Origin of the sequence: Paraburkholderia sp. EG287B (assembly GCF_040965595.1) — a bacterium.
Classification (GTDB): domain Bacteria; phylum Pseudomonadota; class Gammaproteobacteria; order Burkholderiales; family Burkholderiaceae; genus Paraburkholderia.
Genome location: NZ_JBFRCG010000007.1, coordinates 1 through 57118, shown reverse-complemented (window position 1 = coordinate 57118; position 57118 = coordinate 1). Strand labels below are relative to the sequence as shown.

Sequence of the window (57118 nt, the reverse complement as noted above, 5' to 3'; positions counted from 1 at the left end):
GCGCGCCGTACGCGAAGGCGCAGAGCCTCTTCGACCTCGCGCAGTACGAGAACATTTTCCTGAAGCTCACGCCGCGCATTTTCGGCGACGTGAAAAAGGAACGCGCGAGCGCCGAGACGTTTTTCCCGCGCGTGGTCGATGCCTTCGGCGCGCAGCGTATGGCGTGGGGGTCGAATTTTCCCACTTCGCCGGGTACGCTGCAGGACATTCTGGCGACGGCGCAGGCCGGGCTGCAATGCCTGAACGCGGCCGACCGTGCGTGGATTTTCGGCAAGACGGCACTCAAGCTGTATCCGGCGCTGGTCTGAGCCGATGCCGCCAGCCGGCGCCCATTGCGGTCGGGCGGTACGCAACCTGCGCGCCGTCCGGCCATGTAACAGAATCGATCGAGGTACGAAAAAGCAGATGGAGACGAGCAAAACAGAATCGAGCGTCGTGAGCAACTGGGGCGTGCTTGCCCTGCTCGCGATTGGCGTGTTGACGTCCTTTATCGACCGCACCAGCATTTCCAGCGTCCTTGCGGATAGTCACTTCATCCGGCACTTTGCGCTGACCAACGTCGACCGCGGCTGGATCAACTCGGCGTTCTTCTGGTCGTATGGGCTCTTTCAGGTGCCAATGGGCTGGATCTCCGACCGCTACGGCGTGAAATGGCCCTATGCGATCTGCTTTGCACTGTGGTGTGCGGCCACTGCGCTGATGGGCGCCGTCACGACGCTGGCCGGCCTCGTCGTCATGCGCCTGCTAGTGGGGATTGCCGAAGCGATCGTGATCCCGGCCAGCTACCGCTGGATCCGCAACAACTTTCACGAAAGCCAGAGCGGCCTCGCCGTGGGCGTTCTCGCCATGGGCAACAAGTTCGGCCCGGCAATCGGCGCGCCGGTCGCCGCGTGGTTCATCGTCAACTATTCGTGGAAGGCGATGTTCGTCGCCACCGGTCTCGTCGGGCTGCTCTGGCTCGTGCCCTGGCTGCTCCTCGTGCGTAACGACCTGCCCTCGCGCGACACCGTGCGCCAGGCCAATCGCAGCGCCCGCACGGTCAGCTTCGGCAGCATCCTGTCGAGCCCGGTGGTGTGGGGCGGCATGATCACGAACTTCTGCTACGGCTACTTCACGTTCTACTGCATGACGTGGATGCCCGCTTACCTCGTCGAGCAGCGCGGCCTGTCGATCGGCAAATCGGGCATCTTCACGTTCTTCAGCTTCGCCGGCATCGCGATCGTCGCGGCCATTGCGGGCTGGGCGGCGGACCGCATCATCGCGCGCGGCGGCAATGCGATCTTCGTGCGCAAGGCGTTCATCATCGCGGGCTTCTTTGGCGGCTGCACGGTCCTGCTGGGCGCCTATGCGAACACGCTCGAAACCGCACTCTTCTGGAACGTGCTGTCGCTTTCGCTGCTCGGCCTGACTACCGCGAACAATCTCGTGCTGTCGCGGCTCACCTTGATCCCCAAACAGACCGTGGGCCTCGTGACCGGCGTGCAGCAGGTCGCGACCAGCCTCGCAGGCGGCGTGGCCGCAAGCCTCTCGGGCTGGCTGCTGCATGTGGGCGGGAGCTACGACCTGCCGATGATGGTGATTTTCGTGTTCCTGCTGGTGGGCGCGGCGGCCACGGCGATCCTCTATCGCCCCGACTGGGCGCCGAAGGTCAGCGAGCCGCAGCGCGAACTGCGCGAGGCGTGATCCTCGCGGCAAACGAACCATCGTAGTCCAAAGCAAAGAAACAGTGGCGCCCGCCTGAGAGCGCCTGTCACTTCAACAACGCCAACGGCCTTGGCCGTGGCGACCGACTGTAAAACTGGAAACAACCTACATGGCGAAGATCGTATTCGGGATGGCGGTGCCGCACAGCGGCATGCTCGGCCAGGCGCCGGAAGACTGGCTGAAGAACGGCGAGCGCGACCGCAACAATCCGGAATTGTGGTTCCGCAACCGCACGTGGACTTACCCCGAACTTGAAGCGCACCGCGAGGCCGCGTTCGCGCCGTTCCTCACGCTCGAAGAGCGCACGGCGCGCGCCGCGCGCTGCCGTGCCGCGCTCGACAAGATGGCGGCCGCGTACCGCGACGCAAAGATCGACGTGGCGATCATTCTCGGCAAGGACCAGAAGGAGATCTTCACGGACTTCTCGCCTTCCATCGCGATCTTCAGCGGCGAGGAAGTCCATAACGGGCCGCCGCAGCGATCCGTCTACGCGCCCGACCATCATGTCACGCACGACTGCCATCCGGAACTGGCCGCGTACCTGATCAACCACTTCCAGGCGAACGGCTTCGATCTCGCCGATCTGTTCGCATGGCCCGACAACGTGTGGATGAAGCCGCTCCCCGATTACCCGGTCGTGCCGCATGCGTACAGCTTCGTCTATCACCAGATCATGGACGACAATCCGCCGCCGCACGTGCCGATCATCATGAACTGCTTCTACCCGCCGACGCAGCCTTCGATGTCGCGCTGCATCGAGTTCGGCCGCGTGCTGCGCGATGCGATCACGGCCTGGCCCGAAGACGTGCGCGTGGGCATCTTCGCCTCGGGCGGACTCTCGCACTTCGTGAACGACGAGGAGTTCGACCACCGCATCATGAAGATGCTGGCGACCTACGACTACGACGGCCTCGCCGCCGTGGACGACCGCTCATATCAATCCGGCACCTCTGAAATCAAGCTCTACGTGAGCGTGATGAAAGCGGTGCAAGAGACCGGCGCCGAGATGACGCTGGTCGATTACGTCCCCTGCTGGCGCACGCCCGCCGGCACCGGCGAGGGCATGGGCTTCATGTACTGGAAAGCGGACGAGTGAGCCGGACGCCCCGCCCTTTTCACTTCCGTGGATGAGAGACAGACCGATGAGCAACACCCGCCTGAACGGCATCATTCGTGCGTTCGAATCCGGCAAGCCCGCGTTCGCTGCGTTCTCCAAGCTCGACAAGCAAACCGCCATCGAGATGAGCGAAGCGCCCTACGACGGCGTCGTGTTCGAAATGGAGCACAACCCGTATGACGTCGCCGCGCTCGGCGACGCCATGCAGTACATGCTCAACCGCAAGCAGATCGCCGAGTCGGGGTCGGTCGCGCCGCGCGTCACGCCCATCGCACGGATTCCCGCCAACGGCGCGGAGATGAACCAGGCCTTCGCCAAGCAGGTGCTCGACCGCGGCACGTACGGCGTCGTGTGGCCTCACATCGCCACCGTCGAGCAGGCTTATAACGCGGTGGCATCGTGCCGCTACGCACGCCCGAAACACGCACCGCTCTACGAGCCCAAGGGCGTGCGCGGCGACGGGCCGGCCAATGCGGCGCGCTACTGGGGGCTGTCGATCCAGGAGTACTACGAAAAGGCCGACGTCTGGCCGCTCGCCCCGCACGGCGAGATCCTCGTGGGCCTCATGTGCGAAAGCACGCAGGCGATCGAGAACCTCGACGACATCCTCGCCAATGTGCCGGGCATCGGCTTCATCCTCATCGGCGAAGGCGACCTCAGCCAGGAACTGGGCTTTCCGCGACAGTACGAACACCCCGAAGTGCTCGACGCCATGCGCCGGATCGTCGAGACCTGCCACAAGCACAACGTCGTGGTCGGCAATCCGCACGTCACGGCGAAGAATCACCAGCGGCTGGTTCAGGAAGGCTATCGCTTCCTCATGTCGGCGCCCACGCGCAGCTATGGCGTGGTCGGTGCGGCGCGCGAAATGGCGGGGTACTGACCCGCCTGCGGCAGGACAGGCTTCGAGGACGGGGTCAGCGACGTCAGCAATGTCTGTTCCCTGGAATTCTGAATTACTGATTAGTTTTACGAATTATTTCAAACGATGGAGACGAACGCCCCCGCGCCTACGGGTCAATGAGCGCAATAACTATAAGTAACGTTGGAGACAAGAATGAAGAAAGTGTGGATGCTGGCATCCGGCATCGCGTCGGCCTGCCTTTTTACTACCGCTCATGCGCAGTCGTCCGTCACGCTCTACGGCGTGATCGACAACGCCATCGAATATCAGAACGGCGGCAACGGCGCCGTCGTACGCGCAACCTCGGGCGGCCTGTTTGCAAGCCGTTACGGCCTGAAAGGCAGCGAGGATATCGGCGGCGGCCTGCACGTCAATTTCCAGCTCGAGCAGGGCTTTTCCGCCATGACCGGAGCCGCCGCCAATGCCGCGGAAGCCTTCAACCGGCAGGCGTGGGTGGGGCTCTCGGGCGGCTTCGGTGAAGTGCGCTTTGGCCTGCAAAACACGCCGCAGTATATTTTCCTGAACCGGGAGCTCGATCCGGTCGCGGTGATGAGCATGGGCTCGCCCATGCTCAACTTCAACTCGCTGACCATTCGCGTCAACAATGCGATCTCCTACTTCACACCGACGGTCTATGGGCTGAGTGCGCAGTTCATGGTCGCGATGCGCGACGCCACGACCAAGCCGAGCAACGGCCTGCAGTTCTACAACGCGGCCGCGCGCTACGAGAACGGCCCGTTCAGAATCGCGGCGGGTTACGAGCAGGCGGACAACGCCACCGGCACGTCGACACTGAAGGTGTTCAACGCGGGCGCCTCGGTCGGCGTCGGCCCGGCGCGCTTCTATCTCGCGTATCACACGGAGCGTCAGACTGACAACAGCATCAAGCGTGACGTGTACGAAGGCTCCGGCTCCTGGAACTTCAGCCCGGCGGACCAGCTGGCGCTGATGTACGGCTATGTGCACGACCGCACCGGCAAGGGCAACAACGCCCAGCAGATCGGCATGACCTACGAGCACTATCTGTCGAAGCGCACGACGCTGTACGCGTCGGCCGGGTTCATCAACAACCGCAATCAGGCGAGTTTCACGCTCAACGGCACCGCCTATGGCGGGGTCACGGTGGCGCCGGGTTCGAATACGCGCGGCGTCATCCTTGGCATGGTGCATACCTTCTGATCTCAGGGTGGGATCGGCGCCGTAAAGTTCCGGTGCCGGTCTCGGGGTATATCGCAATGCGCCTGGCGGCCAATCCATGAAAAAATATGACGATATCCACCGCCCCTTTTTCAAGGGGTAAACCGAGAAATTCGCACGCGTGCCCGGCCTGAAGGTACTGCGTTCAGGCGAACTTCCAATCGCAATGGCGGCCCCGCCTGAACGGCCGTCCAGGAGACCGCATGGCACACGGTGCAATGATCAGCAAACCCCCGCGCAAAACCACCGGTGAAAGCCGGTTGACCGCGGTTCCCAAGGTTCGGCTTTACGTCGAGCGGCCCGAAGAGGAAAACTGGTTTGTGCACGTCGGCCACGTGACCGAACGCGGGCGCTGGCGCACCGAGCCCCACGCCCATCCGGCGTATGGGCAACTGATCTTCGTGCGCAACGGCCGCGGCGTCATGAATCTGGAAGGCCGCAGCGTGCCGTTCGAAGGACCCTGCGCGCTGCTGGTGCCCACCGAATGCATCCACGGTCTCGACTATGAAATCGATGTCGACCGGTGGGTCGTCACGATCGAAGTGTCCTATCTCACGCAGGTCAACGCGAAGCTTCACGAGTTCATCGCGCTCTGGTCTTCGCCGCGCATGATTCCGTTCGCGCATAGCGCCGACGCCGCCAGCGAGTTCTACACCCTGATTCAGCGCCTGAAGCAGGAAGTGGAGTCCGACGCGGTGGGCCAGGTCACCGGTACCGAAGCCTTGCTGACGATGCTGCTGTTGACGCTGATTCGCGAAGCGCGCCACGAGCAGACCGTCAACGACAGCGCGCCGCGCCACGACGTGCGCCTCGTGGAGCGCTTCCGCAAGCTGATCGACGAGCATTACCGCAGCAATCTGCCGCTCCAGGAGTACGCTTCGATGCTGGCGGTGTCGCTCGTGCAGTTGCGCGCCGCATGTGCGTCCGCCGCGGAAAAAAGCCCGACCAAGATGATTCACGCGCGCATCATTACCGAAGCGAAACGCGAACTCATTTTCGGCGACATGTCGGTGGAGCAGATCGCGTTCTGGCTGGGCTTCGCAGACGCCGCGTATTTCACGCGCTTCTTTCGCCGGGAAGTCGGGCAGGCGCCAAGCCAGTTTCGCAGCGACGCGCGGCGATAGCTTCGAGGTTCCGCGGCCCAAGGTGTCTGCTGCGATTCCTTTCCGCACCTTTCCCCAAGCGTCGCACACCGCGCTTCTCGCACCGGGATCTTCCCTGGTTCCACTCAAAAGTGCCAGCGAATCCGGCTTTTGTGCAGGGACCCGCCCAGGCGCTGCGAATACCCTTTTCGCGTTTTCCGGTTTTCCGCTTCCCCGTTGCAGGGAAGCGGCCAAAGATTCACTCCCATTCTTACTCCGGGTAATTCGAATATGGCGCAACTCGTGAAGCCCGCGCGCACGGCGCGGCACACCATTCTGGCCAGCCTTGCCGCATGCGCGTTCTCGGCGCAAGCGATGGCCGCGACCGTGCCGGCGACCGCCGGCACGGAATACGTCTATGTGGGCACGCTGCACCAGCAAATCACCGCCTTGCGCTTCGACGTGACCACCGGCGCACTCACCCCCATCGGTCCGGTCGCGCAAGGGCTCAAATCCACGTGGGTCGCCGCGCATCCCGTATTGCCCGTCCTGTACGCCGTCGACGACGACCGCGACAAGGAAGGCAGCATTACGGCATACGCGGTCGATCGCGGCAACGGTTCGCTGGCGCGCATCAACGACGTGCTCACGGGCGGGCGCGGCACCACGTTCTTGCGCTTCGATACCCCGTCCTCCACGTTGCTCGGCGCGAACTACAACAGCGGGTCCGTATCGAGCGTAGCGGTCAACCGCGACGGCAGCGTCGGGACGCTCGAATCGACGATCGCGGAGACCGGCTCGGGCCCGAGCCCGCGTCAAACCAGTGCACACGCACACGGCGTCACGGTCGACCCGTCCGGCCGCTATGCCCTCGTGCCCGACCTCGGCTCCGATCGCGTGTTCATTTACGGTTTCGATCGAAAGACCCATGCCTTGACGCAACTCGACGGCGACTCGCCGTTCGTCGCGCCTCCGGGCAGCGGCCCACGGCGCGTTGCATTCGGTGCATCGGGAGACTATGCGTATGTGCTCACCGAGCTCAGCGCGGAACTCATGGTGTTGCGCTGGGACGCGTCGAAGGCCCAACTGACGCTCGTGCAGTCACTGCCCATTAGCAGCGAAGGCTTCGCAGGCGCGAAGAGCGGCGCCGAAATGGCGCTCAGCCACGACGGTCGATTCGTTTATGTCGAAGACCGCGGCGAAAATGCCTTGGTCGTTTATCGCGTGGACGGCGCCACCGGCAAGCTCGCCGAAGTGCAGCGCACGCCTTCGGGCGGCGAGAAACCGTGGGGCTTTGCGATCGACCCATCGGGCAAGTGGCTGTTCGTCGCCAATCAGCGCAGCGGCAATGTGAGCGTATTCCACATCGACCGCGTCACCGGCAAGGTCTCCGCCAGCGGGCAGTCGGCCGATGTCCCCGATCCCACCAGCGTTGCGTTCGTGAAATAACGCCCTGCAATGCGAATGGCGCCGCTTCGTGGCGCCGCCATTCGCGCTTCAAAGCTTCCTCACAGCCTGAACTGCGCGACGCAGTCGACAAGATTGGCCGCCTGGTGTTTCAGGCTCTCGGCTGCAGCGGCGCTCTCTTCGACCAGCGCCGCATTTTGCTGGGTGGTTTGATCCATCTGCGTGACGGCTTCGCCGACTTGCCCCACACCGGTGCTCTGCTCCGCACTCGCATGGCTGATCTCGGCGACGAGCACGCTCAGGCGCTGAATCGCGGCGACAACCTGCGTCATCGTCGCGCCCGCCTCGTCGACGAGTGCGCTGCCTTGATCGACACGCTCCACGCTCGACGTAATCAATCCGCGAATCTCGTGGGCAGCCTGCGCGCTGCGTTTCGCAAGCGAGCGCACCTCTGTCGCGACTACGGCGAACCCGCGGCCCTGCTCACCCGCTCGCGCGGCTTCCACCGCCGCGTTCAACGCGAGAATATTGGTCTGCGCCGCGATGTCGTTGATGATGCCGATGATCTCGCCGATCTTGCGCGAGCCCTCGTTGATGCCCTTCATCGTCTCGATTACGGATCCGACGACGTTCCCCCCTTCGACCGCAATCGATGACGCGCCCGCCGCCAGTTCGCTGGCCTCGAGTGCATTCGCGGCGTTCTGCTTCACGGTGGCGCTCAACTGCTCCATCGACGCCGCGGTTTCCTGCAGGGCGCTCGCCTGCTCCTCGGTACGCTGGCTCAAGTACGCGTTGCCTGACGCGATTTGCGCCGACCCGGTCGCAATGGCGTCGCTGCTCGTGCGCACCTGCTCGACGATACCCGCGAGCGCCGCCGTCATCGCGTGCATGGCGGCCATCAGGCTGTCGGTATCGCCGGGGCGCAGATGCAGGTCGACGTTGAGGTTGCCCCTCGCGATCTGGCGGGCGGCCTCACGCGCGTCGTCGGGCTCGCCACCGAGCTTGCGCGTGATCGCGCGCGAAAATGTCAATGCAGCCGCGACACCCGCCAGCACGATGATCGCCATGACGCTCACGCTCGCCACCATGGCGCGTCGTTGCCTCGCTTTTGCCAGCGCGATGGCGGCGGTGGTCTGCGCGACGATTGCCTCACCCGATTCGCGCAACGTAATGGCGGAGTCGCGATCGATGCCGTCGATTGCACGATCGCCGACGGCGATATCGAAGCCGGATGCTTCGAACTTTCCGAGCGCCGCGCGAAACGACGCGCCCATCTGCTTGTGCAACACGTTGAAGCGCTCGATCTTCTCGCGCGCGTCACCGGGCGGCAGTTCGCGTGCAAGCTTTTCCGTTATGGTCTGAGCCGTGTCCTCGTATTTCTGGAATGCGCCCCAGTACTTTTTGAATTGCTGGGGGTCCTTGCCTCGCACCAGAATATCCTTGCCGTTTTGCACCTGGTTCTTGAATGCGACCAGCGCGTCGTCCACCTCGCGCGCCTGTGCATCGTCGACCGAAACGAGCCGCTCATAGGTGTGCGCCGCACGGTTCATCTGCAATACGCCGAATAGCCCCGCCCCCGAAGCGACCAGCAACGCGGCGCCCAGCGCCAGCGGAAGTTGATGGACCAGTTTCATGTATCACCTTGTAAAAACCCCTTTTTTAAGGGGATTGTCTCCACGGTCGAGAGTAACGGACAATTGCGGTCATGCCTTTGGACGAAAGCGAGAATCGCCGGGACATTCATTCGCGAACCATCGCGTGCCTCATTTCATTTTTCAGTACAACGAGTCAAGCATTCATGAGTCAGTCATCTTCTCAGTCACCCCTTCCGTTCCTGCCGTTCGTGCGCTCAGAAATCGACGAGGACACCATTCAGGGCGTCATCGACGTGCTGCGCTCGGGGTGGATCACGACCGGCCCGCAGAACCAGGCGTTCGAGGCGGCGCTCTCCGAATACTGCGGCGGCCGTCCCGTGCGCACCTTCAACTCGGGCACGGCCACGCTCGAAATCGGTTTGCGCCTTGCCAGCGTGGGCCCCGGCGACGAAGTCATCACCACGCCCGCGTCGTGGGTGTCCACGAGCAACGTGATCTACGAGGTGGGCGCGACGCCCGTGTTCGCCGACATCGATCCTGTTACACGCAACATCGACCTCGACAAGCTCGAAGCCGCCATCACGCCGAAGACCAAAGCCATCATCCCGGTCTTTCTCTCGGGCCTGCCCGTCGACATGGACCGGCTCTATGCGATCGCCCGCGAGCACAAGCTGCGTGTGATCGAGGACGCCGCGCAGGCGTTCGGTTCGAGCTGGAACGGCAAGCGTATCGGCGCGATCGGCGACATCGTCTCGTTCAGCTTCCACGCCAACAAGAACCTCACGTCGATCGAAGGCGGCGCGCTCGTCCTCAACGACGAAGCCGAAGCCGTGCTCGCACAGAAGTACCGCCTCCAGGGCATTACGCGCACGGGCTTCGACGGCATGGACTGCGACGTGCTCGGCGGCAAGTACAATCTCACGGATGTGGCGGCGCGCGTCGGCCTTGGCCAGCTCAAGCACATCGAGCGCTTCATCCGGCAGCGCCGCGAGCTTGCGCGGGCTTACTTCGCGGGCTTCGAAGGCGGCGCGGCGGTTAAGCTCGGCATGGGCCTGCCGCTCGCCGATTTCACCAACAGCAACTGGCACATGTTCCAGATCACGCTACCCCTCGACCAGCTCGCGATCGACCGCGCCGGTTTCATGGGCGAACTCAAGGAGCGCGGCATCGGCTCGGGCGTGCATTACCCGGCCATCCACCTCTTCACGCTCTACCGCGAGCGTGGTTTCAGGGCGGGCATGTTCCCGCACGCGGAGCGCTTTGGGGCGAGCACGGTCACGCTGCCGCTCTTCACGCAGATGACCGAGGCCGACGTGGTGCGCGTGTGCAGCGCGGTGAACGAGATCTGCGAGCAGTTTGCCAGGTGAGTTACGCATTCAGCGCACCTGCTGTGCATTGAAACGGCGCAAAGAGAAGGCGATGCCGCTATCCAGTTGCATCGCCCTTCCATAAGTCGGCTTGACGGCTTTGCGTTACTTCGCAAACGGCAATCGCCGTACCCGCCTGCTACACCGGTGCAACGGGTGCGCCATCGACCAGGCGCCAGAGAGCCAGCGGATTGGCTGCCTGCAGCGCGTCGGGAAGCAGGCTATCCGGTAAGTCCTGGTAACAGACAGGACGCAGGAAGCGGTCGATCGCGGCGGCCCCCACCGACGTAAACATCGCATTCGAAGTCGATGGATAGGGGCCACCGTGAACCATCGCATGGCAAACCTCGACACCGGTCGGGAAGCCATTCGCCAGAATGCGTCCGGCCTTGCGTTCGAGCGCGGGCAAGAGGCGCTTCGCATCGGCGAGATCGGCCGCATCGATTTGCAGCGTAACGGTCAGTTGTCCTTCGAGATGCTCGACGACTTCGAGTAGTTCGCCGAAATCTCGCGCACGGATCACGACGGAGGCCGGACCGAACATCTCGGCCTCCAGTTCCGGCGAGGCAAGCAGGCGCGCCGCATCGGTCACATAGAGCGCCGCCTGCGCGGCATTCGCGCGCTCACCGGCGGGCTCGCCCTCTGCCACCTTCGTCACGCCCGCCACTGCGCCCGTGCTTTGCTTGCCGCTGCAGTAGGCGTCGAAGATGCCGGGCGTCAGCATCGTCTGGGCCGGCTTCGAGGCCAGCGCCGCTCCCGCCGCCTCGACGAAGCGGTCGAGGTCCGGACCGTCCACGGCGAGCACGAGGCCCGGGTTCGTGCAGAATTGACCGGCGCCCATGGTCAGGGAATCGGCGAACGCCTTGCCGATCGCCTCCGCCCGGTTCGCGAGCGCGTGCGGGAACAGAAAGACCGGATTAATACTGCTCATCTCCGCGTACACGGGAATCGGCTCGGGACGCGCGTTCGCGAGCCGCATCAGCGCGAGTCCGCCCTGCCGCGAACCCGTGAAGCCGACCGCCTTGATCGCCGGATGCGAGACCAGCGCTTCGCCCAGCTTGCGACCGGCGCCGAACAGCAGCGAAAACGTGCCCTCGGGCAGGCCCTGTTCCTCAACGGCCTTCTGGATTACGCTGCCTACGAGCTTCGACGTGCCCAGGTGCGCGCTGTGCGCCTTCACGATGACGGGTGCACCCGCAGCCAGTGCAGAGGCCGTGTCCCCTCCCGCAACCGAAAATGCGAGCGGGAAGTTGCTCGCGCCGAACACCGCAACGGGACCCAACGGCACCTTTGCCAGGCGCAGATCCGCACGCGGCAGCGGCTCACGCGCGGGCTGCGCATGATCGATCGTGGCGGCGAGAAAGTGGCCATCCCGCACGACCTTGGAAAACAGACGCAACTGTCCGACTGTGCGTGCCCGCTCGCCTTGAAGGCGCTGGGCAGGCAACCCCGTCTCGGCTTGTGCGCGTTCGATCAGTTCGTCGCCGAGCGCGAGGATATTCTCCGCAATGGCCTCGAGAAAAGCCGCGCGCTGTGCGAGCGGGGCATTTCGGTAGGAGTCGAAAGCAGCAGCCGCGAGTGAAGCCGCCCGCTCGACCTCGGCAGAGCCGCCCATCCCGAACACCGGGTCTGCGATTTCCGAGTTGCTGGCCGGATTGAATGCCCGCTGCTCGCCCTCGGTGCCTCGCACCGAAGAGAAGCCGATAAGCATGTCGCCATTCATAGTCATGTCGATTTCCTGGAACGCGTTGTGTGTAGTTGTTCTTGGCCTTGGCGCCCGCTCGGCGGCTAGTTGAATAGCCAGTTAACGACGGGCCGGGCAATGCGAGGTGGATAGACGCACCATGAGCCATCATGGTGTCGGAAGAAGACGATCGCGAACGTTCCAGACGAACGTGCGACTTCGACCTGTACTGCCCGCCACGGCATCTTCGTCGAGCGACGGGGTCGCGTGACGCTGAGATTTTCCCCATTTCCAAACCAGTCGTTGACCAGGGCGCGCAGGGATGTGCGCTGACCGCTCATAAGCGTCTCCGCGCTTCGCGGACGTGTTGGCGAATCCACAAAGCTTTACGCAGCAATTTCGTTCGTGCGCCAACACCAAACGATCCGATCTGGCTGGCTTCAACGGGGGAAGTCAGGACGGTAGGATCATCATCGGTTGCGGGCCGCATCTCGTCCATTGAAGTTAATCGTTGAGGGTTTAACCGAAGGGTTAACGTACGGTGTGCACGGTGCCGTCAATGCAGCGTTTCGCGTCTGGCCAGCGGCTTGAACAACTGACTCCACGCGGCGCTCACGAGAATGGTTGCGCATCCGCCGAGAACAACCGAGCCAACCGCACCAAATGCCGTCGCCGTCAGACCGGATTCGAATTCGCCGAGTTGATTGCTTGCGCCGATAAAAAGCGTGTTCACGGCCGCGACGCGTCCACGCATGCGGTCCGGCGTTTCCAGCTGAATGAGCGTCTGGCGAACGACCACGCTGATCGTGTCGGCGCCGCCCGATATCGCCAGCAGAAGCAGCGAGACAGGAAACGAGCGGGAAATCCCAAACGCCGCAATCGCAGCGCCGTACACCGCGACGGCGATGAGCAGTTTCCTGCCGACCCCGCTGCCGATGGCGCGCCGCGACAGCATGAGCCCGACACAGAGCGCGCCCACCGCAGGCGCGCAGCGCAGCAAGCCCAGACCTTGCGGCCCGACGTGCAGAATCTCTTTCGCGTAGACCGGCAGGAGCGCCGTGGCGCCCCCAAACAAGACGCCGAAGAGGTCGAGCGAAATCCCGCCGAGCAAGAGCGGATGGCTCCAGACGAAGCGCAGACCGGCTAGCACGGTGTCGGCCGTCACGGGTTCGCGCGGCGACGCCACGTGGTCGTAACGTATCAGGGCATACATCGCGGCGCTCACGCAAAAGAGCGCCGCGCAGGTGAAATAGAGCGCGTTCACGCCGGTTGCGAACAGCAGGCCGCCCAACGCCGGCCCCGCTATGACACACACCTGCTGCACGACGGTGCTGAGCACCATCGACCTTGCCAGCAGGCGCTGCGGAACGAGCATCGGCAACAGTGCCTGTTGACCCGACATCTGAAACGGCCGGATGGCGCCAAGCACGAGCGAGAGACCCAGCAGCAGTTCGCGAGTCACTGCATGCGTCATGGAAGATACGGCGAGCAAGGTGCCGATGGCCGCCTGGGCGGCGAGGCAGATCGCGACCAGTTGGCCGCGATGCATGCGATCGGCGCAATGCCCGGCGACCAGCGTAGTCGCGAGCCCGGGAATGAATTGAAAGAGTCCGACGAGACCGAGATACCAGGCACTCGATGTGAGGTCGTACATATGCCAGCTGATCGCGAGCATGAGCATCTGCTGGGCGGTGATGGAACCGACGCGCGCGATCAGGAAGCGCGTGAGCGATGCGTGCCGCAGCAAGGGCATCATGCCGGTCGACGCCTCCAGCGGCGGCGGGGACGTTTCGTTAGCGTGGCTCATAAGGACTTCCAGCCATGCACGTGGTCCACGTGCAGGTGATTTTTAGAAACTTCTTCTGGCATAAAGCAGAGGCTACGGAAGGCCGATCCTGTCCGGGTGTTGCGCTTCAGGCTCGGTCTCGTTGACTTTCGGCGCCCATTTCCGCTGGAGCAGTACCACGGTGCTTGTCGCGCCCAGAATGAGAAACACGAAGATGGCCAGCATGGGCAGCGTGTAGCTGCGCCCGACATGCAGCAACCAGCCGGAGAGACTGGCGGATACGCCACCCGCAAGGCTGGTGGCCACCTGCTGCAAGCCCGTATTCAGGCCCACCGCCGGTTTGGGAATCAAGGTGAGCTTGACGAGCGCGAGGTTGTTCGCGGTCACGAGGCCCAGCAATGAAAGAGACACGATATTCCAGAACAACGCCATTTGCGGCGAGCGCGAATAGGCGCCCATTAACACCGTCGTGCCGCTGATAAAGCCGGCCACGATAAACGCCTTGCGCACCACGACCGCATCATGGCCTCGCGCGATCAACCGGTCCGCGGCCCAACCCGCCAACGCGGCCACGACCGCGATGCCAGCAAAGCTGAAGAACGTATACAGCCCCGACTGCCGCAGCGAGAGCCCGCGCTGCTCCACCAGATACGCCGGCATCCACGTCATGCAATAGAACACGAAATAGCTGTAGCAGAAGTTGGTGATCAGCCCGCCCCACACCACCGGGCTCGACAGCAGGTTGCCAAGCGGCACCGAGGCCGCCCGGCGCTTCGCCACCGCAAGCTCGGCTTTCGACGGGAAATCGTTGTTGAGCATCAGTTGCCACGGCAGCAGCCACACCAGGCCGGCAAGACCCGTCACGACGAACATGGTCTTCCACGAGCTGATGGCGATGAGCCACGCCGCGATCGGCGCACCGAGCGCCGGCCCCATCTTGCCGCCAATCGAGTAGATGCCGAGCGCCGTGCCCTTGTGGGCCTCGTCGAAGTTATTGGCGAGATAGCGATAGGTGGCGGGCACCACCACCGCCTCGGCAACACCGATCAAGAGGCGCACGAGGATCAGCGCGGAGAGCGTGGTCACGACACCCGTTGCCGCCGCCGCGAGACACCACAGCAGGAAGCAGACCGTATAAGGCCATTTCACGCCATAGCGGTCGACCACCCAGCCCATGGGCATCTGCAACAGCCCGTAAGACCAGAACATGGCGGAGCCGAGCCAGCCGCGCTCGATGTGCGTCAGTGCGAATTCGTGCACGAAATGACGGTCCGCGAGCGCCGCCGACATGCTCGTTCGGTCTACGAAGGAGATCATCAGCCCGAGCGCGAGCAGCACGAGAATGCCCCAGCGATTCTCCGTGCGCGCCGCTTTTCGTACTGTGATCTCCACCCGTCGTCTCCGATGACTGCCCGGCTCAGCCCAGGCTGCCGGTCACGTCGTCGAACAACTCGTCGACCGTGAGACGGTGCGGAATGATCTTCTGGTCGAGCGCCCAATCGACCGCCAGTTGGAGCCCCTTGCGGTTCGCCTCCAGCCCGATCGGCGGGAAAATGGCCGGCACGCCTTCGGCGAGCGAGCGGCTTTCCGCAACCATGCGATACAGCTCGCGAACGATGTCCGGGCGCTCCTTCGACAGATTCTCATGCACCACGAACATATGGTTGATCGGCACGACGCCCGTGAGCGCGAACCAGTCCTTCGCGGCGGCATGCGCGTCCGGCACCAGCGTGCGCACACGCTCGTCCTTCGGCATGTCTTCGCCGAGCAGCGCGGCTGCGAGTTCGCCCTTGAGCATCATCTCCGGAATCGACGATCCGGCCGGCAGACGCTGGCAGTTTTGCGGATCGTTGTACTCGGCCAGATGCCCGTCGCCCAGCGTCATCCATGTCACCTTGTCGAGATCCACGCCGTATTCATGGCGCAGGATGCCGCGAATCCAGAGCGCGGTCGTTTGCGTGTAGGTACGCACGCCGACTTTCTTTCCTTCGATATCCTTGGGATCCAGATGACCGAAGTCGATATTGAAGCCCGCGCAGTGATGCTGGAAGCGCCCCGAAATCGGCGCCGGCAGCAGGACGTAGGGCTTGCCATAGGCCTTGGCCTGCAGGAACGTGACGATCGCCAGTTCGCCCGCGTCGAACTTGTTCTCGCGCACCATGGCCTTGAAGCCGTTGTGCGCAGGGGTCGGCCCGCAGAAGTCCAGCGTCACGAGATCCGACGCCACGCGCCCGTCGCGCATTGCCTTCGTCACTGCGTATTCGGCCAGATTGGTGCGCAACGTCGGCACGCCGGTCAGCGTCGTTGTCATGAATGTCTCTCCTTATGCTTGTTTCTTGAAATCGCGTGTTAATGCCGAACGAAAGCCGAATTACAGCCGCACTTCGATGAGGCATGGACCCGGCTCGCGGGTCGAATCGACCATCGCCTTGTAGAAGTCCTCGGCCGTCTCGACTGCCTTGCCCGGCACGCCCATGCTCTTCGCCATCGCGAGCCAGTCGATGCGCGGCTTGTCGATGTCGATCATCGAGAGCGCGCGTTCGCCCGGCGTGCCCGCGCCCATGTTGGCGTACTCGGCCTTGAGAATCGCGTAGCTGTTGTTGGCGAAGATGATCGTCGTGACGTTCAGCCCTTCGCGCGCCTGGGTCCACAGCGACTGGATCGTGTACATCGCGCTGCCGTCGCCGACCATGCAGAACACGCGCCGGTCCGGGCACGCGAGCGCCGCGCCGGTTGCCACGGGCGTCGAATAACCGATCGAGCCGCCCATGTTGTTGATGAGATCGTGCGGCCGCGCGCCCATGGTCAGGCTCATCGATTCACGGCCCGTGGTGAGCGATTCATCGACGACGATGCAGTGCTCGGGCAAGGCGGCTGCCAGCGCATGGGCGATGCTCGTGGGATTGAGCGCGCCCGTCGGCACCGGGGTTTCGATGCGCGGTTGCAAGAGCGCTGTCGCATCGGTAGCGCCCAGTGCCTGCAGCAGCATGTCGAAGGCGAGTTCGCTGTCCTCGTCGGCCTCGACGAGCGCGTGCACCAGCGTGCCCTCGGCCTTGAGCAGGCTCGGCTTGTCCGGGTAGGCGAAGAACGCCACCGGCTCGGTGGTCTCGACCGTGACGATGTGCTTGAAGTCCTTGAGAAACGCCATGGCCTGCGGCACCGCGTACGGAATGCGCGCAATGGGCACGCGGCCCGCGCCGCGCTCGATGCGTGCGGTGAAGAACTGCGAGCCCAGCCGCGCGCCGGTGGCCGCGGCCACACGGCCGGCCTTCTCGAGCGCCGCGCCGCGCGTCGCCTTGTTGGCGAGAATGAACAGCGTCGGCTCGCCGGAGCGCAACACCCGCGCGACGTGTTCGATACGCGCGGCGCCCGGCGTCTTGCGACGCGTCACGGCCGCCGGCGGCAGCACCGGCTCCGCTTCCGTGCGCTGCCACGAGGTGTCGCCCGGCAGGATCAAGCTGGCGATCTGCCCCGGGTGCTCGCTGGCCTTGGCCACGGCTTGCGCCGTGTCCCACGCGATGGTGTCCGCCGATTCGGCGCGGCGCACCCAGTGGCTCAGCGGCCGCGCGAGGCCCTCGATATCCGACGTGAGCGGCGGGTCATACTTGAGATGCGACACCGAATGCTCGCCGATGACATTGACCATGCCCGACGACGCACGCTTCGCGTTATGGATGTTCGCGAGGCCGTTCGCAAGACCGGGGCCCAGGTGCAGCAGCGTCGAGGCCGGCTTGTCCTTCATCCGGTACCAGCCATCGGCGGCGCCCGTGGCGACGCCCTCGAACAGGCACAGCACGCTGCGCATCCCCGGATTGTTGCCGAGGGCCGCCAGGAAGTGCATCTCCGAGGTGCCGGGGTTGGCAAAACAGATGTCGACGTCCTGATCGACGAGGGTCGCGACGAGACTTTCGGCGCCGTTCATCAGTAGCCTGCCATATCGCGAGCGAGACCGACCACGCCGTACGTGCGCTGCGGCGCCGACATCAGGAAGCGGTAGCCCTCTTCCGAGAGGCGCCGATGATTCTTGGCCGTCACGTGCGGGTGGCCCACGACCACGTTGTGCTTCTTGCAGGTCTCGACGATCTGGCGCATGGCGTCGATGACTTCGGGGTGCTCGTACTGGCGCGGAAAGCCCAGTTCCTGGCTGAGGTCGCCTTCACCGATGAGGATGAAGCCGATGCCGGGCACATTCGCGAGCATGTCGTCGAGGTTCTCGATCGCCTGCGTGCTCTCGCACATCAGACCCACGAGAATCTCGCCTTCGGGCACGAGCGGCCACACGTCGGCCTTCTTGTAGTAGTCGGCCATGCTGAGGCCCCAGTAGCGCGCCGCGTTGGCCGGACCGTCGCCGCGCACGCCCTTCGGCTCGTACAGCGGCGCGTGCTTCGGCCGTGCATAGCGGCACGACGCCACTGCGTTATAGGCCTGCTCGACCGTCGCCACGTGCGGCCAGATCACGCCGTAGGCGCCGCGATCAAGCACCTGCTTGGCGAAGCTCTGGTTCATCTCCACGCCATTGGCGGGAATGCGCGCAATCGGCGTGACCTTCGGCGCCACGGATGCGGACTCGGCGATCTGCTTGCGGCTGAGCATGTATTGCAGCGCGTCGCCGAGCGCGGCCACGTCGTACGGGTTGTGCTCCATCTCAAAGACGAGCCCGTCATAGGGCGAATCGCTCATTTCGATGGCGGTCTGCTTGTCGAGCTTGGCGAAGGCGGCATGCGCGGCCTTGCCCGACTCGAACGCGCGGATGATGCTGTTCAGACGATTGGTGGACATGGGAATCTCTCTTTCTCGCTGCGCGTGCGCCGCGGCAGTCGCGGCGCACGCGCGGTTGGCAACGTTCGATCAGGCCAGGGCCGGGTACAGTTTCTGTGCGGTCTTGCCGAAAATCCAGGCGCGGTCTTCCGCACCGAGGCAGGCGAGCCCTTCTTGCGCGGTGGCAAGAATCTCCGCGAGCGTACCGGGCGAGGTCGGGAAATTCGAGCCCCATGCCATGCGCTGTGCGCCGAAGGCTTCGACCACGCGCGGGAAGAACGTCTCCGCGCTGGCCTTTTCCTTCTTCACGTCGCCGAAAATGCGCGGCGTGAGCTTCATGTAGAGGTTCGGCAGATCGGCCAGTGCGAAGAGGCTCGCGGCATTCGCGTACGGCGCGCCGTCGAGCACGTCGGGGCGGCCAAGGTGGTCGAGAATGATGTTCACGCGCGGAAACTTCTCGGCCAGCATGCGGACCTGGGGCAGACCGATCGGCCCCGTCTGGATGCACATCGGCAACCGCAGTTCCGCGAGCATTTCCCATGCCTTGAAGGACTTGGGATTGTCCAGCTCGCTCGGATCGAAGTCCTTGGTCGAGCCGCCCGTGAAGATGCGCAGACCGGCAAGACCCTTGTCGGCCCAGCCCTTGATCACGGCGGGCACGTCGTCGGCCAGCATGTCCACGGAGCCCACGGCCACGAGCCGGTCCTTGTACTGGTTGCAGCCGTCCACGACGTAGCTGTTGTCGAAACCGTAGGTCGTCGACGAATGCACGACAGCGGCCTTCGAAACGCCGGCTTCGTCCATCGCATTGATCAGCGCCTCGACGGTGTTGGGGCGCTCCTGCGACCAGTCCGAGCGCTTGCCGAACAGCGGCGCGGGCGGGTAGCGCTTCTCATCGTCCGAGATGATGTGAGGATGAATGTCGATGAAGTTCATGATGTCCGTTCAGCTATCGGCTTCGTTACAGACCCTTGGCCTTGAGGTGCGCGTCGAGGCGCGGATAGACGCGGCGTGCATTGCCTTCGAAGATCGCGTGGCGGTCCGCGTCGCTCAGTGCCGTGCAGGCGTCGACGTAGCGCTTGGTGTCGTCGAAGTACTCGCCGGTGTTCGGATCGCGGCCGCGCACGGCGCCGATCATTTCCGAGCCGAACAGCACGTTGCTCGTCGGCACGACCTTGGTGAGCAGCTCTACGCCCGGGTGGTGATACACGCAGGTGTCGAAGAAGATATTGTTCAGCAGTCCTTCGAGCGGACGGTCCATCATCTCCAGCGACATGCCGCGGTAGCGGCCCCAGTGGTAAGGCACCGCGCCGCCGCCGTGCGGAATCACGAGGCGCAGCGTCGGGAAGTCCTTGAACACATTGCCCTGCAGCAGCTGCATGAAGACCGACGTGTCGGCGTTCAGGTAATGTGCGCCGGTGCCGTGATGGCACGCGTTGCACGAAGCGGCGACGTGGATCATGGCCGGCACGTCGAGATCGCACAGCGCCTCGTAGAGCGGATACCACTCGCGGTCCGTCATCGGCTTGCCGGTCCAGTAGCCGCCGCTCGGGTCTGGATTCAGATTGCAGCCGACGAAGCCCATTTCCTCGACGCAGCGGCGCAGTTCGGCAACCGAGTTCTTCGGCGGCGCGAGCGGCGACTGCGGCAGCTGGCAGACGGGCACGAAGTTGTCCGGGTAGATGTCGCACACGCGGCGCACGAGGTCGTTCGAGACCTCGGCCCACTCGAGGCTCGTGCGCTCGTTGCCGAGGTGGTGGCTCATCAGGCCGGCGATCGGCGAGAACAGCGTGAGGTCGCCGCCGCGCTCTTTCTGCAGGCGCAACTGGCCGTTGCCGACGCCTTCGCGGATCTCGTCGTCGCTGACGTGCGCGCCCGCAAGCGGCGGCGCGTTGGCCGGATCGTTGGCGGCGGCGATCTGTTTGGCGCGCCAGTCGCGGAACGAGGCAGGAACAGTCGTGAAGTGACCGTGACAATCGATGATCATGTTTTCTTCCGTACGGAGTTCAGCGCAACCTTCAGGCGCGGGGGTCGACGAACAGTTCGTTCATGCTCATGCGGCGCGGCGTGAGGCCCTGCTTGAACGCGGTCGCTTCGAGCGCTTCGATGGTCTTGCGGTTTTCCTCGATGCCATAGGGCAGCGGGTCGCGGCCAACGATCTTCTGCAGTTCTACATACTTCTTGTTCTTCTTGTCGGTCAGTTCGCCCGCGTCGAGCTTCGCGAGCCAATCCTTCTTGGCCTTGTCGAACGCGTCGTAGATCGATTTCGCGACCCATGGATGCTCGGCCAGCACCGAATCCTTCACGACGATGGTGCCGTGCATCGGGTAGACGCCGGTGCGCGCGTAGTACTCGGCTTCGAGTTCGTCGGCGTTCGGGAACAGGTCCGGGTAGTTCGCTTCGACTTCCTTCCAGCCGCCCGTCGGGTCGCCCGTGCGGCCAATGCCCGCGTTGCCATGAAAGCCCGCAACGAGTTCGCCCGTGGCCATCATCTCGGCGAGCGACGTGCCGGCCGGCGCATGAATCACGTTCGGCGGCAGCTCGAGTTGCGTGACGTGCTCTTCGTCGTCGACCACCCACGTCACCTTCGACGAATCGAGACCGAATTCGTCCATCAGCACCTGACGCGTCCACGCACCGGTCGTCACCGAATAGGCGCGCACGCCGACCTTCTTGCCTTCGAGGTCCTTCGGCGTCTTGATGCCGGCATCCGGGCGCACCAGCAGCCCGGAGTGATGGAAGCGGCGGACCACGAAGATCGGCAGCGCAACGAAAGGCGCCCCATAGGCGCGCGCGATGATGTACGTGGTCGGCGCCAGTTCGCACACATCGAATTCGACATCGCGGACCATGCGGCGGAACGCGCCGATTTGCGGATGAACCGTGATGTATTCGGCGTCGACGCCTTCGATCGGAATGGAGCCGTTACGGATGGCAGCGGTGTGCGGATGCTCGGCGATCGCGAGCTTGAGGTGGACTTTCTTGGTCAATTTAGTCTCCTTGGACCTGGACAATCGATTCAACTTGCTTCGCGTCGCTGTTGCGTGCCCACTGAGGGAAAGCGGCGTGGCTGCTCAGGTGATCTCGTTGGCTAGATGATCTTTCCGCGCCGGTTTTCCGTCTATTGAATTAACCTGCGGGTGACTTAACCATTCGGTAAAGGCCCCGGTGGACGCAATGGCTGGATGCCGCGACAGGCCTGAATCGAAGGGGTGGCTGCGCCTCGAGGCTCGGCTTCGAGATTGAGGCTTTGGTTACGTTGAGCGAATGGCTAACGGCGGCTTTTCAGGCCGCTCAGTGCGTCTCGATGCGTCTCGATGCGTCTCAATGCGTCTCAGTCGGCAGCTGTGGCCGGCCGGGCTTGACCGGCTGCACCATCGCCCGCGCGGCGGTCCCCGCCCCCGTTCTCAGCCGCTCTGCGGCCTCCTCGAGGCACGCCACCATGAGTTGCGCGCTGGGCGTCAACCCGCGATTGCGATTCCACAGCACGCCCGCCGGCCGCAGCAGGCGGGGCAGGCTTAACGGCAGCGTATGAAGCGGCTGGGCCGTATCGCCGCCCGGCGTGCCCGCCATCACCGCAATGAAGTCCGAAATCTGCAGATGCGCACGCGCAACGTGAATCGAGAGCGTTTCGATGTAGTTGTTGGTCAGCGGCACGTCGTGCGCTTCGAGCACGCGCTCGAGCGGGTCGCGCAATATCGAGCCGAGCGGCGGCAGTATCCAGGGAAAGGGACGCAGATCCGCCCAGGTCAGCGACTTCCTGCGGGCCAGCGGGTGATGGCGGCCCGTCATCAGTGTCACGGGCTCCTCGAGCAGCTCCTTCTCTTCGAAGCTGCCGAGCGTATCGGGTGGCGGCAGACGCCCCACCACGAGGTCGAGATGGCCTTGCCAGAGTTCGGGCAGCAGCAACGCTGTCGTGCCTTCCGTCACCATCACGTTGGTGCCCGGCGAGCGCTGCTTCAGCAGGCTCAGCGCCTGCGGCAGCAGCACCGAGGCCGAGGCGGGCAACATGCCGATATGAATCTTGCCTTCGGTTCCCGAACTCAGCGCCTTCAACTCGTCGCGCGCCTGATTCAGGATGGTCAGCATTTCGCGCGCGTGGCGAATCAGGCAATCGCCGTACTGCGTGGGCACGAGTCCCTGCGCCGTTCGTGCAAACAGCGTGAGGCCGAGACCCCGTTCGAGTTCGGCCAGCGACTTCGAGACGGCAGGCACGGTCACATGAGTGACGTCGGCCACCTGGGTCAGGTTGCGGTATGTGTCGATCGTCACGAGCAGGCGCAGGTGCCGCGCCTTCAGGTTGATCTGCAGGTACCAGTCGAGAGCGGACACGTCGTGGTCCTCCGCGGTTTCACCAGCTCGTTAAAGCAGTATTCCAGGGCGGCGAAAAACCGTTGAGTGCGTTCGCCGCCGGATCCTTCAGGTCAATCCTTGGGCTCGAGCGCGTGCAGCGTCATGCCAAGCGAAATCGAGGTGAAATAGCCCACCGTGACCAGCAGTTCCGCAATCACCGCACGGCCCAGTCCCGCGTCGTAACGGTCGAAACGCGTGTCGTCGATCGCGCCGCCCGCAAGGATGTCGCAGACCGCATCGCAGACGAGGCCAAGACGATCGTCGCCTGCCTCGGGCCGGCGCTTCTCCAGAATCGCCGCGACCACCGCCTCGGGTACGCCCGCCTTCAACGCATGCCGGCGATGATTGGCGATCACATAGGGTGCATTCCAGAAGACGGCGGTCGACAGAATCGCCACCTCGCTCTCCGCCTCGCTGAGCACGGGCGAACGATCGACGTGTGTGCCGATGATCTCCATCCCGCCAGCCAGGTTCGGGTTGTGCAGCCAGATGTTGAACGGTGTGGGGATACGCCCCCGCCCTTCGCCGAGCCGCGCAATCACTTTCTTCTGATCGTCCGTGGCCTTGTCCGGATCGATACGTTCAAGCCGGTTCTTCGTCATTCCAGTTCCTTCCATGTTCAATATGAATTCGCGGCGTGCCGCGCACCAACACTCACAATGGCGCGTAGAGTTTTCCGCGAACCAGTAGCACCCCGCATGAGCGACAAACCCAGCGAATCTCGTTGTCGCGCGTGCGCCAAAGAAACCGGAAGTGGCACTTGTGCAAGGCACCCTCTCGCATCGTCTCGATCGCCGCTTTAAAAGAGGCTGCTCGGCCAGGGAATATGGATGATCTGGTCGAACACGCCGTAGATGAGCGCCGTCACGCAAGCCGCGAGAATCAGGCTGAGCTTCCACGACTCGCCGCCCTCTATACGCATGAACGCCACGATCATGATCGGCACCGTGGGGATCATGCCGATCAGGGACATGCACGCAAGGAACGCCACGAACCAGCCGAAGAAGCGGGCGGCCCGGATCAGCGTCACCTTGTTCGAGAGCTTTTCGCCGTGATCGCTCGACACGTCCATGTGGATGCCGCCGCCGGCCTTCGTCGAGCCTGCCTGCGCCGGGATGACGAACACCTTGTAGGCCAGACTGAGCGTGCCGGCGATGACGAGGATGCTCGCAATGACCGTCGGCCCGATTCTCGCCATCAGCAGCCAGCCCTGCGCCGTCACCAGCATGTAGCCCCCGAGGCCGATGAAGAACACATAAACCAGGTCTTCGAGCTTCAGCACGATCTTCCCGCTCGGCCGCATGCGCGCGAGACCGCCGCTGCGCAGCGCATTGAACAGCGGCTTGAAGAAGACCAGCGCCGCGAGCGTGAGCAGCACCATGACGACCGGGCGCGTGAGCCAGTCCGTGCCGTAGCGCACGAAGGAGATCGTCATGTAGCGCTCCATCAGCGTACCGAGCACGAGACCCAGGATCAGCGGCGGCCGCGCCCAACGCAAGCGCTTCATGGTCCAGCCGACCACCCCGGCGATCAGCAGGACGAACAGATCGCCCCAGCTGCGCGAGCCCTGGAAAGCGCCGACGTAGATGATCGGCATGATGACCGGAAGGATCAGCGTGTAGCGCAGCGTCGAAATCTTCGCGAATTGCCCGCTGAGCAAAAAGCACAGGCCCGCACCGAAGATATTGGCGAGCGCGATGGACCACACCATCGAATAGGTAAAGTCCAGATGCCTGGTCAGCATGTCGGGGCCGGGAATGAACCCGTGCACCATCATCGCCCCAAGCAGGATGGCCTGTGCGGCGCCGCCCGGCACGCCGAACGACAGCATCGGCACGAGGCTGCCGCCTTCGCGCGCGTTATTCGCCGCTTCCGGCGCGATCACGCCGCGCACGTCGCCCGTCGTGAAGGATTCCTTTGCACCCTTCGAGGTCTGCAGCGCGTGACCGTAGGCGATCCAGTCCGTCACCGCACCCGTGATGCCCGGCACGACCCCGAGGATCGCGCCCAGCCCGCCGCAACGCAGAACGAGGAACCAGTTGCGCAGACTGTCGGTCACGCCCTGCCGCATGCCCTCGCGCGAGCTGAATTGCACGTTGTCGGCGATCGCGGTACGGCGGATCGCGAGTTCGCACAACTCGGGCAGCGCGAAGATGCCGAGAATGATCGGCACCAGCGGAATGCCGTCCTGCAGGTAAAGGAGGTCGCCTGTCCAGCGCATTTGTCCGGTTTCGACATTGGTGCCGATCATGCCGACGAGAATGCCGAAGCACGCCGCGACCACGCCCCTGAGCGGCGCGTTGCCCGACAGCGCCGACACCATCGACACGCCGAAGATCGTGAGCCCCAGCATCTCCGGCGTGCCGATCGAGAGAACGAACGGGCGCACCAGCGGCAGCGAAATCGCCAGAATGATGGCGCCGATCAAACCGCCCATCAACGAGGACGTATAGCAGGCGCTCAACGCGCGCGACGCTTCACCGCGCTTCGTCATCGGCAACCCATCCAGCACGGTCGCCTGTGAAGCCGCATGGCCCGGCACGCCGAACAGCACGGCGGGGATCACGTCCGAAGTCGTAATGACCGACGCCATGCCGAGCAGCATGGCGAACGCCGCATACGGGTCCATCGTGTAGGTGAACGGCACCAGCAATGCAAAGCCCGTCAGCCCTCCGATGCCAGGCAGCAACCCGATCGCCAGTCCGACCATGACGCCGAAAACGAGGAAGATCAGACGGTTGAATTGCAGAAGCGTCGACAGCGCATGGCCTGCTGCCATTACCGTTGCGTCGTTGAAAAATTCCATGCGTCATCCTGATGAAATGGCCGGAGTCTTCGACCTCGTTACGCGCTCAGTCGACTTCAGTCGGCAAGCGACGAATACAGCACCTTCGCCGTGCGGCCCCAGACCCATGCGCGCTCTTCCTCGCTCAGCGCCGCGAAACATGCGTTGCCCTGCTCGATCAGCTTTTTCAGCGGCCCTGCGGAGGCCGGATAGTTCGAGCCGAAGGCAAGATGATCCGCGCCGAATACCTTCGCCAGTTGCGGGAAAAACGCTTCCGCCCCGCCCGGCGCGGCCTGCGCGAGATCGAACGTTTTCGGCGTGATCTTCAGGTACACGTTGTCGTACTTCGCCAGAGCGAACAGCGCCGCGCAGCGCGCATACGGAGGGCCGTCTTCGAGATCGGGCCTGCCGCAGTGGTCGAGCGCGATCTTCACCGTGGGAAAACGCGTGGCCAGTTCGGCCACCATCGACAAGCCCTCAGGCGTGGTCTGCACCACCATGGTCATGCCGATTTCGGCGCAGCGCTCCCAGATCGGGAAGGTCGCGGGATCGACGAGCCAGCTGCCATCGGTCTGATGCGTCGCGCCGCCGGTAAAGAGCCGGATGCCGCCCATGCCGTTGGCCAGCCAGTGATCGAAGGTCTTCAATGCGTCGGGCGCCATCACGTCGAATGAATAGACACCGGTGAATCGCTTCGGATCTTGCGCCACGCTGTCGGCCACATACCCGTTGTTGTGGCCGTAAGTCGTCGACGAATGCACGATCGCCGCCTTCGCTACGCCGGCCTCGTCCATCTCGGCGACCAGCTGCTCGAACGTGACGGGACGCGTCGCAGACCACTTCGAGCGATGACCGTGCTGCGGAGCGACAGGATAACGAACCGTATCCGTCGAGATGATGTGGGGATGAATGTCGATGATTTCGGGTGTCATGCGATTTAACCTCTCGGTGAACGACTGTCACGCACCCCCAGCAGGTTCATGACATTCTCTATTTCGGTGTGTGTTCAGTGCGAACTGAAAATGAGCTTGCGTGCGCTCTCGATCTGCGGTTGGGGCGTCGCGTACAGCTTTCTGACGATCTGTTCCACCGCGCTGCCGTCGATCGGATCGATTGGGTAACCTGAACGTTTCATGGCCTCGATGAACGTGGGATCCGCGATCGTTTTCGCAAAGGCCGCGCGCAGCGCATCCAGACGATCCTCGGGCACGCCCTGCGGCACCGCGATCGGCCGCCCCGCATTGAACGGCAGCAGGAACAGGTTGAACAGCGCCTTCACGTCGGGATCGGTGATATAGGTGCTCAGGTTGGGAACGTTGGTAAAGGGCGCCGGACTGTTCCAGCCGAGATGCAACAACACCTTCATCTTGCCGTTGGCGAGCATGCGCACCGGCTCGCCCTGCTGCAGGCCGTCGATCGTCGAGGCCCAGCCGTCGACTTCGCCGCGCTGCATCGCGAGATACACTTCACCGCGCCCCGTGTAGCCCGGCACGATGCTCATCTTTGCGCCCAGGTACTCGTCGAGCAGCGCGGGCAATGTCCTGTCCTCGTTCGCGAAGCCCGTCGCGCCGATATACATCTTCTTCTTCGTGAGATCGTCCGCCGTGGTGACGCCGGAGCGCGTCATGGAAACGATGCAGTACTCGACCTTGTTGAGGCTGCCGAGCCACCGCACCTTGCGCGGATCGAAGCGGTTCTGTCGCGGATCGAGCAGCGGAATATAGAGGTTATTGCGTTGCAGGAAGCCGATCACGGTGCCGTCATTCGGCTGGCGGGTCTGAAGCGATGCGGCCGCAACCATCCCGCCTGCGCCCACCACGTTCATCACGACCGCGCGGGGCTTGCCGGGAATGTAGTTCACGAAGAAGCGCGCGAACTGGCGCGCGATGATGTCGGTCGGCGTGCCGGCGTCGGCGCTCACGACGATCGTCAGGATCTTGCCATGATAGAAGTCTTCGACCGATTGACCATATGCGGGTCCGGCAATCGCCATCGCGGCAAAACAAATGAGCGCCGCGCAAGCGCGTATTGCGGTCGTGAACTTCATGGTCGTCCCTGTCTCCAGTCATGTTTCGCGATGCGCCGTCGTGGCAAGCCTGAGACCATTGCAGTCCCGTAGCGTGAATCGCGACGTCTGCGTTCAACATCGAGTGAACGCAGTGAAATTCTGCCAGCCCGTCGACAGGGAATGAATTGAGAAAATATGCCCGAGGTTTGAGCAAACGGTTAAGGCTTGCGAGGGGTTAAGGCTGGGGGCGCCCGCATGGGATTGCGGGCGGAGGGCACGATCGTTCGAAAGACGCTTACGGCTCGGCGTGGCTCTTCGCGTCGAGATGCTGTGCCGCCTCTTCGAGGCACGACACCATGAGTTGCGCGCTCGGCGTGAGGCCCCGATTGCGGTTCCACAGCACGCCTGCCGGGCGCAGCAGCCGCGGCAGGCTCAACGGCAGCGTATGGAGCGGCTGGGTGGGGTCGTTGGCGGGTGTGTCGGCCATCACCGCGATGAAATCGGAGACCTGCAGATGCGCGCGCACGACGTGAATCGACAGCGTTTCGATGTAGTTGCTCGTGAGCGGCACGCCATGCACTTCGAGCGCGCGCTCCAGCGGGTCACGCAATATCGAGCCGGGTGGCGGCAAGATCCACGGATACGGATGCAGGTCCTCCCACTTGAGGTGCTTCTTGCGCGCCAACGGATGGTGGCGCCCCGTCACGAGCGTCACGGGGTCCTCGAGCAGTTCCTTCTCCTCGAAGCTGCCGAGCGTATCGGGAGCCGGCAGACGGCCCACGACCAGATCGAGCTTGCCCTGCCAGAGTTCGGGCAGCAGCGAGGCCGTCGTGCCTTCGATCACCACCACATTGGTGCCGGGCGAACGCTGCTTCAACAGGCCCAGCGCCTGCGGCAACAGTACAGAAGCCGAAGCCGGCAGCATGCCGATATGCACCTTGCCCTCGGCGCCGGAACTCAGCGCCTTTAACTCGTCGCGCGCCTGATGAAGGATGGTCAGCATTTCCCGCGCGTGGCGAATCAGGCAGTCGCCATAGGGCGTGGGCACGAGGCCTTGCGCGGTGCGAGAAAACAGCGTGAGACCGAGCCCGCGCTCGAGTTCGGCGAGCGCCTTCGAGACAGCAGGCACCGTCACATGGGTAACATCTGCCACCTGTGTGAGGTTGCGGTAGGTATCAATTGCCGCGAGAAGGTGCAAATGCCGTGCCTTCAGGTTGATCTGCAAGTACCAGTCAAGCGCCGACACGTCGCGTACCTCTCCCGTTTTACGATCTGGTTAAGCCTGTGGCCATTTTACTCAATTGCCGCACGGTCGGGTTCGCAGGCAGGATCACGCTGCGCGTCATTGCGCATACGGCATTCCCTGTCTTTTGCCGCGCCCGCGGCGACTGTCGAATCCATCACAACGACTAGCCGGCTCAACCGGCATAGGGAGACACCTGATGACAACCCTCACTCGACGCGGCTTCTTGCGCAGTGCCGGCGTTCTCGGCCTGAGCATCGCAGCGGCCGGACTCGCCGCGCCCAATATCGCGCGCGGCGCCTCCTCGCAGCTCCGCATCGTCAGCAACCCTGGGCTCGAGAACGCCACGCTCAATGCGTTGATGGACGAACTGGGCTATTTCAGGCAATTCGGCGTGAATGCGCTGATCGTCGAGATCCCCGGCGCAACGGGCCCCTTCAATACCATCGCAGCCGGCGACGGAGACCTCTGCATGGTCTCCGGCTACAACCTGGTGTTGTCGCGCATTGCACGCGGCGCGAACGTCAAGATCGTCGGCGCAGGCATGAAGAAATGCGCACTGACGGTCTTCGCGAAGCCCGAGGGCATCCATACGCTCGCCGATCTGAAGGGCAAGACGGTTGCTGTCGGCCCGGCTCGCGGATTGTTGCATTCGCTGATGCTGCAGCTCATGAAAGAAAGAGGGATCGACGCTACGCAGGTCAATTTCGTGGATAAAGGCAGCAACGACGCGTGCCATGAAGCCGTCGTCAAGGGCGAAGTCGACGCCTGCTGCTCGAGCATTTCGCATTTGAACGATCGCGACGGGCTCGTGGTACTCGACGACGCCAACATGTGGCAAGCGCTACCCCAATGCATTTTCCAGACCGCCTATGCTTCGAACTCCGCGATCCGCGACAAGCATGAGGGCATGGTCGCCGTGATGGCGGCCTACGGCGCGCTCTACGAATTCCTGATGTCGCCGGCCTCGCGCGATGCCCTCTTCGAAGCGCGCAAGCACGCACAGAAGAAGTTCGACAAGGCATCGGCCCAGGCGATCTGGACGTTCAACGAGACGCAGCGCCCCTACTCGAAAGACCTGACGCTCACGAGCGACGACATCGGTTATCTGCAGGACATGTACATCGGTCTCGGCATCCTGCAGCAGAAACAGCCGTTCGACGCCGTGGCCGACATGTCGGCCGCCAATGCAGCCGCGCAACTGCACGCCTGAGTTCCCCGGTAATCCTCGATGAACCTAAAAAAAGCCCCAAAGACCGGATCGACGATCCGGACTTCGGGGTTCACTTGATGCAACGGCTCTGCGTGTGACCTGCTCTGTGAGTTAGAACGTGTGCCGGATACCGGCGATGACGGAGATCTGCGAGCCGCCAACCGGGGGCGTGGGCACGGGCGTAATGGTCGTCGCCGCGAGCGCGAGGTTGCCGTCGTTATGAATATGCTCGGCCGTCAGGTAGAGGAACGTCCGCTTCGACAGGAAATATTCGCCGCGCAAGACGAACACCAGCGCGCTGTTGTGCGAATGATCGTACTTGAGGTCTGCCACCATGCCGTCGACATAAACGAAGTGCGTCACGGGCACGGTGCCGGTCACCCAGAACAGGTTGCTCTTGGGTGTCGCGATGCCTTCGTCATCGCGCCGGATCCAGCCCACGCCGAACTTCGCGTCCTTGATCTTGAAGTAACCGCCCAACGTGAAGCGGCTATCCGTGAGTTTCGGTGACGTGAGACCGCCCCATGTCGCGGACGTGCCTCCATAGTTACGCTCATACGAAGTTGCCACGCCCCAGATGTGAGCGTCGTACTTGAGCATTGCCGAGTATTCGCGGCATTCGTTCGAAGGAGTGGTTTCGCCGGGGCAATTCGAGGCGGCACTGCTGTTACCGGCCACGGCATCGCGGCCGAAGCTGTAGTTCACGCCGCCTTCCAGACTGCCGAGGAAGAAGCGGTAGCTCACGGAATTGTCGGCACGCGCATTGGCGATGCCGTTATCCAGCGTGGTCAGGCCTTGCGCACCGGTGCCGAACGGATTGATGAACGAGGTGGCGAAAAAACGCATCGTGTACTGGCGACCGAACGTCAGACGACCGTACGGCCCGTCGAGACCCACATACGACTGGCGTCCGAACAGGCGTCCGCCCTGCCGGGAAGTGCCGTTGTTCGGCTGAAAGCCGCCCTGCAGATCGAAGATGGCCTTCGTGCCTCCGCCGATGTCCTCGATACCGTGAATCCCGAAGTAGGACGTTGCCGTCCCATCTCCCGTGCGAACGGCGTGCGTGGTCGCGTGCTTACCCTGGGCCACATTGTTGACGTACTCCACCCCCTGATCGATCAACCCGTACATGGTGACCGAGCTGGCACCCATGGATTGACTCTCGGCCGCGCTCTCGTCTTCAGCTTGTGCCCACGTCGGCGCAATGCTCATCAGCGCCGCGCAAGCACATATTGCGGTCGTGTACTTCATGATCGTTGCTGTCTCCTTGTATTGGGCCTCGATTCGCCTTGGCAGCAGACTGAAATCAGTCACTGCCTCGGTGTGGGCCAGCTTTTAGGTTTCTTTGTAACGCAACGAAATTTTGCCAGCGCGCCGCTGCAGGTCTATTGAGAAAAAAAGCGTCGCGCTTGAGTGAACGGTTAAAGTTCGCGCTGTGCGAGCGGATGTCGTATGGCGATGGAGTCTGAACGCGTGCCTATCCATAGGCTTCAATCAAATCGTCGCACGTACGTTCGTCCCAGGATGAATCCTGAGACAGTGAGAATGCATCGCATAGTTATTTAGGGAACCGAATTTTTTCCGGTGCATCACCGCCAGCCAGTCTTTGAATCTTTCCGGACGTTTGCGCGTAGGGTTAAGGCGTGGCGGTGAAGCTGCGATCAGCGTGATACCCGCTCATTTCCCGGACTCGACCGTGCCATTCAAGCCGGGACCATATCCCGCGTTTGCATTGGCCCGTTGTTGCGCGACGCGCGCCTCGGCACGGAGCAGACCTTCCGGGCATTCCCCCGTGCAATCGGCGAGCGGATTGTAGCCAGCCTTTTCGAGTTCTACGAGTTGCGCGCGAACCTGCTCGCGAGTGAGCGGCTCGTTCGACTGCGCGAATGCGAGCGCGGGAAGCAGAGCGACGGCGGTGGCGAAAGCGGCTTTGATCGAGATGTTCATGTTCTTACCCTTCTAACTTCAGTTTGGCCGCAGCGTTTGCTGCAGCAACGAAGTAGTATTCGACACCAGGGTAAATACTTAGGCTATTGAATTAAAACGCCGACGTGTTGAGTGTTTCGTTAAGCCAAGGCGGGGCTTGGCGGCAGGCGGAGGCGAGAGGCCGCAAGGCGTCGTCAACTACGAGGATCAGGATTCGCCTTTATTCGGCAATGCGTTTGAAACTGACGTAGTAGTCGTCGGTGTAATAGCAGTCGCTGGTCTGCTTGCGCGGTCCGCCGCATACGATCCTGCGCTGCCCGCGATCCGTCATGCCCGGGGTGCGCACCGTGTATGTGTGGTAGTAGCCGCGCGGATGCTTCGGCAGCAATTGCGCCGTGTTACGGAACAGGACGCCGTCGTCCGCGAAAGGAAAGGGGCCGCCCGCCTTGATCAGCCGCAGTGTCTCGGCCGCTTCGCCCGGCAACTGTGCCTTGGTGATGGTGCCTAGCGCGCCAGGCGCTTGCGTGCCTGATGCGGCGGGAGTACCGCTTGCGCCCTGCGCTGGCTGACCCGGCGCCTGGCTCGCGGAGGCGCCCGACGCCTCGGTGGCGTTTCGCGAACTCTCCTTGCCGCATCCGCCAAGGATCGCGCTCATGGCGACGACGCAAGGGAAAACCCACGCTCTCTTCACGAAACGACTCTCCCCGCGTTGATTGGAACTCGACGACCAGGATAGACGTAAAGGTAGCGCTAATGGCGCAGCGAATCAATGTTCGGCCGGAAACGGGCATTCGGTACACGACACCCCCGGCCGATGCGCGGCGGCCGCTCACACCCGTTCCGATGTAAGCGGCCTGGACTTGCAATCACATGATGCCTGAATGACGCGGTACTTCAACTGCGTGATGCCCTGCACTCCTGATTGATTTGACAGCGTCGTGCTTCGACATTGACCGCTCAACTCTGCCACCTACGACGACAACTGCCGGACTGCTGTTCTGCAACGGGTACACGGTATGGTCCAACTCGACCGCAGGAGGGGAATCCTGGGATGAAGCCAACGTCTCGCTCCATGAAAGACAGTGTAGGCGTAGACGCGCTGAACCAATTGCCCGAAACGAGCCCAATATCGCGCCGAGTTCGCGCAATTGGGTGGCTCCTGGTTCAGGCTATCGCTTGTGCCTACGACGGGTTGAGCGACAGCTTGCGACGGAGCCGCTCCGGAAGATCGGGATTCGCAATGAAGTGACGACCGAACGCAACCAGATCGGCATCGCCGCCCTGCAGAATCGCTTCGGCCTTTTCGCCGTCAAAGCCGCCGGCCGCGTGCCGGTTTGAAAACATCCGGCCTCCTCCAGTCGGCATGGCTATTTCAACCAGAAAGGGCCAACTAAACATTATTGAAAACTGCTCGCATGTCGCTAGCATTCATACATCGACTGCCGGATCGAATACCGGCAGCGTTTGTCAGATATGTGCGGCCTCCTGGCTGGGGAGACGACGGATATGCGAGTTCTGGTATTGGGTAGCGGGGTCGTCGGCGTGACGAGCGCGTACTATCTGGCGCGCGCCGGTCATGAAGTCACTGTCATCGACCGCGAGCAAGGTCCCGCGTTAGAGACGAGCTTCGCGAACGCCGGGCAGATTTCTCCGGGATACGCGGCGCCGTGGGCGGCCCCTGGCGTGCCGCTCAAAGCCGTTAAATGGATGTTCCAGAAGCATGCCCCGCTCGCCATCCGCCCGGATGACGCGGACAAGCAGTTCCAGCTCCAGTGGATGTGGCAGATGCTGCAGAACTGCACGGCGGAGCGCTACGCCATCAACAAGAACCGCATGGTGCGGCTCGCGCAGTACAGCCGCGATTGCCTGATGGCGCTGCGCGCCGAAACCGGTATCCAGTACGAAGGACGGACCGGCGGCACGCTGCAGGTCTTCCGGACGCAGCAGCAGTACGACGGCGCGGCAAAGGACATCGCCGTACTGAAAGAGGCGAACGTTCCCTACGAGTTGCTCACTGCAAGCGAACTCTCGCGGGCCGAGCCGGCCCTCGCCGCGGCCTCGCATAAATTGACCGGCGGTCTTCGCTTGCCCGGCGACGAGACAGGCGACTGCCAACTGTTCACGACCCGGCTTGCCGCTCTCGCCGCGGAGGCCGGCGTAACGTTCCGCTACAACACGACCGTCGATACGCTCGTCGTCGAAGACTGCAAGGTCGTTGGCGTGCGTCACGGAACCAGGCTCATTCACGCCGACGCGTTCGTTGTCGCGTTTGGCTCGTATTCGACGAGCTTCCTGTCAGGCCTCGTGAAGATTCCGGTCTACCCGCTCAAGGGATATTCCATCACGGTGCCTATCGTGGACGAGGCACGCGCCCCTGTCTCGACTGTCCTCGACGAGACCTACAAGATCGCCATCACGCGTTTCGATAAACGCATTCGCGTGGGCGGCATGGCCGAAATCGTCGGGTTCGACAAGCGCCTGCGCGAGGCCCGCCGCGAGACACTCGAAATGTGCGTGAACGACCTGTTCCCGGGCGGCGGCGATACATCGAAGGCGACGTTCTGGACCGGGCTGCGGCCGATGACGCCGGACGGCACGCCCATTGTCGGCCGCACCGCCGTGCCCAACCTCTTCCTGAACACGGGCCATGGCACGCTTGGCTGGACCATGTCGTGTGGTTCGGCGCAGCTACTCGCCGACCTGATTTCAGGTAGAAAGCCCGCTATCGAGCACGACGATTTGAACGTGTTCCGTTACGCCAGGGAGCCGGAGGCCCCGGCGGATTTCGCGCTGGATTAGTCAGTACTGCTGGTGGAGTGGTGAGCGTCGGCCGACGCTCACGTTTGAATCAGTGCGAAGACGGAGCGAACGCTTCGAAGTACATCCGCTCCAGTGTGAGCGTGATGCCGAACTGCGAAGTTTGCCGCAGTCCATTGGCGCCATAGAATTGCAGCTCTCCGCGCTGGCCGACGACGATGACCTCCTGGGCGCCGCCCTCCAGGTACGCCCTGACCCGCGCGCCGATGTCATGTGCATACTTGCGGTCGAGGAGCACCTCGACGCACAGATCCGGCACAAACGGAACGGGATCGTCCCGGTCAAACCCTTCCCACTTTTCAGGCGGCATCCAGACGACGTCGGGTACGCGGATGCCAAATGACGGCGTCGCCACGGCAACCGACATCGCCGCCACGTGACCGATCTGCTCGGCGATCTGGCAGTACACGTCGGTGAGAACGATCTGCCGCCGTGCCGAGGGTTTAGGATGCGGCACCGCTTCACCGCGGCCATCGAGTTCACAGCATTCCCACGCCCCGGAATCTGCGCTGGGGTGCATCCGACGCCAGGTCGCTACCAGCCCGTCCTGCTCGAGAAGAGTCGACACAACCACAAGCCTCCGATAGGGGAATTCTCTAAGGGTATTCCCTTTGTCGGCCGGTGAAAAGGCGTTGTTTCTGTGCATTGCACAATAAACTACCCGGTGTGGATGGATCCGATCTTGTGCCCGTTATCGGGCCATATCGGATGGTCCGACACTTCAGCGCCATGCTGACGCTGCGGCCGAATCTGACTGGCGTGCGTCTTGATTGTGCAACGCGTCAACATCGCCCCAAAGGGTAAGATCAGCGTCGGGTATTCAGCTTTTGCCGAAGCCGCATTCTGCGGGCGCGTCGTTGAAGTGTTACCGTAAGGGTTTGTCGAGTGCGCCCTGGCGCTTGAACACGAGAAGTGCAATGGAAATCGATGCGGAGACTTTCCGGCGACTGCGCCGTCTCGCCCCCGTCGTTGACGACATACTCAACGCCGGGGAAGTTGAACATGCGGGCCAGGCTGTGAATCTCGCGGCACTCGCGCAACTATGCTCGACCCTCTTCGACGCTTACTGCTCGATGCATCCCGAGGAGACCGCGCAAGCCAACCTCGACATGCTCGAGTCGCAAAAGTAGCGACCGGCGCCCCCCCGGGGTCACTGCGAGTCCGGATGCGCCAGGCCCGCTTCCTCGATAATCTGCTCGTATTTTTCCGCGCCGACTACCTCGCGGTACTCCTGCTTCAGCCGGATGAGCGCCTGCGCCGTTCTGGAAATCACCCCGTAGACTTCCAGCTGCTCAGCGTGCACGAGGGCCTGCCCCAAAGTCATGGCCACGTCAGTATTCCTTATTGCAGTTGAACAGCCATCAAGTCGTTGACGAACGTGGGCCGGGCGGAGGCGAACTCCATCAGGTTGACGAAGCCGTTGCTGAGCGCAAACGCTTCCAGCGCGTCCTTGCCGCTGTCAGCCTTGATGCGGCCGTAGCTTTCGACCATCGTCAGGTCGGTAATCAGGTACACCATTTGAACCTCTTCGCATCTATGGATGCCTCGAGTCGTTGTCCACTCAAGGATTCTTTCGAAGAGTACGTAGCGTCACTTAAATCGAGCTTAAACAACGCCGACATGTCGAAAGCCTTGCCTGGCCGGCGATTCGGCGGCGCACGCTGCCGCCACGGCGCTTGACGGTATGCCCTTGTCGATGAGAGAAGTTAAGATGAGAACGAGATAGGCAACGGCTCCCGTCTTCGGGCACCAGAAAGATGGAACGAGAGACATACAAAGGCTACGATTTGTGGGGTCACGCCATCGCGCAACAGGCAGAGCTGCTGACGCCGGAGCGCTACGCGGGTGGCGGGACCATCATCCAGGGTAACAAGCTCATCTGCACTTCCGGCGTCCTCGACCTGTTCGATTCGGAGGAAGAAGCGCAGGACGCGGGAATCGCCTGGGCAAAGGCGTGGGTCGACACGCACGGTTAGCGCACAGGTGCAACGCAGGTTCCTCGGGTATTTCGATCCGCGCGTCAACGTCACAACGCTGACGCTCAGTCCGCCTCGCTTTTTTGCCAGGTCAAAAGAATCTGCTGCTTCGCCGTGATCAGCGTCGCCACGTGCTCGCTCAGCTGGTCACGGATCCTTTCGGTCGGGCCGCCAATCGAGAGACCGTACAGGTCGCCGCCGAAATCGAGAGCGACGGCCACCGCCGAAAGCTCGGGCGCGCTCTCGCCGATATTCGCGTACCAGCCTCGCTCATGTGCAGCGCCGACCTGATCGATGAACGTGGCACAGTCGGCGACCGTGGCAGCCGTGAATCGCTCGAAATGGAGCTTCGCGCAGAGTGCTTCGCGCGTCGACGCATCGAGTTCGCCGCAAATCACCTTGCCAATCGAGTTCGCATGCAACGGGCGCAGTGACCCGGGCGCGCAGGCATAGCGTACGGCCTTCTCCGATTCGACCACGTCGAGATAGATGACCTGCGTGCCATGGATCTTGCCAAGCACGATGGTTTCTCCCGTCGCGTCGCGCAGCTCGACAAGCCGGGGATGCAACATTTGCACCACCGGATCGACGGCATTGATCGCGTTGGCGAGCAGTTGCAGACGCCGCGTGGGATAGTAGCCGCCCCGCTTGCGCACTTCGTAGAGATAGCCGCGGCTCACGAGCGTGCGGGCAAGCGCGAGGCAACTCGACGACGGCACCTCCAGAAGCCGCGCCATTTCGGCGAGCGCCAGCGGCCTCTGTTCGGCGGCGAAGAGCTCGAACAGGTCGAGCGTGCGGGCAACGAGTTTGACGTCCATGGATCGGGCGTGGGTCGGGCTTGGGTCGGGCTTGGGTCGGGCATTCGATCGCAAGGCGGCGCGATCCCCCTTGCACGGTTCAGTAAGACTTCGGCAGCCCGAGCACCTTCTCCGCGATGAAGCACATGATCATTTGCGGGCTGACGGGCGCGAGCCTTGGAATCATACACTCCCGCAAATAGCGTTCGACGTGGTATTCCTTCGCGTAACCCATGCCGCCCAGCGTGGCAATGGCCGTCTGACACGCCTGGAACGCGGCTTCGGCGGCGAGGTATTTTCCGGCGTTGGCTTCGGCGCCGCACGGCTCGCCCGCGTCGTACAGCGTGGCGGCCTTCATCACCATCAGGTTCGCCGCCTCGAGCGCCATCCACGCCTGCGCGAGCGGATGCTGGATCGCCTGGTTCTGCCCGATGGGACGTCCGAACACGACACGGTCCTTCGCATACTGCGTTGCGTGGCGCAGCGCTGCCTGGCCGAGCCCGACCGCTTCCGAGGCGATCAGGATGCGCTCCGGATTCAGGCCATGCAGCAGATAGTGGAAGCCCTTGCCCTCCTCCCCGATGCGGTCGTCCACCGGCACGCGCAGGCCGTCGATGAAAAGCATGTTCGAATCGACGGCCTTGCGGCCCATCTTCTCGATCTCGCGGACTTCGACGCGCGTGCGGTCGAGGTCGGTATAGAAAAGGCTCAGACCATCGGTCGGCTTCGCCACCTGGTCCAGCGGCGTCGTGCGCGCGATGATGAGCATCTTGTTCGCGACCTGCGCTGTGGAGATCCAGATCTTGCGGCCGGTGAGCACGTAGTGATCGCCATCGCGCACGGCCTGGGTTTTCAGGTGTGTCGTGTCGAGGCCGGCGTCGGGCTCGGTCACAGCGAAACACGCCTTGTCGCGGCCCTCAATGAGCGGCGGAAGAAACCGCTGCTTCTGTGCTTCGCTGCCGAACACCTGCACCGGATTGAGCCCGAAGATGTTCATATGCACGGCCGACGCGCCCGAAAGGCCCGCGCCGGAAGCGCTGATCGTGCGCATCATCAGAGCCGCCTCGGTCATGCCGAGCCCCGAGCCGCCGAACTCTGGCGACATCGCTATACCAAGCCAGCCGGCATCGGCGAGTGCGCGGTGAAAGTCGTGCGGGAAGCCACCTTCGCGGTCGCGTTCGAGCCAGTAGCTGTCGTCGAAGCGCTCGCAGATCTTTTCGATTGCGGCGACGATCGACTGCTGGTCTTCATTGAGGTTGAAATTCATGCGGACTTCCTCTCAAGGCAGAAACGAATACGGTGTTACAGCGGGAATACGCCCACCAGCACCGCGGTGAACACCATCAGCACCGTGGCGGCGAACAGGAATGGAATCGTGAACTTCTGATGCTCGGCGAGTTCCACGCCCGTCAGGCCGACGATCAGGAAGGTCGCCGGCGTGAGCGGGCTGACGGGAAAGCCGGTGGTCATCTGACCGAGGAGCGCCGCCTGCGCCATCTGCACGGACGGCACGCCCAGCATTTCCCCGCTCTTTGCCAGAACCGGCAGGATGCCGAAGTAAAACGAATCGGGGTCGAACAGCAGGCTGAGCGGCATCGAAACGAGTCCCAGCACGAACGGCATATGGCGCGCGTGATCGGCGGGCACATGCTGCACGACCACTTCGGCCATGGCATTGAGCATGCCGGTGCCGGTCATGATGCCCGTGAACGCCCCCGCCGCAAGCAGCACGCTCGCCATCATCAGGGCCGCCTTCGCATGCGCGTCGACGCGTTCGCGCTGCTGGTTCACATCCGGATAGTTGATCACCAGCGCCAGCACTGTGCCGATCATGAACATGACCATGGGATCGACGACGCCCGACACGAGTGTCACGAGCACGACCAGCGTGAGCACCAGATTGATCCAGAAGCGCTCGGGCCGGCGCAACGCGAGTTCCTCCGGCGTGAGCACGCGCGGGGTGGCGGCAATGCCGGCGGCATGCTCGCGTGTGAGGCCAAGGCGCTTCTCCTCGCGCTTGCCGAGCACGTACGCCGTGCCGAACACGAAAACCAGGCCGACGATCTGCACGGGAATCATCGGATAGAAGATCACGGTGCCCGGAATATGCAGGGCCGCGGAAGCGCGCAGCATGGGCCCGACCCAGGGAAGGAAGTTGACGCCCGCGGCCATCGAGGCGACGCACGCGAGAATCCGGCGGTCGAGACCGAGGCGGGTATAAAGCGGCATCATCGCGGGCAGCGTGACGAGGAACGTGACGGCGCCCGACCCATCGAGGTGGATAAGCAGCGCCAGCAGTGCGGAGCCCATGACGATGCGCGGAGGATGGCAGCCCACCACGCGCAGCACGCCGTTGATGATCGGATCGAGCATGCCCGCATCCGTCAGGATGCCGAAGAAAAGAATCGCAAAGACGAACATCCCCGCAACCGGACCGATGTTCTGCACCCCGTGAACGATGAATTTCGCGGTGGAGAACCCGAATCCCGCGGCGAGTGCGGCGACGATCGGCACGGCGATCAGCGCGACGAGCGGCGAGAGCCGCTTCGTGATGATCAGCGTGAACAGGGCGATGATCGCGAGCGTTCCAATTAGCGCGAGCATGAACCGGTCTCCCTGTGCGTACGACTGCTTGCCTCGTGGGTGGATGCCATTGCTGTCTCCTGCGCGGCGTTGCGTGCGCCGCCGTTGTGGTTATGTCCGGCTGCCTGTCGATGCGCGGGCTAGGTCTCGCGTGTTCGTTCGCCGAAGACCTGCGCCGCGTGTTCGTCGAGTGCCGGCGGCGCGCTCCGGTAAGTGGCCGGCGTGCGGCCCAGCTTGATCGGCGAGGCAATGCCGCGGTAGGTCCCCATCTCGACCTTCATTGCGCAGTGGTCGACGTGCGGATGCGCGAGCGCCGCCCCCACGCCGAGCACCGGCGCACAGGGCACGCCGTGGCGCACGAGCAGGTCGGCAAGCTGTGGGCCATCCCAGCCGGCGAAACGTTGTTCGAGTTCCGCGCGCAGTTCGTTCCGGTGCTGGCTGCGCGAGCGATTGTCGGCGAAGCGTGGATCGTCGGCGAGGTGCGCGACGTCGATCAGACGGCAGAGCGCCGCGAACTGCGTGTTGTTGCCGACCGCGAGGAAGATGTCGCCGCTGCCGGTGTGGAACATGTCGTAAGGCGTAATGTTCGGATGGGCGTTGCCGGTACGCCGCGGCTCCTTGCCCGAATAGAAGTAGTTGGGCGTGTGCGGGTGGAGGATCGAGAGCGCGCAATCGAACAGCGTGGATTCGACGAACTGGCCGCGCCCGCTTACCTCGCGCTCGCGCAACGCCATCAGGACGCCGAGGGCCGCATTGAGTCCCGTCACGAGATCGACGATCGGCACGCCGACGCGCAGCGGCGCGCCGCCTGCCTCGCCGTTGACGCTCATGAGCCCGGTCATCGCCTGGATCGCCGCGTCGTAGCCGGGCAAGGCGCCGAGCGGACCGTCCGCGCCGAAGCCGGACACGCGGCAATGGACGAGCCGGGGAAAGCGCGTGGCGAGCACGCTGTCGTAACCGAGCCCCCAGCGCTCGAGCGTGCCGATCTTGAAGTTCTCGACGAGGACGTCCGCCGTTTCGAGCAGCGCGAGCAGCCGTTCGCGCTCCGCCGGCTGGGTGAGATCCAGCACGACGCCCAGCTTGTTGCGATTGACGCCCTGGAAGTACGAAGCGGTCTCGCCATCGAACGGCGGCCCCCAGCCGCGCGTTTCATCGCCGCCGGGCGGCTCGATCTTGATCACTTCTGCGCCGTGGTCGGCGAGAATCTGCGTACAGTAGGGGCCGCCGAGAACACGGGACAGGTCCACGACGCGCAGGCCGTGCAGGGATCCAGCTGCTGGAGATGAAGGAGTGTCCATTTCGATCTGTACTACTGACTGATTGATGCCGATTGCTGAATTGCCAAGTGGTGTCTGACAGTGGAGAACGGGGATGTCCTGCGTTCTGGCTCAACGTGAGCGCACGCACAAAATTCACTGCGGTGAATGAATATTCACACACAGGAATACGCGAGGTCAAGCTGGAACCCAAAAAGCCGCACCAGGAATGTCCCTGGTGATGGATGGCCAACGGCCGTCGCCCTGCCGGCTTTTATCGGCGGCAAGGGGTGAGCCCGGGACAATCAGGCAAGAGCGAAAAGGCGAGGGGAAAAGTTCAGGCCGACCAGATGAGAGAGCTCTGGTGGCGGTCAGGGCAGCGATCGCTGAAACCCTTGGTGGGCCGGGTGGGGTTCGAACCCACGACGTCCTTTCGGAGGCGGATTATGAGTCCGCTGCCTGCAACCAACACGGCGTCCGGCCCACGAAGCTACGAGGCGTAGCGACAACGAAACAACGATGACGTATCAACAAAAAAGCCCGGTCTACCCAAAGGCCGGGCTTTTCGACGACAGGCCGACATACTACACGAAAGCGGGTCGGCCTGGCCATCTTGCACATGACTTCTGTGCATTAAAACTAATCAAACTCAATTCCCTTCAAGGAACGACTTGAGCTTGTCCGAACGGCTCGGGTGGCGCAGCTTGCGCAGCGCCTTCGCTTCGATCTGGCGAATGCGTTCGCGCGTCACGTCGAACTGCTTGCCCACCTCTTCGAGCGTGTGATCGGTGCTCATTTCGATACCGAAGCGCATGCGCAGCACCTTCGCCTCGCGCGGCGTGAGCGAGTCGAGCACGTCCTTGACGACATCGCGCATCGAGGCGTGCAGCGCGGCGTCGGCAGGCGCCACCGTGTTGTTGTCCTCGATGAAGTCGCCCAGATGCGAATCGTCGTCGTCGCCGATCGGCGTTTCCATGGAGATCGGCTCCTTCGCGATCTTCATGATCTTGCGGATCTTGTCCTCCGGCATTTCCATCTTCTCTGCGAGCGTTGCCGGATCCGGCTCGAGACCGGTTTCCTGCAGGATCTGCCGCGAAATGCGGTTCATCTTGTTGATCGTTTCGATCATATGAACCGGAATGCGGATCGTGCGGGCCTGGTCCGCGATCGAGCGCGTGATGGCCTGACGGATCCACCACGTCGCGTAGGTCGAGAATTTGTAGCCGCGACGATATTCGAACTTGTCCACCGCCTTCATCAGGCCGATGTTGCCTTCCTGGATCAGGTCGAGGAACTGCAGGCCACGGTTCGTGTACTTCTTCGCAATCGAGATCACGAGACGCAGGTTCGCCTCGGTCATCTCGCGCTTCGCCTGGCGCGCCTTGAGTTCACCGGCCGCCATCTGGCGGTTAGTTTCCTTCAGGTCCTTGAGCGGCAGCACCACGCGCGCCTGCAGATCGAGCAGGCGCTGCTGCTGTTCGCGGATGGCCGGAATGTTGCGCGAAAGGATGCCGCTATACACATGGCTCTCGCCGACGATCTTCTCCGACCATTCGAGGTCGGTTTCATTGCCCGGGAAACGCGCGATGAACTCCGAGCGCGGCATGCCGCACTTGTCCACGACCGTGTGAAGAATCTGGCGTTCGACCTGGCGCACTTCGTCCACCTGCGCACGCAGCGTGTCGCACAGGCGCTCGACCGTACGCGCCGTGAAGCGGATCGACATCAGCTCGTTCTGGATGGTTTCCTGCGCCTTGAGGTAAGACTTCGACTTGTAGCCTTCCTTCTCGAACGCGCGGCGCATCTTGTCGAACCACTCGCTGATGAGCGCGAACTTTTCGAGCGAGGCACGCTTGAGGGCTTCGAGCTGCGCCGCATTGGCCGTCGCCTGCGCCGCGCCGTCGTCCTCTTCCTCCTCCTCTTCTTCTTCCTCTTCGGCCTCTTCCTCTTCGTCCTCGTTCTCGATCTCTTCCGCTTCCTTGGCGTTGAAGCCGTCGGTGTCTTCGGCGTTCGGATCGATCAGGCCGTCGACGAGCTCGTCCACGCGAATCTCGTCGTTCGCCACGCGTTCGGCCATGGCGAGGATGTCGGCAATGGTGGTCGGGCAGGCGGAGATCGCCATGACCATGTGCTTGAGGCCGTCTTCAATGCGCTTGGCGATTTCAATTTCGCCCTCGCGCGTGAGGAGCTCGACCGTGCCCATTTCGCGCATGTACATGCGCACCGGGTCGGTCGTGCGGCCAAATTCGGAGTCGACGGTGGAGAGCGCGACTTCCGCTTCCTCTTCCACTTCGTCGTCCGAGGAAGCGTTGGGCGCGTTGTCGTTGAGCAGCAGCGTTTCGGCGTCGGGCGCCTGCTCGTAGACGGCCACGCCCATGTCGTTGAACGTGCTGATGATGCCTTCGATCGCCTCGGTTTCCGTGAAGTTGTCCGGAAGGTGATCGTTGATTTCCGCATAGGTGAGGAAGCCGCGCTCCTTGCCGAGCTTGATGAGCGCACGCAGCTTCGTGCGGCGCTCCTCGAGCTCCTCGACGGTGCCGGGCTGCGACGACGCAAATGCGTCTTTCAGCAGCGCCTTTTCCTTCGCTCGCCGGTCGCGCGCGCGGGTGGTCTTTTCGACCTTGCCCGCGGCGGGGGTGCTGTCTTCGCTCTGGTTTGCGTCGTCATCGACGGGTACTTCATTCAGCTTTTTCGTCATGGAGTTCGCCGTACCGGCTAGTGTCTCGACTCGCGGCTGCTGGACAACAGCCTCTTGAACCGTGGATGCTTGAGCCTCGCGCTCTGCCGCATCGTCCTCGACGGCAGGCACTTCCCTTGCACTTCTCGAACCGGACCGCTTCGTTGCCGGCTGCGTAGCGGCTTTCGCCGCACGGACAGGCGCTGCTCGCGCAGCCGAAACAGTCATCGACCTCTTCCGGGTAGCCGGTTCCGAACGGTTGGTGGACTCACTGCCCGACGACCGGGCGGAAGAACTGGCAACTGTGGCCTCTGTGACCTTGCTGGTCGGCTCCGTCGAGCCCTTGCCTGTTGCCTTTTTTCCGCCTGTAGTCTTTGCCATTGCCATTCCGCCCCTTGCTGGAAAACTGGACATTCACGGATTACCCCAACCCATTATGCCCACCCGGAAAAAACAAAAACAAACCGCTGAAAACCTGTTATTTTAGCACGCAGGGCAATAATCCCCCTGTGCGGTCCTTCCCTTACAAACCGAGCTGACGTTTCATGTCAGCCCGCGTCTGATTCAGTGACATCAATTCGGCAAGTTCCTCAGGCGTATGTCGCGACTGCCGCGAAAGCGCGTCCAGGCGATCGCAACAGGCGTCGTACCGCATTTTCAGGATTGCCGCCGTCAATTCTTCGCTCACGAGCCGCTCCTGCTCGCGGCGCTCCTCTACTGCAGCGCCATCTTCCGGATTTTTCATCAGCAAATCCCGAACGTTTTCATCATAGTCCAGAATTTCGCGAAAAATCTCCTCGAAGGTTGGAGCATTGGCCCCATTTCTCAGCAGGTCCGAAAGGAGCTGAAATTCCGCCGAGTCGCCCAGCGCCCGCGCGTGAGTAGTCACTTCCTCGAACAGCTCGCCGTGGCGCGTCAGTCCAATCAGCGCTTTTTCGGCCTCTTCTTCCAGTTGCAGCACGATGCGCGGATGCATCACGAGGTTGCGCAGCGCCTTGCGCTCGATACCGGTCACAAGGTGCCGGTCCTTGCGTGCGGGCGCCTGGCGCGCCGCCTGGGCAATGCGCGCGTCGACTTCGCACAGCGCGGCCACTTCCTCGAACGGCACGTCCAGGCGGTCCGCGAACATGTGCATGATCTGCGCCCGCAGGGCGTTCGCCGGCAGCTGCTGCAGCAGCGGCTTTGCGTCGAACAGCGCCCGGGCGCGCCCTTCCGGCTGGTCCAGTTCCTTGTCCGCCAGCACCTCGTTGAGCATGAACTGGGACAGCGGCATGGCCCGCTCGACCTGCTCCGAGAACGCCTCGGCGCCGAATTCGCGCACATAGCTGTCGGGGTCGTGCTCCTGGGGCAGGAACAGGAAGCGGATCGTGCGGTTATCGGCCGCGTGCGGCAGGCACGCGTCGAGCGCACGGCGCGCGGCGCGGCGGCCCGCCGAGTCGCCGTCGAAGCTGAAGATCACCGTGTCGGTCTGACGCATGAGCTTCTGCACGTGGATCGGCGTGCACGCGGTGCCGAGCGTCGCCACGGCGTTCTGGAAACCCAGCTGCGCGAGCGCGACGACATCCATATACCCCTCGACCACCAGAACATAGCGCTGTTCCCGGATCGCGAGGCGCGCCTCGAACAATCCGTACAGTTCGCTGCCCTTGTTAAATAGCGGCGTTTCCGGGGAATTCAAATACTTCGGCTCGCCGCCGTCCAGCACGCGGCCGCCAAAGCCGATGACCTGACCCTTCACGTTGCGGATCGGGAACATCACGCGGTCGCGGAAGCGGTCGTAGCGGCGCGCCTGGCCTTGCGCGTCCTGCTTTTCGCTGACGATCACGAGGCCCGCCTCGACCAGCGCATCGTCGCGATAATTGGCAAACGCAGATTCGAGGTTCTGCCATCCATCGGGCGCGTAGCCGAGGCCGAAGCGCGCGGCGATTTCGCCCGTGAGGCCGCGCTTCTTGAGGTACTGGATGGCGTTGGTCGCGCTGCGCAGCTGCTTGCGGTAGTAGTCGCAGGCGGTCTGCATGACATCGGAGAGCGCGGTGGTGACGGCCTTCGAGGCTGCCGGCGCATAGCCGCCCGCGCCGCCGCCGCCGCGCATGGGCGAAGGCTCTTGCGGCACGGTCAGGCCGACCGACTGGGCGAGTTGCTCGACGGCTTCAGGGAAAGTCAGTCCGGCGTGCTCCATGAGGAAGCCGATGGCGGTGCCGTGCGCGCCACAGCCGAAGCAGTGATAGAACTGCTTGGTTGGACTAACCGTGAACGAAGGGCTCTTCTCGTTGTGGAACGGACACAAGCCCATGAAGTTCGCGCCGCCCTTCTTGAGCTGCACGTAGCGACCCACCACGTCGACGATATCGACGCGGTTCAGCAGGTCTTGCAGGAACGAATGCGGAATCATCGAAGCGAGCGCGCTTGAGCAGCCGGGGCTCGCGCGGCCCTATACGTGACATACGCGTGACGTACGGGCCTCGCGGCGTCGCCCTGGGCCGGGCCGGCGCCGCGTGCGAGCCGGGTGCGCTTACTTCGAGAGCGCGGCTTTGACGAGCCCGGAAACGGCCGTCATGTCGGCGCGCCCGGCCAGCTTCGGCTTGAGCACGCCCATCACCTTGCCCATGTCCTGCGGACCGGCTGCGCCCACCTGGGCGACGGCGGCCTGCACTTCGGCGGCGATCTCGGCGTCCGAGAGCTGCGCGGGCATGTAGGCGGTCAGGACGACCAGCTCGGCGGCCTCCTTCTCGACGAGATCGGTGCGGCCCGCGGCCTCGAACTGGCTGATCGAGTCCTTGCGCTGCTTGATCATCTTGTCGATGACGGCCGTGATGCCCGCGTCGTCGAGCGTCACACGATCGTCGACTTCACGTTGCTTGATAGCGGCGAGCAGCAGACGAATCGTGGCGAGGCGTTCGCTTTCGCGCGCACGCATCGCGGTTTTCATGTCGTCGTTGATCTGGTCTTTGAGACTCATCACTCACCTGAAATACGTTGGGGTTGCTGGAATGCAAAAACCCGCCTGGAAACGCTTCCAGGCGGGTTGGCGCAAATTCGACATGGTTGCGACCACACCAGAGGACAGCGGCGGCCGCGTTGCGCGATGAAATCAGAGGCCGCGGACCGGCTGTCCACGTTGCCGCAAAATCTACGCGAGGCCCACGCTGGAACTGCGCGGCCACGCGCCACGGCTACGCCGGAATCAGTACAGCTTCTTCGGCAACATCTGGCTGCGCAGACGCTTGAAGTGGCGCTTCACCGCCGCCGCCTTCTTGCGCTTGCGTTCAGCCGTGGGCTTCTCGTAGAACTCGCGCGCGCGAAGCTCGGTCAGGAGACCGTTCTTCTCGATCGTGCGCTTGAAGCGGCGCATGGCGACTTCAAAGGGTTCGTTTTCTTTTACGCGGATGGTCGTCATTTTCCAATAACGGATCGGGGGTAAAGAAGATTGAGTATAGCAGTTCCGGATTTGCGCATCGCGTGCCGGTTTGGGGGGAAACCCCAATTCCGGCAGCCGCACCGACCGCCCGCAGAGCCTTCCCCGGCGGGGCTGCGCAGCATCAGGCAGCGCCCGGCCCGACCAGCAGCAACGGCACATGCGTGATCTCGATGGCGCGCTGGGCGACGCTGCCGAGCAGCCAGCGCGCGACACCCCGCCGGCCCTGCGTGCCGAGCGCGACGAGATCGGCCTGCCAGTCCCGCGCTTCGCGCAACACGGCGTGGGCAACGTCGTCGCGCATGCGCCCGGTGGCCACGAGCGCCGTTTCATAGGCGCGGCCTGACACGTCGAGCTGCGTGTGTGCGCTGGCCAGCGCCTTGCGCCCGAGGTCGGCGAGCGCATCTTCCAGCACCGAACCGGGCACCGGGTCGCCGGCCACGCTGCTGCGATCGACGACATAAACCGCGCGCAACGTGGCTTGCGGCTCGGCCAGCCACAACGCCGCGTCGATCGCCTGCGCCGAGGCCGGGCTGCCGTCCGTCGCCACCAGAATGCGGGCGAGCGGCGCGTGACCGTTCGTTTCTTCGTACTCCACGGGCACGACCAGCAGCGGGCAAGGCGCGCAAACCGCGAGCGCGCCCGAAACCGATCCGTCGACCCAGCGCTTCATGCGCCCCTGGTGCCGCGTGCCGACGACCAGCATGTCGGCCTGCCAGTCGCGCGCCGCATTGGCGAGCGCAGGCACGACAGCGCCTGCTTCGGCGGACAGACCGACCACCTGCCCTTCGACCAGCGCGACTTGTCCGTTGAACGCCGACATCGCGTGCTCGAGCGTGCGCTCGGCGGCGTGGAGATATTCGTCGCGCGCCGCGTTGAGCGCGCCCGTCATCCACGCATCGCCCGCGGTGTAAGCGCCGCCCGCATTCCACGCATCCGGCTGTTCGGCCGCGCAGACGATACGCACCTGGGCGTCGCGCGGCACCACGCGCGACGCGAAACGCAGTGCCTGCGTCGATGCCTTCGAATCGTCCACGGCAATCATGATTCGCCGCAGGGGCCCGCGCATTTGCACGCTGTGCTGCTGTTCCTCTCGATTCACGTTTCGTACCTTTTCCTCGTGGGTCAGGCATTCAAGCGTGAACCTCGGACGCCGAGCCAACAATGACAAGGGTCAACCGCGAGAGATTCGGCACGGCGTATCGGTCAGAAAATCAGCCAGCGCCCAGCGAATATTCGGCGGCGGCTTCCCCGGCCGCGACGCCCGAGGCCCAAGCCCACTGGAAGTTGTAGCCGCCGAGCCAGCCCGTCACGTCCACGGCTTCGCCTATGAAATAGAGGCCCGGCACGCGCTGGCTCATCATCGTCGCCGACGAGAGTTCGCGCGTGTCCACGCCGCCGCGCGTGACTTCGGCCTTCTTGTAGCCTTCGGTGCCCGTGGGGGTGAGCGTCCACTGGGCGAGCCCTTCGCCGATCTTGCGCAGCGTTTTATCGGGCAGATCGGCGATCCGCGCGTCGGCCTTCACCTGATGCGCCTCCAGCCACACGTGTGCGAGGCGCGACGGCACCCACTCGGCGAGCAGGTTGGCGATCTGGCGTTTCGTCGCGCCCTTGGCTTCGATCAGCGCCGCCCCCGGATCGTGCTCGGGCAGCAGGTTCACGCGGATCGGCTGGCCCGGCTGCCAGAAGCTCGAAATCTGCAAGACGCCGGGACCAGAAAGGCCGCGATGCGTGAAGAGCAGGTCCTCGTCGAACGCGCCGCCGGTCTTGCGCTCGCCCGTCGCCACGTGGACTTCGAGCGAAACGCCCGCGAGCGGCACATAGGGCGCCCACTCGTCCTGCGCGAACGTGAGCGGCACGAGCGCGGGGCGCGTGTCGATGAGCTTGTGGCCGAACTGCTTCGCGATGCGATACGCGAAGTCGGTTGCGCCGATCTTCGGGATCGACAGGCCGCCCGTCGCGATCACCAGCGCTTTCGCGTGGATCTCGCCCTGTGGCGTGCCGAGCGTGAAGCCCGCGCCGTCGGCGTGGCTCACCGCTTCCACCGGCAGCGGCCGGCGCCACGCCACCTGGCCCGCGTCGCACTCGGCGCGCAGGACGTCGATGATCGCCTCGCTCGACTGGTCGCAGAAAAGCTGGCCCTTGTGCTTTTCGTGCCAGGTCACGCGATGCTGGCGCAGCAGCGCGAGGAAGTCGCGCGGCGTGTAGCGCGCGAGCGCCGACCGGCAGAAATGCGGGTTGTGAGAGAGATAGTTGGCCGGGCTCGCCTGCAGGTTCGTGAAGTTGCAGCGCCCCCCACCCGAGATGCGGATTTTTTCCGCGAGGCGCGGCGCGTGGTCGATCAACGCCACGCGGCGGCCCTGCTGGCCCGCCACCGCCGCGCACATCATGCCGGCCGCCCCTGCGCCGATCACGGCGATGTCGAAAGATTCCATGGCGCGCATTCTACCTGCGCGGCGGCGGGGCTTGTCCGCGGGGAGCGCCGCTTGCCGCCCTCAACCGGCTTCGACGCACGCTGCTATACTTTTACGTTCTGTTAATTCTTGATTTAGCGACGGTTTTTGGCGGGCTCGTGCCGCGCAATGCCGTTGCCCTGCCCCACATCATGCTCGTTCTCGGCATCGAAAGCTCCTGCGACGAAACCGGCCTCGCGCTCTACGACAGCGAGCGCGGCCTGCTCGCGCACGCGCTGCACTCGCAGATCGCCATGCACCGCGAGTACGGCGGCGTCGTGCCGGAGCTGGCCTCGCGCGACCATATCCGCCGCGCGCTGCCGCTGCTCGAAGAAGTGCTCGCGAAGAGCGGCGCGGCGAAAAGCGACATCGACGCCATCGCCTTCACGCAAGGCCCCGGCCTCGCCGGCGCGCTGCTCGTGGGCGCGAGCATCGCCAATGCGCTCGCCATGGCCTGGAACCGGCCGACCGTGGGGATTCACCACCTCGAAGGGCACCTGCTTTCGCCGCTGCTGGTCGATGCGCCGCCGCCGTTTCCGTTCGTCGCGCTGCTCGTGTCGGGCGGCCATACGCAACTCATGCGCGTGACCGACGTGGGCGTCTACGAAACCCTCGGCGAGACGCTCGACGACGCCGCCGGCGAAGCCTTCGACAAAACGGCCAAGCTGCTCGGCCTCGGCTATCCGGGCGGCCCGGAAGTCTCGCGCCTCGCCGAGTTCGGCACGCCGGGCGCGGTCGAACTGCCGCGTCCGATGCTGCATTCGGGCGATCTCGACTTCAGCTTCAGCGGCCTCAAAACGGCTGTGCTCACGCAAGTGAAGAAACTCGGCACGAACATCTGCGAGCAGGGCAAGGCCGACATCGCGCGCGGTTTCGTCGATGCAGCCGTCGAGGTGCTGGCCGCGAAATCGCTCGCCGCGCTCAAGCGTACGAAGATGAAGCGCCTCGTGGTGGCGGGCGGCGTGGGCGCCAACAAGCAATTGCGCGAGACGCTTTCGGCGGCGGCGCAAAAGCGCGGCTTCGAGGTGCATTACCCGGACCTGTCGCTGTGCACCGACAACGGCGCGATGATCGCGCTCGCGGGTGCGCTGCGCCTCGCGCGCTGGCCCGAGCAGGCCACGCGCGACTACGCGTTCACGGTGAAGCCGCGCTGGGATCTGACCTCGCTCGCGCAGCAGTAAGCCGTTTGCCGCCGCAGAAGCAAAGAAGCCGCCCAAGGGCGGCTTTTTTGTTGACGGCGCAACCTGTGCGGCCCGCTTTACGCGGCGCGCTTGTCGTGCTCGATCACGGCGTAGGCGCTGTGATTGTGGATCGACTCGAAGTTTTCGGCTTCGAGCGTATAGGCGATCACGCGCGCATCGGCGTTCAGCCGCACGGCGACGTCGCGAACGAGGTCTTCGACGAACTTGGGGTTCTCATACGCGCGCTCGGTCACGAACTTCTCGTCCGGACGCTTGAGCAGGCCCCACAGCTCGCACGACGCCTCTTGTTCGGCGATGCGAACGAGGTCTTCCACCGGCAGGTCGCCTTCGAACTCGACGTTCATCGTCACGTGCGAGCGCTGGTTGTGCGCGCCGTACTGCGAGATCTTCTTCGAGCACGGGCACAGGCTCGTCACGGGCACGAGCACCTTGAGGAACAGGCGCGTCTGTCCGTTGCGCACGTCGCCCGTGAGCGTCACTTCGTAGTCCAGCAGACTTTCCACGCCCGACACCGGCGCCACTTTCTTCACGAAGTACGGGAACGTCACTTCGATACGGCCCGCCTGCGATTCGAGCTTCGCGAGCATCGCGGCCAGCATCGCGCGGAACGTGGCGGGTTCGAGCGGCGCCTTGTTCTCTTCGAGCAGCGCGACGAAGCGCGACATGTGCGTGCCCTTCTGGTCGGCCGGCAGATGAACGTCGAGATTCCACGTGCCGACGCTCGGCTGGACGTCGCCCGCGGCCGTCTTCACCGTGAGCGGATGGCGCACGGCCTTCACGCCGACGCGCTGGATCACGATCTGACGGGTATCGACGGAGCTTTGGACGTCCGGCATCACGAAGGCCGGGTTCATCTGATTCATGTTCTTATCCTCAAGCCGCGCCATAGGCGGCGCGCAAATAACAAACGCCGGCATGAGCCGGCGTTTGCTGGCGGAAAGCCGGGTAGGAAACCCGCCCGCCAGTTCAAATGTGAATTGGGCTGCCGCGAGGGCAACGCACCAATCAAACTATCGCGATCTCAATCGACCTCAGGCAACGCGCATCACCGACTTGCCGGACACTGCCTTGTCGAGAAAGCGCTCGCGAATCGATTTCGCGATGCCTGCTGCGTCGAGCCCACAGCCCGCCAGCAGCTTCGCCGGGTCGCCGTGGTCGATGAAGCGGTCGGGGAGGCCCAATTGTAGTACGGGCTTGATAACCCCACTTTCAAGGAGGGCTTCCACGCAGGCCGAACCGGCGCCGCCCATGATGCAGCCTTCCTCGACGGTCACGAGGTAGTCGTGCGTTTCGGCGAGCTGCTTCACGAGGTCCGCGTCGAGCGGCTTCACGAAGCGCATGTTCGCCACGGTGGCGTCCAGTTCCTCGGCGGCCTTGAGCGACGGCGCAACCATTGTGCCGAACGCGAGGATCGCGATACGGCTGCCTGCCGGCGCCTTGCTCTCGCGGCGGACTTCGCCCTTGCCCACCGGCAGCGCGGCCATCTGCTTGACGGTCGCCACGCCCGTGCCCGCACCGCGCGGGTAGCGCACGGCCGTCGGGCAGTCCTGCTGGAGCGCCGTGTAGAGCATCTGGCGGCATTCGTTTTCGTCCGACGCCGCCATGATCATCATGTTCGGAATGCAGCGCATGAACGCGAGATCGTACGCGCCCGCGTGCGTTGCGCCGTCCGCGCCAACGAGACCCGCGCGGTCGATCGCGAACACAACCGGCAGGTTCTGCAGCGCCACGTCGTGAATCAGCTGGTCATACGCGCGCTGCAGGAACGTCGAATAGATTGCGACCACGGGCTTCAAGCCTTCTGCCGCGATGCCGCCCGCGAACGTGACTGCGTGCTGCTCGGCGATACCGACGTCGTAGTAGCGATCCGGGAAGCGCTTTTCGAACTCAACGAGGCCCGAGCCTTCACGCATGGCCGGCGTAATGCCAATCACGCGCGAATCGAGTTCAGCCGCGTCGCACAGCCATTCGCCGAACACCTGCGTGTAGGTCTTCTTGGCGGGCGTAGTCGACGGCTTGATGCCTTCGGCCGGGTTGAACTTGCCGGGACCGTGATACAGGACCGGGTCGGCTTCGGCGAGCTTGTAGCCCTGGCCTTTCTTCGTCACGACGTGCAGGAATTGCGGGCCGCGCAGTTCCTTGATGTTCTGCAGCGTCGGGATCAGCGAATCCAGATCGTGGCCGTCGATCGGCCCGATGTAGTTGAAGCCGAATTCCTCGAACAGCGTAGCCGGCACGATCATGCCCTTCGCGTGCTCTTCGAGCTTGCGCGCGAGGTCCAGCACCGGCGGCGCATGGCGCAGCACGCGCTCCACGCCCGCGCGTGCGGCGGCGTAGAAGCGGCCCGACATGAGGCGCGCGAGATGGCGATTGAGCGCGCCCACCGGCGGCGAAATCGACATGTCGTTGTCGTTGAGGATGACGAGCAGCGGCACATCGTCTTCCACGCCGCCGTTGTTCAGTGCCTCGAAGGCCATGCCGGCCGTCATCGCGCCGTCGCCGATCACGGCGATGCCCATGGCGTTGTCGCCCTTGAGCTTGCTCGCCACAGCCATGCCGAGCGCCGCCGAAATCGACGTGCTCGAGTGCGCGGTGCCGAACGTGTCGTACGGCGACTCGTCGCGTTTCGGGAAGCCCGAAATGCCGCCGAGTTGGCGCAGCGTCGACATCTGGTCGCGACGGCCCGTCAGGATCTTGTGCGGATAGGTCTGATGGCCCACGTCCCAGACGATGCGGTCGCGCGGCGTGTCGAACACGTAGTGCAGCGCGATCGTCAGTTCGACCGTACCGAGGTTGGACGACAGGTGGCCGCCCGTCTGCGAGACGCTTTCGAGAACGAAGGCACGCAGTTCGTCGGCAAGCGGTTGCAACTGGCGGCGATCAAGGCGGCGCAAATCCGCCGGGTCGTCAATGGTTTTCAGCAAGTCGTACATCGTCGTTCCATTGTAGGAAAACTGGCGCTCCCGCACTTTTTCTGCGCATTACTTCCGTTTCATGCGCGTGGGCGGGTTGCGCGGTCAGCTCACCCGGTTCACCACCAGGTCAGCGAGTTCGGCGAGGCGCTGAGCGCGCGCGCCGAACGGTTCGAGCGCCGCGTGCGCGTCGGCGCGCAACTGCTGCGCGAGCGCACGCGAGGCATCAAGACCGATAATCGACACGTAGGTCGGCTTGCCGTCCTTCGCGTCCTTGCCCGCGGTCTTGCCGAGCGTTGCGGAGTCGGCGGTGACGTCGAGAATGTCGTCCACCACCTGAAAAGCGAGACCCACGGCCGCCGCGTATTTGTCGAGCGCGGCAAGGCTTTGCGCCGAAGGCGTCTCGCCCGCCAGCGCGCCCATGCGGACCGCGGCGCGCAGAAGCGCGCCGGTCTTCAGGCGGTGCATCGTTTCGAGCTGCTCGCGGGTGAGCGAATGGCCGACGCTCGCGAGGTCGATGGCCTGGCCGCCGGCCATGCCGATCGAGCCGCTGGCCAGCGCGAGTTCGCGCACGAGCGATGCCTGGTGCTGGGCACCGAGCACTTCCGAGGTCAGCGTGACGAAGGCTTGCGACTGCAGCGCATCGCCCACCAGCAGCGCCGTCGGTTCGTCATATTTGACGTGTACGGTGGGTTTGCCGCGACGCATGTCGTCGTCGTCCATGCACGGCATGTCGTCGTGCACGAGCGAGTAGACGTGGATCATTTCGAGCGCGCAGGCCGCCGCGTCGAGCGCTTCCGGCGTGGCGTTCGTGAGTTCGCCCGCCGCGTGGCACAGGAGCGGACGCACCCGCTTGCCGCCGCCCATCACGGCATAACGCATGGCGTCATGCAGCGGCGCCGGCAGCACGTCGGCAGCCGGCAAATAGTGATCGAGCGCGCTTTCGACCCGGTCGAGTACCTGCCGGGTCCATTGGTCAAATGTCATAGATCGTCGTCTCCGCCCGCTGCGGAGTCTGTCGTATTGAGGGGCACGGGCCGCAGCGTCTCGCCGTCGAGCACGCGCACCTGTTGTTCAACCTTTTCGAGCTGCTGCTGGCAAAAGCGCACGAGCGCCGCGCCACGGCGGTAGGCTGCAAGCGATTCTTCCAGGCTCAGGCTGCCGCCTTCCATGCGTGCAACGAGCCCGTCGAGCTCCGCCAGCGCCGCCTCGTAGCTCTCGGGCAGGGCTTCGCCCTCGGCCAGCCCGGCTGCGCTTTCGCCCGCGCCAGCGCGGTCTTTCGATGCGGATTTCGCCATGAGTCGTCGCCAGAATGAAACAAGGCGGACATTCTACGGCAAAAGGTCCCTTTCGACCCGCTCCCCGGCTTGTGTACCCTCTCGACCACACGCTCGGGGCCAGTACAAATCGGTTCCAGAAGGCCCGATTACCCGTGCCTTTGTCTCATATTTCCTGAATTCCTGCCGTCTTTCCGGTGTAATTTTGGCAAAAATCAGTCACTTAGCTACCCCATGACGGGGTAACCGGGTATAATCGCCGGCTCCCTAAATCGAATCTTCGATGGTTGGGTTGTTCACTGCTTTCACGTCTTCATCGGGAGTGGGAATGTCCAATCTGAGCAATGCATTGCAGCTGAAGTCTATCCACAGCCAGCTGCCAGTCACCGCTTATTTTGACGAAGCGCTACTCAAGCGCGAAATCGACACGCTTTTCCAGAAAGGTCCTCGCTACGTCGGGCACGAACTCATGGTGCCCGAGGCGGGAAACTATTTTGCGTTGCCCGGCGAAAAAGAAGGCCGCGTGCTCGTTCGCAACAAGAGCAACGAAATCGAGCTGCTCTCGAACGTGTGCCGGCATCGCCAGGCCATCATGCTAAACGGTCGCGGCACGGCAGACAACATTGTATGTCCGCTGCATCGCTGGACCTATGACCTCAAGGGCGAACTGCTCGGCGCACCGCACTTCGCGGACAAGCCGTGTCTGAACCTGAACAGCTCGCCGCTCCAGAAGTGGAACGGGCTGCTGTTCGAATCCGCGGGCCGCGACGTCGCGCGCGATCTCGCGCGCCTTGGGCCGGCGAAACACCTCGACTTCACGGACTACCTGTTCGATCACGTCGAGGTGCACGAGTGCAACTACAACTGGAAGACCTTCATCGAGGTCTATCTGGAAGACTATCACGTCGTGCCGTTCCACCCGGGCCTCGGCAACTTCGTCTCGTGCGACGACCTCCAGTGGGAGTTCGGCGAGTGGTATAGCGTGCAGACGGTCGGCGTGCACAAGCACCTCGGCAAGCCGGGCAGCCCGACGTACCGCAAGTGGCACGACGAAGTCCTGCGCTTTCGCAACGGCGTGCCGCCCGAGTTCGGCGCGATCTGGATGGTGTACTACCCGAATCTCATGATCGAGTGGTATCCGCACGTGCTCGTGGTCTCGTGGCTCATCCCGCAGGGCACGCAGAAAACGACCAACATCGTCGAGTTCTATTACCCCGAGGAAATCACGCTGTTCGAGCGCGAGTTCGTCGAGGCCGAGCGCGCCGCCTATATGGAAACCGCCGTCGAAGACGACGAGATCGCCGAGCGCATGGACGCTGGCCGCCGGGCGCTGTTCGAGCGCGGCGTTTCCGAAGTCGGCCCGTATCAGAGCCCGATGGAAGACGGCATGCAGCACTTCCACGAGTTTCTGCGCCGCGAGCTGGGATCGATCTGACGCGCGGCCTGGCGCCGGCGTCGGGCAGCGCGAACGCATCACGGAAAGACGGGCTTAGGCCCTAATGCCGTTCAGTTAAGGTCCCGTTTCAGGTTCCGAACGGTGTAGCGGAAAGGTCTGGACTTGACGGCCCGGGCGCAAGAGCGCCCGGGCCGTTTTTTGTTGGCAAGCTGCTTGAGCCGTTCGCGC

General features: G+C 63.6%; 51 protein-coding genes, 1 tRNA gene and 1 pseudogene (1 of these 53 cut by a window edge). 15 read left to right on the top strand and 38 right to left on the bottom strand.

Annotation, left to right across the window (positions count from 1 at the left end; genetic code table 11):
* The 7 genes from AB4Y40_RS13655 to AB4Y40_RS13625 form a co-directional block, all read left to right on the top strand.
* A protein-coding gene (locus tag AB4Y40_RS13655; protein WP_368688139.1) for an amidohydrolase crosses the window boundary here: on the top strand, window positions 1-308 show its end. The gene continues 544 nt to the left of window position 1, outside the view; 308 of the gene's 852 nt are visible here — the last part of the coding sequence; its start codon lies beyond the left edge, outside the window; the stop codon is at window positions 306-308.
* A gap of 97 nt (window positions 309-405) precedes the next feature.
* Window positions 406-1683 carry an MFS transporter gene (locus tag AB4Y40_RS13650; protein ID WP_368688138.1) on the top strand — a complete coding sequence of 426 codons (1278 nt, stop codon included), beginning with the start codon at window positions 406-408 and terminating at the stop codon, window positions 1681-1683.
* 130 nt (window positions 1684-1813) lie between these two features.
* The gene (locus tag AB4Y40_RS13645) at window positions 1814-2800 is read left to right on the top strand and encodes a protocatechuate 3,4-dioxygenase (RefSeq protein WP_368688137.1); all 987 of its coding nucleotides are present in this window, start codon (window positions 1814-1816) and stop codon (window positions 2798-2800) included.
* 46 nt (window positions 2801-2846) lie between these two features.
* Window positions 2847-3704 (top strand): HpcH/HpaI aldolase/citrate lyase family protein, encoded by an 858-nt coding sequence (locus AB4Y40_RS13640; RefSeq protein WP_368688136.1) that lies wholly within the window; start codon window positions 2847-2849, stop codon window positions 3702-3704.
* Window positions 3705-3878: 174 nt separating this feature from the next.
* Window positions 3879-4904, top strand: coding sequence for a porin (locus AB4Y40_RS13635; protein ID WP_368688135.1), 1026 nt, complete (start codon window positions 3879-3881; stop codon window positions 4902-4904).
* Window positions 4905-5125: 221 nt separating this feature from the next.
* Complete coding sequence (locus AB4Y40_RS13630) at window positions 5126-6046, top strand: helix-turn-helix domain-containing protein (protein ID WP_368688134.1); 921 nt, start codon at window positions 5126-5128, stop codon at window positions 6044-6046.
* Window positions 6047-6295: 249 nt separating this feature from the next.
* Window positions 6296-7453 carry a lactonase family protein gene (locus AB4Y40_RS13625; RefSeq protein ID WP_368688133.1) on the top strand — a complete coding sequence of 386 codons (1158 nt, stop codon included), beginning with the start codon at window positions 6296-6298 and terminating at the stop codon, window positions 7451-7453.
* 59 nt (window positions 7454-7512) lie between these two features.
* Here the strand turns inward: AB4Y40_RS13625 and AB4Y40_RS13620 are convergent, their stop codons facing one another.
* On the bottom strand, window positions 7513-9045 hold the full coding sequence (locus tag AB4Y40_RS13620) for a methyl-accepting chemotaxis protein (protein WP_368688132.1): 1533 nt from the start codon (window positions 9043-9045) through the stop codon (window positions 7513-7515).
* A gap of 164 nt (window positions 9046-9209) precedes the next feature.
* On the opposite strand from AB4Y40_RS13620, the gene AB4Y40_RS13615 reads away from it, so the two are divergent.
* Complete coding sequence (locus tag AB4Y40_RS13615) at window positions 9210-10373, top strand: DegT/DnrJ/EryC1/StrS family aminotransferase (RefSeq protein ID WP_368688131.1); 1164 nt, start codon at window positions 9210-9212, stop codon at window positions 10371-10373.
* Between the two features lie 139 nt (window positions 10374-10512).
* On the opposite strand, the gene AB4Y40_RS13610 is transcribed toward AB4Y40_RS13615, so the two are convergent.
* The 15 genes from AB4Y40_RS13610 to AB4Y40_RS13540 all read right to left on the bottom strand — a co-directional run bounded on the left by AB4Y40_RS13610 (window position 10513) and on the right by AB4Y40_RS13540 (window position 28993).
* On the bottom strand, window positions 10513-12102 hold the full coding sequence (locus tag AB4Y40_RS13610; RefSeq protein ID WP_368688130.1) for an aldehyde dehydrogenase (NADP(+)): 1590 nt from the start codon (window positions 12100-12102) through the stop codon (window positions 10513-10515).
* 511 nt (window positions 12103-12613) lie between these two features.
* The gene (locus AB4Y40_RS13605; protein WP_368688407.1) at window positions 12614-13810 is read right to left on the bottom strand and encodes an MFS transporter; all 1197 of its coding nucleotides are present in this window, start codon (window positions 13808-13810) and stop codon (window positions 12614-12616) included.
* A gap of 126 nt (window positions 13811-13936) precedes the next feature.
* A complete protein-coding gene (locus AB4Y40_RS13600; RefSeq protein ID WP_368688129.1) occupies window positions 13937-15235 on the bottom strand; it encodes an MFS transporter in 1299 nt (432 codons plus the stop codon).
* Window positions 15236-15260: 25 nt separating this feature from the next.
* A complete protein-coding gene (locus AB4Y40_RS13595; RefSeq protein WP_368688128.1) occupies window positions 15261-16154 on the bottom strand; it encodes a phosphate ABC transporter substrate-binding protein in 894 nt (297 codons plus the stop codon).
* 60 nt (window positions 16155-16214) lie between these two features.
* Window positions 16215-17765, bottom strand: coding sequence for an acetolactate synthase large subunit (locus AB4Y40_RS13590; protein WP_368688127.1), 1551 nt, complete (start codon window positions 17763-17765; stop codon window positions 16215-16217).
* Window positions 17765-18622 (bottom strand): HpcH/HpaI aldolase/citrate lyase family protein, encoded by an 858-nt coding sequence (locus AB4Y40_RS13585; RefSeq protein WP_368688126.1) that lies wholly within the window; start codon window positions 18620-18622, stop codon window positions 17765-17767. The genes AB4Y40_RS13590 and AB4Y40_RS13585 overlap by 1 nt, the downstream gene beginning before the upstream one ends.
* A gap of 69 nt (window positions 18623-18691) precedes the next feature.
* Complete coding sequence (locus tag AB4Y40_RS13580) at window positions 18692-19540, bottom strand: amidohydrolase (protein WP_368688406.1); 849 nt, start codon at window positions 19538-19540, stop codon at window positions 18692-18694.
* A 22-nt stretch (window positions 19541-19562) separates the two neighbouring features.
* The gene (locus AB4Y40_RS13575; RefSeq protein ID WP_368688125.1) at window positions 19563-20588 is read right to left on the bottom strand and encodes an amidohydrolase family protein; all 1026 of its coding nucleotides are present in this window, start codon (window positions 20586-20588) and stop codon (window positions 19563-19565) included.
* Between the two features lie 31 nt (window positions 20589-20619).
* On the bottom strand, window positions 20620-21591 hold the full coding sequence (locus AB4Y40_RS13570; RefSeq protein ID WP_368688124.1) for an ABC transporter substrate-binding protein: 972 nt from the start codon (window positions 21589-21591) through the stop codon (window positions 20620-20622).
* Between the two features lie 334 nt (window positions 21592-21925).
* Window positions 21926-22933 carry a LysR substrate-binding domain-containing protein gene (locus AB4Y40_RS13565; RefSeq protein WP_368688123.1) on the bottom strand — a complete coding sequence of 336 codons (1008 nt, stop codon included), beginning with the start codon at window positions 22931-22933 and terminating at the stop codon, window positions 21926-21928.
* A gap of 92 nt (window positions 22934-23025) precedes the next feature.
* A complete protein-coding gene (locus tag AB4Y40_RS13560) occupies window positions 23026-23556 on the bottom strand; it encodes a carboxymuconolactone decarboxylase (RefSeq protein ID WP_368688122.1) in 531 nt (176 codons plus the stop codon).
* A gap of 197 nt (window positions 23557-23753) precedes the next feature.
* On the bottom strand, window positions 23754-25760 hold the full coding sequence (locus AB4Y40_RS13555) for a tripartite tricarboxylate transporter permease (RefSeq protein WP_368688121.1): 2007 nt from the start codon (window positions 25758-25760) through the stop codon (window positions 23754-23756).
* 56 nt (window positions 25761-25816) lie between these two features.
* Window positions 25817-26671 (bottom strand): amidohydrolase, encoded by an 855-nt coding sequence (locus AB4Y40_RS13550; RefSeq protein ID WP_368688120.1) that lies wholly within the window; start codon window positions 26669-26671, stop codon window positions 25817-25819.
* Between the two features lie 74 nt (window positions 26672-26745).
* Entirely contained in the window at window positions 26746-27786 is a 1041-nt protein-coding gene (locus tag AB4Y40_RS13545; RefSeq protein WP_368688119.1) for a Bug family tripartite tricarboxylate transporter substrate binding protein, read from the bottom strand.
* 256 nt (window positions 27787-28042) lie between these two features.
* Entirely contained in the window at window positions 28043-28993 is a 951-nt protein-coding gene (locus AB4Y40_RS13540) for a LysR substrate-binding domain-containing protein (protein WP_368688118.1), read from the bottom strand.
* A gap of 196 nt (window positions 28994-29189) precedes the next feature.
* Between AB4Y40_RS13540 and AB4Y40_RS13535 the strand changes: the two genes are divergently transcribed.
* Window positions 29190-30203: an ABC transporter substrate-binding protein gene (locus AB4Y40_RS13535; RefSeq protein WP_368688117.1), complete on the top strand. Its 1014-nt coding sequence runs from the start codon at window positions 29190-29192 to the stop codon at window positions 30201-30203.
* 111 nt (window positions 30204-30314) lie between these two features.
* On the opposite strand, the gene AB4Y40_RS13530 is transcribed toward AB4Y40_RS13535, so the two are convergent.
* The 4 genes and pseudogenes from AB4Y40_RS13530 to AB4Y40_RS13515 all read right to left on the bottom strand — a co-directional run.
* Complete coding sequence (locus tag AB4Y40_RS13530) at window positions 30315-31454, bottom strand: porin (RefSeq protein ID WP_368688116.1); 1140 nt, start codon at window positions 31452-31454, stop codon at window positions 30315-30317.
* A 426-nt stretch (window positions 31455-31880) separates the two neighbouring features.
* A complete protein-coding gene (locus tag AB4Y40_RS13525; protein WP_368688115.1) occupies window positions 31881-32150 on the bottom strand; it encodes a DUF4148 domain-containing protein in 270 nt (89 codons plus the stop codon).
* A 199-nt stretch (window positions 32151-32349) separates the two neighbouring features.
* Window positions 32350-32820, bottom strand: a complete 471-nt coding sequence (locus AB4Y40_RS13520) for a ribonuclease domain-containing protein (protein ID WP_368688114.1) — start codon at window positions 32818-32820, stop codon at window positions 32350-32352.
* Window positions 32821-33317: 497 nt separating this feature from the next.
* Window positions 33318-33455: pseudogene (locus tag AB4Y40_RS13515) on the bottom strand (alkene reductase); the annotation flags it as partial.
* 138 nt (window positions 33456-33593) lie between these two features.
* On the opposite strand from AB4Y40_RS13515, the gene AB4Y40_RS13510 reads away from it, so the two are divergent.
* Window positions 33594-34928, top strand: a complete 1335-nt coding sequence (locus tag AB4Y40_RS13510; RefSeq protein ID WP_368688113.1) for a D-amino acid dehydrogenase — start codon at window positions 33594-33596, stop codon at window positions 34926-34928.
* 49 nt (window positions 34929-34977) lie between these two features.
* On the opposite strand, the gene AB4Y40_RS13505 is transcribed toward AB4Y40_RS13510, so the two are convergent.
* Complete coding sequence (locus AB4Y40_RS13505; RefSeq protein WP_368688112.1) at window positions 34978-35514, bottom strand: Uma2 family endonuclease; 537 nt, start codon at window positions 35512-35514, stop codon at window positions 34978-34980.
* A gap of 349 nt (window positions 35515-35863) precedes the next feature.
* On the opposite strand from AB4Y40_RS13505, the gene AB4Y40_RS13500 reads away from it, so the two are divergent.
* Window positions 35864-36076 (top strand): hypothetical protein, encoded by a 213-nt coding sequence (locus AB4Y40_RS13500; protein ID WP_342918612.1) that lies wholly within the window; start codon window positions 35864-35866, stop codon window positions 36074-36076.
* 20 nt (window positions 36077-36096) lie between these two features.
* On the opposite strand, the gene AB4Y40_RS13495 is transcribed toward AB4Y40_RS13500, so the two are convergent.
* Window positions 36097-36276, bottom strand: a complete 180-nt coding sequence (locus AB4Y40_RS13495; protein WP_368688426.1) for a hypothetical protein — start codon at window positions 36274-36276, stop codon at window positions 36097-36099.
* An 11-nt stretch (window positions 36277-36287) separates the two neighbouring features.
* On the bottom strand, window positions 36288-36464 hold the full coding sequence (locus tag AB4Y40_RS13490; RefSeq protein ID WP_368688111.1) for a hypothetical protein: 177 nt from the start codon (window positions 36462-36464) through the stop codon (window positions 36288-36290).
* A gap of 239 nt (window positions 36465-36703) precedes the next feature.
* Here AB4Y40_RS13490 and AB4Y40_RS13485 point away from each other — a divergent pair, with 239 nt between their 5' ends.
* Complete coding sequence (locus tag AB4Y40_RS13485; RefSeq protein ID WP_069266156.1) at window positions 36704-36922, top strand: hypothetical protein; 219 nt, start codon at window positions 36704-36706, stop codon at window positions 36920-36922.
* 65 nt (window positions 36923-36987) lie between these two features.
* Here the strand turns inward: AB4Y40_RS13485 and AB4Y40_RS13480 are convergent, their stop codons facing one another.
* The 6 genes from AB4Y40_RS13480 to rpoD all read right to left on the bottom strand — a co-directional run bounded on the left by AB4Y40_RS13480 (window position 36988) and on the right by rpoD (window position 44463).
* Window positions 36988-37740 (bottom strand): IclR family transcriptional regulator, encoded by a 753-nt coding sequence (locus AB4Y40_RS13480; RefSeq protein ID WP_368688110.1) that lies wholly within the window; start codon window positions 37738-37740, stop codon window positions 36988-36990.
* Between the two features lie 79 nt (window positions 37741-37819).
* On the bottom strand, window positions 37820-38986 hold the full coding sequence (locus AB4Y40_RS13475) for an acyl-CoA dehydrogenase family protein (RefSeq protein WP_368688109.1): 1167 nt from the start codon (window positions 38984-38986) through the stop codon (window positions 37820-37822).
* A gap of 35 nt (window positions 38987-39021) precedes the next feature.
* Window positions 39022-40323 carry a CitMHS family transporter gene (locus AB4Y40_RS13470; RefSeq protein WP_368688108.1) on the bottom strand — a complete coding sequence of 434 codons (1302 nt, stop codon included), beginning with the start codon at window positions 40321-40323 and terminating at the stop codon, window positions 39022-39024.
* Window positions 40324-40442: 119 nt separating this feature from the next.
* A complete protein-coding gene (locus AB4Y40_RS13465; RefSeq protein ID WP_368688107.1) occupies window positions 40443-41600 on the bottom strand; it encodes a CaiB/BaiF CoA transferase family protein in 1158 nt (385 codons plus the stop codon).
* Between the two features lie 354 nt (window positions 41601-41954).
* A tRNA-Ile gene (locus tag AB4Y40_RS13460) sits at window positions 41955-42042 on the bottom strand.
* Between the two features lie 165 nt (window positions 42043-42207).
* Window positions 42208-44463 carry an RNA polymerase sigma factor RpoD gene (gene rpoD, locus AB4Y40_RS13455; protein WP_368688106.1) on the bottom strand — a complete coding sequence of 752 codons (2256 nt, stop codon included), beginning with the start codon at window positions 44461-44463 and terminating at the stop codon, window positions 42208-42210.
* A gap of 34 nt (window positions 44464-44497) precedes the next feature.
* On the opposite strand from rpoD, the gene AB4Y40_RS13450 reads away from it, so the two are divergent.
* The gene (locus tag AB4Y40_RS13450; RefSeq protein WP_368688105.1) at window positions 44498-44722 is read left to right on the top strand and encodes a hypothetical protein; all 225 of its coding nucleotides are present in this window, start codon (window positions 44498-44500) and stop codon (window positions 44720-44722) included.
* Between the two features lie 36 nt (window positions 44723-44758).
* On the opposite strand, the gene dnaG is transcribed toward AB4Y40_RS13450, so the two are convergent.
* The 5 genes from dnaG to AB4Y40_RS13425 form a co-directional block, all read right to left on the bottom strand.
* Window positions 44759-46627 (bottom strand): DNA primase, encoded by a 1869-nt coding sequence (gene dnaG, locus AB4Y40_RS13445; protein ID WP_368688104.1) that lies wholly within the window; start codon window positions 46625-46627, stop codon window positions 44759-44761.
* Between the two features lie 120 nt (window positions 46628-46747).
* Window positions 46748-47194 carry a GatB/YqeY domain-containing protein gene (locus AB4Y40_RS13440; protein ID WP_069261329.1) on the bottom strand — a complete coding sequence of 149 codons (447 nt, stop codon included), beginning with the start codon at window positions 47192-47194 and terminating at the stop codon, window positions 46748-46750.
* Between the two features lie 225 nt (window positions 47195-47419).
* Entirely contained in the window at window positions 47420-47632 is a 213-nt protein-coding gene (gene rpsU, locus AB4Y40_RS13435) for a 30S ribosomal protein S21 (RefSeq protein ID WP_013434742.1), read from the bottom strand.
* Window positions 47633-47774: 142 nt separating this feature from the next.
* Window positions 47775-48695 (bottom strand): universal stress protein, encoded by a 921-nt coding sequence (locus AB4Y40_RS13430; protein ID WP_368688103.1) that lies wholly within the window; start codon window positions 48693-48695, stop codon window positions 47775-47777.
* Between the two features lie 169 nt (window positions 48696-48864).
* The gene (locus AB4Y40_RS13425; protein WP_368688102.1) at window positions 48865-50085 is read right to left on the bottom strand and encodes an NAD(P)/FAD-dependent oxidoreductase; all 1221 of its coding nucleotides are present in this window, start codon (window positions 50083-50085) and stop codon (window positions 48865-48867) included.
* Window positions 50086-50255: 170 nt separating this feature from the next.
* Between AB4Y40_RS13425 and tsaD the strand changes: the two genes are divergently transcribed.
* Entirely contained in the window at window positions 50256-51284 is a 1029-nt protein-coding gene (gene tsaD / locus AB4Y40_RS13420) for a tRNA (adenosine(37)-N6)-threonylcarbamoyltransferase complex transferase subunit TsaD (RefSeq protein WP_110386183.1), read from the top strand.
* Between the two features lie 77 nt (window positions 51285-51361).
* On the opposite strand, the gene folE2 is transcribed toward tsaD, so the two are convergent.
* From folE2 to AB4Y40_RS13400, 4 genes are all read right to left on the bottom strand, one after another.
* Entirely contained in the window at window positions 51362-52168 is an 807-nt protein-coding gene (gene folE2, locus AB4Y40_RS13415; protein WP_368688101.1) for a GTP cyclohydrolase FolE2, read from the bottom strand.
* Between the two features lie 168 nt (window positions 52169-52336).
* Complete coding sequence (gene dxs / locus AB4Y40_RS13410) at window positions 52337-54238, bottom strand: 1-deoxy-D-xylulose-5-phosphate synthase (RefSeq protein ID WP_368688100.1); 1902 nt, start codon at window positions 54236-54238, stop codon at window positions 52337-52339.
* 84 nt (window positions 54239-54322) lie between these two features.
* The gene (locus AB4Y40_RS13405) at window positions 54323-55204 is read right to left on the bottom strand and encodes a farnesyl diphosphate synthase (RefSeq protein WP_342918589.1); all 882 of its coding nucleotides are present in this window, start codon (window positions 55202-55204) and stop codon (window positions 54323-54325) included.
* Window positions 55201-55515, bottom strand: a complete 315-nt coding sequence (locus AB4Y40_RS13400; protein ID WP_368688099.1) for an exodeoxyribonuclease VII small subunit — start codon at window positions 55513-55515, stop codon at window positions 55201-55203. Before AB4Y40_RS13400 ends, AB4Y40_RS13405 begins: the two co-directional genes overlap by 4 nt.
* Window positions 55516-55822: 307 nt before the next feature.
* Here AB4Y40_RS13400 and AB4Y40_RS13395 point away from each other — a divergent pair, with 307 nt between their 5' ends.
* Complete coding sequence (locus AB4Y40_RS13395) at window positions 55823-56929, top strand: aromatic ring-hydroxylating dioxygenase subunit alpha (RefSeq protein ID WP_368688098.1); 1107 nt, start codon at window positions 55823-55825, stop codon at window positions 56927-56929.
* Window positions 56930-57118 lie beyond the last annotated feature (189 nt).

What these genes read in the sequence shown, in the direction of transcription:
- AB4Y40_RS13470 (WP_368688108.1), bottom strand. Translation starts at nt 40,323, where the DNA reads ATGCTCGCGCTAATTGGAACGCTCGCGATCATCGCCCTGTTCACGCTG.
- AB4Y40_RS13590 (WP_368688127.1), bottom strand. Translation starts at nt 17,765, where the DNA reads ATGAACGGCGCCGAAAGTCTCGTCGCGACCCTCGTCGATCAGGACGTC.
- AB4Y40_RS13625 (WP_368688133.1), top strand. Translation starts at nt 6,296, where the DNA reads ATGGCGCAACTCGTGAAGCCCGCGCGCACGGCGCGGCACACCATTCTG.
- folE2 (WP_368688101.1), bottom strand. Translation starts at nt 52,168, where the DNA reads ATGAATCAGATGAACCCGGCCTTCGTGATGCCGGACGTCCAAAGCTCC.
- AB4Y40_RS13530 (WP_368688116.1), bottom strand. Translation starts at nt 31,454, where the DNA reads ATGAAGTACACGACCGCAATATGTGCTTGCGCGGCGCTGATGAGCATT.
- AB4Y40_RS13555 (WP_368688121.1), bottom strand. Translation starts at nt 25,760, where the DNA reads ATGGAATTTTTCAACGACGCAACGGTAATGGCAGCAGGCCATGCGCTG.
- AB4Y40_RS13490 (WP_368688111.1), bottom strand. Translation starts at nt 36,464, where the DNA reads ATGGTGTACCTGATTACCGACCTGACGATGGTCGAAAGCTACGGCCGC.
- tsaD (WP_110386183.1), top strand. Translation starts at nt 50,256, where the DNA reads ATGCTCGTTCTCGGCATCGAAAGCTCCTGCGACGAAACCGGCCTCGCG.
- AB4Y40_RS13545 (WP_368688119.1), bottom strand. Translation starts at nt 27,786, where the DNA reads ATGAAGTTCACGACCGCAATACGCGCTTGCGCGGCGCTCATTTGTTTT.
- AB4Y40_RS13585 (WP_368688126.1), bottom strand. Translation starts at nt 18,622, where the DNA reads ATGTCCACCAATCGTCTGAACAGCATCATCCGCGCGTTCGAGTCGGGC.
- AB4Y40_RS13645 (WP_368688137.1), top strand. Translation starts at nt 1,814, where the DNA reads ATGGCGAAGATCGTATTCGGGATGGCGGTGCCGCACAGCGGCATGCTC.
- AB4Y40_RS13595 (WP_368688128.1), bottom strand. Translation starts at nt 16,154, where the DNA reads ATGACAACGACGCTGACCGGCGTGCCGACGTTGCGCACCAATCTGGCC.
- dxs (WP_368688100.1), bottom strand. Translation starts at nt 54,238, where the DNA reads ATGTACGACTTGCTGAAAACCATTGACGACCCGGCGGATTTGCGCCGC.
- AB4Y40_RS13480 (WP_368688110.1), bottom strand. Translation starts at nt 37,740, where the DNA reads ATGGACGTCAAACTCGTTGCCCGCACGCTCGACCTGTTCGAGCTCTTC.
- AB4Y40_RS13425 (WP_368688102.1), bottom strand. Translation starts at nt 50,085, where the DNA reads ATGGAATCTTTCGACATCGCCGTGATCGGCGCAGGGGCGGCCGGCATG.
- rpoD (WP_368688106.1), bottom strand. Translation starts at nt 44,463, where the DNA reads ATGACTGTTTCGGCTGCGCGAGCAGCGCCTGTCCGTGCGGCGAAAGCC.
- AB4Y40_RS13535 (WP_368688117.1), top strand. Translation starts at nt 29,190, where the DNA reads ATGACAACCCTCACTCGACGCGGCTTCTTGCGCAGTGCCGGCGTTCTC.
- AB4Y40_RS13430 (WP_368688103.1), bottom strand. Translation starts at nt 48,695, where the DNA reads ATGATTGCCGTGGACGATTCGAAGGCATCGACGCAGGCACTGCGTTTC.
- AB4Y40_RS13620 (WP_368688132.1), bottom strand. Translation starts at nt 9,045, where the DNA reads ATGAAACTGGTCCATCAACTTCCGCTGGCGCTGGGCGCCGCGTTGCTG.
- AB4Y40_RS13575 (WP_368688125.1), bottom strand. Translation starts at nt 20,588, where the DNA reads ATGATCATCGATTGTCACGGTCACTTCACGACTGTTCCTGCCTCGTTC.
- AB4Y40_RS13465 (WP_368688107.1), bottom strand. Translation starts at nt 41,600, where the DNA reads ATGGACACTCCTTCATCTCCAGCAGCTGGATCCCTGCACGGCCTGCGC.
- AB4Y40_RS13525 (WP_368688115.1), bottom strand. Translation starts at nt 32,150, where the DNA reads ATGAACATCTCGATCAAAGCCGCTTTCGCCACCGCCGTCGCTCTGCTT.
- AB4Y40_RS13440 (WP_069261329.1), bottom strand. Translation starts at nt 47,194, where the DNA reads ATGAGTCTCAAAGACCAGATCAACGACGACATGAAAACCGCGATGCGT.
- AB4Y40_RS13610 (WP_368688130.1), bottom strand. Translation starts at nt 12,102, where the DNA reads ATGACTATGAATGGCGACATGCTTATCGGCTTCTCTTCGGTGCGAGGC.
- AB4Y40_RS13605 (WP_368688407.1), bottom strand. Translation starts at nt 13,810, where the DNA reads ATGCCCTTGCTGCGGCACGCATCGCTCACGCGCTTCCTGATCGCGCGC.
- AB4Y40_RS13485 (WP_069266156.1), top strand. Translation starts at nt 36,704, where the DNA reads ATGGAACGAGAGACATACAAAGGCTACGATTTGTGGGGTCACGCCATC.
- AB4Y40_RS13560 (WP_368688122.1), bottom strand. Translation starts at nt 23,556, where the DNA reads ATGACGAAGAACCGGCTTGAACGTATCGATCCGGACAAGGCCACGGAC.
- AB4Y40_RS13395 (WP_368688098.1), top strand. Translation starts at nt 55,823, where the DNA reads ATGTCCAATCTGAGCAATGCATTGCAGCTGAAGTCTATCCACAGCCAG.
- AB4Y40_RS13640 (WP_368688136.1), top strand. Translation starts at nt 2,847, where the DNA reads ATGAGCAACACCCGCCTGAACGGCATCATTCGTGCGTTCGAATCCGGC.
- AB4Y40_RS13500 (WP_342918612.1), top strand. Translation starts at nt 35,864, where the DNA reads ATGGAAATCGATGCGGAGACTTTCCGGCGACTGCGCCGTCTCGCCCCC.
- AB4Y40_RS13475 (WP_368688109.1), bottom strand. Translation starts at nt 38,986, where the DNA reads ATGAATTTCAACCTCAATGAAGACCAGCAGTCGATCGTCGCCGCAATC.
- AB4Y40_RS13630 (WP_368688134.1), top strand. Translation starts at nt 5,126, where the DNA reads ATGGCACACGGTGCAATGATCAGCAAACCCCCGCGCAAAACCACCGGT.
- rpsU (WP_013434742.1), bottom strand. Translation starts at nt 47,632, where the DNA reads ATGACGACCATCCGCGTAAAAGAAAACGAACCCTTTGAAGTCGCCATG.
- AB4Y40_RS13635 (WP_368688135.1), top strand. Translation starts at nt 3,879, where the DNA reads ATGAAGAAAGTGTGGATGCTGGCATCCGGCATCGCGTCGGCCTGCCTT.
- AB4Y40_RS13550 (WP_368688120.1), bottom strand. Translation starts at nt 26,671, where the DNA reads ATGACACCCGAAATCATCGACATTCATCCCCACATCATCTCGACGGAT.
- AB4Y40_RS13400 (WP_368688099.1), bottom strand. Translation starts at nt 55,515, where the DNA reads ATGGCGAAATCCGCATCGAAAGACCGCGCTGGCGCGGGCGAAAGCGCA.
- dnaG (WP_368688104.1), bottom strand. Translation starts at nt 46,627, where the DNA reads ATGATTCCGCATTCGTTCCTGCAAGACCTGCTGAACCGCGTCGATATC.
- AB4Y40_RS13615 (WP_368688131.1), top strand. Translation starts at nt 9,210, where the DNA reads ATGAGTCAGTCATCTTCTCAGTCACCCCTTCCGTTCCTGCCGTTCGTG.
- AB4Y40_RS13405 (WP_342918589.1), bottom strand. Translation starts at nt 55,204, where the DNA reads ATGACATTTGACCAATGGACCCGGCAGGTACTCGACCGGGTCGAAAGC.
- AB4Y40_RS13650 (WP_368688138.1), top strand. Translation starts at nt 406, where the DNA reads ATGGAGACGAGCAAAACAGAATCGAGCGTCGTGAGCAACTGGGGCGTG.